The sequence below is a fragment of the Microbacterium sp. CFBP9034 genome (assembly GCF_034045255.1).
Lineage (GTDB): Bacteria > Actinomycetota > Actinomycetes > Actinomycetales > Microbacteriaceae > Microbacterium.
Genome location: NZ_JAXCWC010000002.1, coordinates 57,672 through 114,109, shown reverse-complemented (window position 1 = coordinate 114,109; position 56,438 = coordinate 57,672). Strand labels below are relative to the sequence as shown.

General features: G+C 68.1%; 54 protein-coding genes (1 of these 54 only partly in view). 26 read left to right on the top strand and 28 right to left on the bottom strand.

Going from position 1 to position 56,438, the window contains the following annotated elements:
• Positions 1 to 186, top strand: partial view of a TetR/AcrR family transcriptional regulator gene (locus SOM19_RS11830; protein WP_320486806.1) — the 3' end only. The gene continues 417 nt to the left of window position 1, outside the view; only the last 186 of its 603 coding nucleotides appear in the window; its start codon lies off the left edge, out of view; its stop codon occupies positions 184 to 186.
• 20 nt (positions 187 to 206) lie between these two features.
• Here SOM19_RS11830 and SOM19_RS11825 read toward each other — a convergent pair whose 3' ends face one another.
• On the bottom strand, positions 207 to 2,426 hold the full coding sequence (locus tag SOM19_RS11825) for an amylo-alpha-1,6-glucosidase (RefSeq protein ID WP_320486805.1): 2,220 nt from the start codon (positions 2,424 to 2,426) through the stop codon (positions 207 to 209).
• A gap of 188 nt (positions 2,427 to 2,614) precedes the next feature.
• Here SOM19_RS11825 and SOM19_RS11820 point away from each other — a divergent pair, with 188 nt between their 5' ends.
• Positions 2,615 to 3,733, top strand: coding sequence for a glycosyltransferase family 4 protein (locus SOM19_RS11820; protein ID WP_320486804.1), 1,119 nt, complete (start codon positions 2,615 to 2,617; stop codon positions 3,731 to 3,733).
• A 33-nt stretch (positions 3,734 to 3,766) separates the two neighbouring features.
• On the opposite strand, the gene SOM19_RS11815 is transcribed toward SOM19_RS11820, so the two are convergent.
• The 9 genes from SOM19_RS11815 to SOM19_RS11775 form a co-directional block, all read right to left on the bottom strand.
• On the bottom strand, positions 3,767 to 4,126 hold the full coding sequence (locus SOM19_RS11815; protein ID WP_320486803.1) for a PRC-barrel domain containing protein: 360 nt from the start codon (positions 4,124 to 4,126) through the stop codon (positions 3,767 to 3,769).
• A 142-nt stretch (positions 4,127 to 4,268) separates the two neighbouring features.
• Positions 4,269 to 4,946: a hypothetical protein gene (locus tag SOM19_RS11810; RefSeq protein ID WP_320486802.1), complete on the bottom strand. Its 678-nt coding sequence runs from the start codon at positions 4,944 to 4,946 to the stop codon at positions 4,269 to 4,271.
• 11 nt (positions 4,947 to 4,957) lie between these two features.
• Complete coding sequence (locus tag SOM19_RS11805) at positions 4,958 to 5,587, bottom strand: hypothetical protein (RefSeq protein ID WP_320486801.1); 630 nt, start codon at positions 5,585 to 5,587, stop codon at positions 4,958 to 4,960.
• Positions 5,584 to 6,039: a MarR family winged helix-turn-helix transcriptional regulator gene (locus SOM19_RS11800; protein WP_320486800.1), complete on the bottom strand. Its 456-nt coding sequence runs from the start codon at positions 6,037 to 6,039 to the stop codon at positions 5,584 to 5,586. The genes SOM19_RS11805 and SOM19_RS11800 overlap by 4 nt, the downstream gene beginning before the upstream one ends.
• Positions 6,040 to 6,048: 9 nt before the next feature.
• Positions 6,049 to 7,119, bottom strand: a complete 1,071-nt coding sequence (locus SOM19_RS11795) for an alkene reductase (protein WP_320486799.1) — start codon at positions 7,117 to 7,119, stop codon at positions 6,049 to 6,051.
• Positions 7,116 to 8,051, bottom strand: coding sequence for an NADP-dependent oxidoreductase (locus tag SOM19_RS11790; RefSeq protein WP_320486798.1), 936 nt, complete (start codon positions 8,049 to 8,051; stop codon positions 7,116 to 7,118). The genes SOM19_RS11795 and SOM19_RS11790 overlap by 4 nt, the downstream gene beginning before the upstream one ends.
• A 176-nt stretch (positions 8,052 to 8,227) precedes the next feature.
• Entirely contained in the window at positions 8,228 to 8,899 is a 672-nt protein-coding gene (locus SOM19_RS11785) for a 4a-hydroxytetrahydrobiopterin dehydratase family protein (protein ID WP_320486797.1), read from the bottom strand.
• Positions 8,900 to 8,909: 10 nt separating this feature from the next.
• A complete protein-coding gene (locus SOM19_RS11780; protein ID WP_320486796.1) occupies positions 8,910 to 9,326 on the bottom strand; it encodes a hypothetical protein in 417 nt (138 codons plus the stop codon).
• Positions 9,327 to 9,421: 95 nt separating this feature from the next.
• Positions 9,422 to 9,994, bottom strand: coding sequence for a VanZ family protein (locus SOM19_RS11775; protein ID WP_320486795.1), 573 nt, complete (start codon positions 9,992 to 9,994; stop codon positions 9,422 to 9,424).
• Between the two features lie 131 nt (positions 9,995 to 10,125).
• Between SOM19_RS11775 and SOM19_RS11770 the strand changes: the two genes are divergently transcribed.
• On the top strand, positions 10,126 to 10,677 hold the full coding sequence (locus SOM19_RS11770) for a hypothetical protein (RefSeq protein ID WP_320486794.1): 552 nt from the start codon (positions 10,126 to 10,128) through the stop codon (positions 10,675 to 10,677).
• Positions 10,678 to 10,741: 64 nt separating this feature from the next.
• The gene (locus tag SOM19_RS11765) at positions 10,742 to 11,197 is read left to right on the top strand and encodes a GNAT family N-acetyltransferase (protein WP_320486793.1); all 456 of its coding nucleotides are present in this window, start codon (positions 10,742 to 10,744) and stop codon (positions 11,195 to 11,197) included.
• Here SOM19_RS11765 and SOM19_RS11760 read toward each other — a convergent pair whose 3' ends face one another.
• The gene (locus SOM19_RS11760; protein ID WP_320486792.1) at positions 11,198 to 12,202 is read right to left on the bottom strand and encodes a LacI family DNA-binding transcriptional regulator; all 1,005 of its coding nucleotides are present in this window, start codon (positions 12,200 to 12,202) and stop codon (positions 11,198 to 11,200) included.
• A gap of 198 nt (positions 12,203 to 12,400) precedes the next feature.
• On the opposite strand from SOM19_RS11760, the gene SOM19_RS11755 reads away from it, so the two are divergent.
• Together SOM19_RS11755 and SOM19_RS11750 are read left to right on the top strand one after the other, a co-directional pair.
• Positions 12,401 to 13,336, top strand: a complete 936-nt coding sequence (locus SOM19_RS11755; RefSeq protein WP_320486791.1) for a dihydrodipicolinate synthase family protein — start codon at positions 12,401 to 12,403, stop codon at positions 13,334 to 13,336.
• A gap of 117 nt (positions 13,337 to 13,453) precedes the next feature.
• Entirely contained in the window at positions 13,454 to 14,767 is a 1,314-nt protein-coding gene (locus SOM19_RS11750; protein WP_320486790.1) for an Nramp family divalent metal transporter, read from the top strand.
• A gap of 91 nt (positions 14,768 to 14,858) precedes the next feature.
• Here the strand turns inward: SOM19_RS11750 and SOM19_RS11745 are convergent, their stop codons facing one another.
• Positions 14,859 to 16,982, bottom strand: a complete 2,124-nt coding sequence (locus SOM19_RS11745; protein WP_320486789.1) for a glucose PTS transporter subunit IIA — start codon at positions 16,980 to 16,982, stop codon at positions 14,859 to 14,861.
• 251 nt (positions 16,983 to 17,233) lie between these two features.
• Here SOM19_RS11745 and SOM19_RS11740 point away from each other — a divergent pair, with 251 nt between their 5' ends.
• Positions 17,234 to 17,656 carry a pyridoxamine 5'-phosphate oxidase family protein gene (locus SOM19_RS11740; RefSeq protein ID WP_320486788.1) on the top strand — a complete coding sequence of 141 codons (423 nt, stop codon included), beginning with the start codon at positions 17,234 to 17,236 and terminating at the stop codon, positions 17,654 to 17,656.
• On the opposite strand, the gene SOM19_RS11735 is transcribed toward SOM19_RS11740, so the two are convergent.
• Together SOM19_RS11735 and SOM19_RS11730 are read right to left on the bottom strand one after the other, a co-directional pair.
• Positions 17,646 to 18,173 (bottom strand): DUF1269 domain-containing protein, encoded by a 528-nt coding sequence (locus SOM19_RS11735; protein WP_320486787.1) that lies wholly within the window; start codon positions 18,171 to 18,173, stop codon positions 17,646 to 17,648. The two genes, SOM19_RS11740 and SOM19_RS11735, sit on opposite strands and share 11 nt — an antisense overlap.
• Positions 18,174 to 18,291: 118 nt before the next feature.
• Complete coding sequence (locus SOM19_RS11730) at positions 18,292 to 19,182, bottom strand: helix-turn-helix domain-containing protein (protein WP_320486786.1); 891 nt, start codon at positions 19,180 to 19,182, stop codon at positions 18,292 to 18,294.
• Between the two features lie 144 nt (positions 19,183 to 19,326).
• Between SOM19_RS11730 and SOM19_RS11725 the strand changes: the two genes are divergently transcribed.
• The 5 genes from SOM19_RS11725 (at position 19,327) to SOM19_RS11705 (ending at position 27,844) form a co-directional block, all read left to right on the top strand.
• Positions 19,327 to 20,583, top strand: a complete 1,257-nt coding sequence (locus SOM19_RS11725) for a multidrug effflux MFS transporter (protein ID WP_320486785.1) — start codon at positions 19,327 to 19,329, stop codon at positions 20,581 to 20,583.
• A 30-nt stretch (positions 20,584 to 20,613) separates the two neighbouring features.
• Positions 20,614 to 21,633, top strand: coding sequence for a zinc-dependent alcohol dehydrogenase family protein (locus SOM19_RS11720; RefSeq protein WP_320486784.1), 1,020 nt, complete (start codon positions 20,614 to 20,616; stop codon positions 21,631 to 21,633).
• 136 nt (positions 21,634 to 21,769) lie between these two features.
• Positions 21,770 to 22,900, top strand: coding sequence for a peptidoglycan-binding domain-containing protein (locus tag SOM19_RS11715; protein ID WP_320486783.1), 1,131 nt, complete (start codon positions 21,770 to 21,772; stop codon positions 22,898 to 22,900).
• A 172-nt stretch (positions 22,901 to 23,072) separates the two neighbouring features.
• Complete coding sequence (locus SOM19_RS11710; protein ID WP_341850259.1) at positions 23,073 to 26,363, top strand: nSTAND1 domain-containing NTPase; 3,291 nt, start codon at positions 23,073 to 23,075, stop codon at positions 26,361 to 26,363.
• A 191-nt stretch (positions 26,364 to 26,554) separates the two neighbouring features.
• Positions 26,555 to 27,844, top strand: coding sequence for a vanadium-dependent haloperoxidase (locus SOM19_RS11705; protein ID WP_320486781.1), 1,290 nt, complete (start codon positions 26,555 to 26,557; stop codon positions 27,842 to 27,844).
• A gap of 98 nt (positions 27,845 to 27,942) precedes the next feature.
• Here SOM19_RS11705 and SOM19_RS11700 read toward each other — a convergent pair whose 3' ends face one another.
• A complete protein-coding gene (locus SOM19_RS11700; protein ID WP_320486780.1) occupies positions 27,943 to 30,801 on the bottom strand; it encodes an alpha-amylase family glycosyl hydrolase in 2,859 nt (952 codons plus the stop codon).
• Between the two features lie 69 nt (positions 30,802 to 30,870).
• Between SOM19_RS11700 and SOM19_RS11695 the strand changes: the two genes are divergently transcribed.
• From SOM19_RS11695 to SOM19_RS11660, 8 genes are all read left to right on the top strand, one after another.
• Entirely contained in the window at positions 30,871 to 31,890 is a 1,020-nt protein-coding gene (locus tag SOM19_RS11695) for a LacI family DNA-binding transcriptional regulator (protein WP_320486779.1), read from the top strand.
• Positions 31,891 to 32,044: 154 nt separating this feature from the next.
• Positions 32,045 to 32,995, top strand: a complete 951-nt coding sequence (locus SOM19_RS11690; protein ID WP_320486778.1) for a helix-turn-helix domain-containing protein — start codon at positions 32,045 to 32,047, stop codon at positions 32,993 to 32,995.
• Between the two features lie 268 nt (positions 32,996 to 33,263).
• Positions 33,264 to 34,139 (top strand): helix-turn-helix transcriptional regulator, encoded by an 876-nt coding sequence (locus tag SOM19_RS11685; RefSeq protein WP_320486777.1) that lies wholly within the window; start codon positions 33,264 to 33,266, stop codon positions 34,137 to 34,139.
• 152 nt (positions 34,140 to 34,291) lie between these two features.
• The gene (locus SOM19_RS11680; RefSeq protein ID WP_320486776.1) at positions 34,292 to 35,119 is read left to right on the top strand and encodes an alpha/beta fold hydrolase; all 828 of its coding nucleotides are present in this window, start codon (positions 34,292 to 34,294) and stop codon (positions 35,117 to 35,119) included.
• A 24-nt stretch (positions 35,120 to 35,143) separates the two neighbouring features.
• A complete protein-coding gene (locus tag SOM19_RS11675) occupies positions 35,144 to 35,977 on the top strand; it encodes an alpha/beta hydrolase (protein WP_320486775.1) in 834 nt (277 codons plus the stop codon).
• A 60-nt stretch (positions 35,978 to 36,037) separates the two neighbouring features.
• Complete coding sequence (locus SOM19_RS11670) at positions 36,038 to 36,886, top strand: alpha/beta hydrolase (protein WP_320486774.1); 849 nt, start codon at positions 36,038 to 36,040, stop codon at positions 36,884 to 36,886.
• 68 nt (positions 36,887 to 36,954) lie between these two features.
• The gene (locus SOM19_RS11665; protein WP_320486773.1) at positions 36,955 to 37,545 is read left to right on the top strand and encodes a protoglobin domain-containing protein; all 591 of its coding nucleotides are present in this window, start codon (positions 36,955 to 36,957) and stop codon (positions 37,543 to 37,545) included.
• Between the two features lie 162 nt (positions 37,546 to 37,707).
• Positions 37,708 to 38,931, top strand: coding sequence for an MFS transporter (locus SOM19_RS11660; protein WP_320487728.1), 1,224 nt, complete (start codon positions 37,708 to 37,710; stop codon positions 38,929 to 38,931).
• Between the two features lie 19 nt (positions 38,932 to 38,950).
• Here the strand turns inward: SOM19_RS11660 and SOM19_RS11655 are convergent, their stop codons facing one another.
• From SOM19_RS11655 to SOM19_RS11640, 4 genes are read right to left on the bottom strand one after another with little or no spacing between them, the layout of a single operon-like run.
• Positions 38,951 to 39,865: an ABC transporter substrate-binding protein gene (locus tag SOM19_RS11655; protein ID WP_320486772.1), complete on the bottom strand. Its 915-nt coding sequence runs from the start codon at positions 39,863 to 39,865 to the stop codon at positions 38,951 to 38,953.
• A 24-nt stretch (positions 39,866 to 39,889) separates the two neighbouring features.
• The gene (locus SOM19_RS11650) at positions 39,890 to 40,618 is read right to left on the bottom strand and encodes an ABC transporter permease (protein ID WP_320486771.1); all 729 of its coding nucleotides are present in this window, start codon (positions 40,616 to 40,618) and stop codon (positions 39,890 to 39,892) included.
• Positions 40,615 to 41,289: an ABC transporter permease gene (locus tag SOM19_RS11645; protein ID WP_320486770.1), complete on the bottom strand. Its 675-nt coding sequence runs from the start codon at positions 41,287 to 41,289 to the stop codon at positions 40,615 to 40,617. The genes SOM19_RS11650 and SOM19_RS11645 overlap by 4 nt, the downstream gene beginning before the upstream one ends.
• Positions 41,286 to 42,110, bottom strand: coding sequence for an ABC transporter ATP-binding protein (locus tag SOM19_RS11640; RefSeq protein ID WP_320486769.1), 825 nt, complete (start codon positions 42,108 to 42,110; stop codon positions 41,286 to 41,288). Before SOM19_RS11640 ends, SOM19_RS11645 begins: the two co-directional genes overlap by 4 nt.
• A 161-nt stretch (positions 42,111 to 42,271) precedes the next feature.
• On the opposite strand from SOM19_RS11640, the gene SOM19_RS11635 reads away from it, so the two are divergent.
• Both SOM19_RS11635 and SOM19_RS11630 read left to right on the top strand, forming a co-directional pair.
• On the top strand, positions 42,272 to 43,693 hold the full coding sequence (locus tag SOM19_RS11635; protein WP_320486768.1) for a dihydrolipoyl dehydrogenase family protein: 1,422 nt from the start codon (positions 42,272 to 42,274) through the stop codon (positions 43,691 to 43,693).
• Between the two features lie 60 nt (positions 43,694 to 43,753).
• A complete protein-coding gene (locus SOM19_RS11630) occupies positions 43,754 to 44,251 on the top strand; it encodes a DUF427 domain-containing protein (protein WP_320486767.1) in 498 nt (165 codons plus the stop codon).
• Between the two features lie 7 nt (positions 44,252 to 44,258).
• Here the strand turns inward: SOM19_RS11630 and SOM19_RS11625 are convergent, their stop codons facing one another.
• From SOM19_RS11625 to pcaH, 8 genes are read right to left on the bottom strand one after another with little or no spacing between them, the layout of a single operon-like run.
• Positions 44,259 to 45,428, bottom strand: coding sequence for a thiolase family protein (locus tag SOM19_RS11625; protein WP_320486766.1), 1,170 nt, complete (start codon positions 45,426 to 45,428; stop codon positions 44,259 to 44,261).
• A gap of 1 nt (position 45,429) precedes the next feature.
• A complete protein-coding gene (locus SOM19_RS11620; protein ID WP_320486765.1) occupies positions 45,430 to 46,101 on the bottom strand; it encodes a 3-oxoacid CoA-transferase subunit B in 672 nt (223 codons plus the stop codon).
• Entirely contained in the window at positions 46,098 to 46,856 is a 759-nt protein-coding gene (locus SOM19_RS11615) for a 3-oxoacid CoA-transferase subunit A (protein WP_320486764.1), read from the bottom strand. The genes SOM19_RS11620 and SOM19_RS11615 overlap by 4 nt, the downstream gene beginning before the upstream one ends.
• On the bottom strand, positions 46,853 to 47,257 hold the full coding sequence (gene pcaC / locus SOM19_RS11610) for a 4-carboxymuconolactone decarboxylase (RefSeq protein ID WP_320486763.1): 405 nt from the start codon (positions 47,255 to 47,257) through the stop codon (positions 46,853 to 46,855). Before pcaC ends, SOM19_RS11615 begins: the two co-directional genes overlap by 4 nt.
• Entirely contained in the window at positions 47,254 to 48,030 is a 777-nt protein-coding gene (locus SOM19_RS11605) for an alpha/beta fold hydrolase (protein ID WP_320486762.1), read from the bottom strand. The genes pcaC and SOM19_RS11605 overlap by 4 nt, the downstream gene beginning before the upstream one ends.
• Positions 48,027 to 49,376 (bottom strand): lyase family protein, encoded by a 1,350-nt coding sequence (locus SOM19_RS11600; protein ID WP_320486761.1) that lies wholly within the window; start codon positions 49,374 to 49,376, stop codon positions 48,027 to 48,029. Before SOM19_RS11600 ends, SOM19_RS11605 begins: the two co-directional genes overlap by 4 nt.
• Positions 49,366 to 49,932 (bottom strand): protocatechuate 3,4-dioxygenase subunit alpha, encoded by a 567-nt coding sequence (gene pcaG, locus SOM19_RS11595; RefSeq protein ID WP_320486760.1) that lies wholly within the window; start codon positions 49,930 to 49,932, stop codon positions 49,366 to 49,368. The genes SOM19_RS11600 and pcaG overlap by 11 nt, the downstream gene beginning before the upstream one ends.
• Positions 49,932 to 50,753 (bottom strand): protocatechuate 3,4-dioxygenase subunit beta, encoded by an 822-nt coding sequence (pcaH, locus tag SOM19_RS11590; protein WP_320486759.1) that lies wholly within the window; start codon positions 50,751 to 50,753, stop codon positions 49,932 to 49,934. The genes pcaG and pcaH overlap by 1 nt, the downstream gene beginning before the upstream one ends.
• A gap of 121 nt (positions 50,754 to 50,874) precedes the next feature.
• Here pcaH and SOM19_RS11585 point away from each other — a divergent pair, with 121 nt between their 5' ends.
• The 4 genes from SOM19_RS11585 to SOM19_RS11570 all read left to right on the top strand — a co-directional run bounded on the left by SOM19_RS11585 (position 50,875) and on the right by SOM19_RS11570 (position 54,922).
• Entirely contained in the window at positions 50,875 to 51,627 is a 753-nt protein-coding gene (locus tag SOM19_RS11585) for an IclR family transcriptional regulator (protein ID WP_320486758.1), read from the top strand.
• Between the two features lie 85 nt (positions 51,628 to 51,712).
• Positions 51,713 to 52,894 (top strand): 4-hydroxybenzoate 3-monooxygenase, encoded by a 1,182-nt coding sequence (locus SOM19_RS11580; protein ID WP_320486757.1) that lies wholly within the window; start codon positions 51,713 to 51,715, stop codon positions 52,892 to 52,894.
• Positions 52,895 to 53,852: 958 nt separating this feature from the next.
• Positions 53,853 to 54,389, top strand: coding sequence for a hypothetical protein (locus tag SOM19_RS11575; RefSeq protein WP_320486756.1), 537 nt, complete (start codon positions 53,853 to 53,855; stop codon positions 54,387 to 54,389).
• Complete coding sequence (locus SOM19_RS11570) at positions 54,353 to 54,922, top strand: hypothetical protein (protein ID WP_320486755.1); 570 nt, start codon at positions 54,353 to 54,355, stop codon at positions 54,920 to 54,922. The genes SOM19_RS11575 and SOM19_RS11570 overlap by 37 nt, the downstream gene beginning before the upstream one ends.
• Positions 54,923 to 54,992: 70 nt before the next feature.
• On the opposite strand, the gene SOM19_RS11565 is transcribed toward SOM19_RS11570, so the two are convergent.
• Positions 54,993 to 56,183, bottom strand: a complete 1,191-nt coding sequence (locus SOM19_RS11565) for a DNA cytosine methyltransferase (protein ID WP_320486754.1) — start codon at positions 56,181 to 56,183, stop codon at positions 54,993 to 54,995.
• Positions 56,184 to 56,438: the final 255 nt, after the last annotated feature.

Sequence of the window (56,438 nt, the reverse complement as noted above, 5' to 3'; positions counted from 1 at the left end):
GAAGCAGCCATCGCGGCCGTCCTCGGGCGAGACGGCACGACGGACGCGACCCGGACGGCGACGATCGCACGCATCGTGTCGGCGGTCATGTTCGTGACCATGGCGGCGAGCACGAACATCGGTCTCAGCGTCGACGAGATCGTCGACGACATCCGCACCCAGCTCGACGCCATGCTGCCCGGCTGAATCGCGCCGGACGAGTCACCTCAGCGCTCGTGGGCGGCGGTTCGGTCGCTCGAGACGCCTCGCACTGAGTCGGTGCCGGACGCCTCGTCCCGCGTCTGCTCCACGATCTCGGCATGCGCCGGGTCGGCTACGACATCGAGTCGAGCCCGTCCGGCGGGCAGGCCCTCGATGCGGACGGAGCCGATGATCTCCGGCGTCGGCTCCACCCGCGCGATGCCGCGCGGCACGTCGAGTTCGAGCCCGACGGCGATCCGCAGCATCTCGAACGGGGTCGCCGCCGCCCACGCCTGCGGGGAGCACGAGGCCGGGTAGCTCACCGGTACGGGCTTGTCGTCCCGGCCGAACCCGCAGAACAGCTCCGGAAGCCGCCCGCCGTGGGCTTCGAGTGCGTCGAGCAGTCCGCTGATGACCGTGGCCGCGGCATCCCGTCGCCCGTACGCCGCCATCCCCGCGGCGGCGAGCACCGTGTCGTGGGGCCACACGGACCCGTTGTGGTAGCTCACCGGGTTGTAGGCGCCCGACAGGGAGGAAAGGGTCCGGATGCCGAACCCCGTGAACATGTCCGGCGCGATCAGACGATCGATGACGGCGTCGGCCCGGTGCGGCGGCACGATCCCGCTCCAGAGACAGTGACCGACGTTGGAGGCCACGGAGTCGACCTGCCGCTTGTCGGCATCGAGCGCGAGGGCGTAGGTGTTCTGCGCAGGCATCCAGAACGCCTCGTCGAAGCGGGTCCGCAGCACCTCCGCGCGGTCATCCCACGTGCGCGCGGCCGCCTCGTCCCCCCAGGCCCGCAGGAGATCGGCGCCGGCGCGCATCGCTCCATAGCTGTAGCCCTGCACCTCGGCGAGCGCCATCGGCGGGTGCGCTCTCGCGCCCGTGTGGAAGGTGACGCCGTCGGCGCTGTCCTTCCACCCCTGGTTCAGAAGCCCGCGGTCGCTCGAGCGCAGGTACTCGACGAAGCCGTCGCCGTCGCGGTCGCCGAACTCGATGATCCAGTTCAGCGCCATCTCGACGGCCGGCCGGAACTCGGCGAGGTCCTGGGCGGGGATCCCCCACCGGAGTGCGCGACCCACCAGCATCACGAACAGCGGGGTGGAGTCGATGGACCCGTAGTAGACGCTCGCGCCGCCGAGAACGAGCGACAGGTCCGCTCCGAGGCGCACCTCGTGCAGGATCCGCCCGGGCTGCTCCTCGCTGCGCGCGTTCACCCTCACGCCTTGGAGCCGCGCGAGGGTGCGCAGCGTGCCGAGGGTGAGGCGCGGTGCGAAGGGGAGCATCATCCAGCCGGTGAGCAGGGAGTCACGACCGAAGAGGGCCATGAACCAGGGCGCACCGGCAGCCACGACATCGTCCTCCGGATGCTGCGGGTCCTGGATGCGCAGAGCTCCGAGGTCGCGCTCGCTGGTGCGCAGGGCCTCCGCGAGCACCCGGTTCGAGGTGACCGCCTCCGGTGTCTCGTCCCGCCAATCGCGCATGCGCTGCGCCGGGGCCGTATCGGCGAACGGCCGGTCGACCGGATAGAGCAGTTCGAGGTCGACGCCCTGGGCGCTGGGCACAGCCTCGACGGTGGTGCTCCACTCGCCACGGGCGGGAACCACAACCCGGAAAGTGAGGGTGTGCGGGCTGGAGACGGCTCCCGGAGCCGAGATGCGGATGCCGCGCTGCGCACCGGGCTTGTCCAGCCAGTACACGAGATCGCCGCCGACGTGGCGGTGACCGACGGGCGGCACGTGCGCGAGCCTGTGCTCCTTGACCAGGAACAGATCCGCGAAGTCGGCATCCGCGGTCAGCGTCAGATCGACGCCGGCCGGCTCGACGCCGTAGTTGCGAAGGCGGATGTCCTCCCGCATCCCCTGGCCGGCCATGCGGTGCCGCTCCACGATGACGGTCCCCTCGGGGTGACCCGCGCGCGGCGCCGAGCGGCCCACGAACACCGACTCATACGGCTCGGCGGCCACGACGCCGAGGGGCTCGATCGGCATGCCGTCGAGCCGCAGCTGCCAGCGCGAGATGACGCGCGTGTCCTGCACGAACAGGCCATCCGGCCGCAGTGGATCGATGTCGCCGTCGTGGCCCGACACGCAGAATGTCGATCCTTCTACGAGGGTGACGGTGGACTGGACGAGGAGGACGCGATCGACCCCGTCGGTCCGAGGATCCGGCGGCATCGATCCGGCGTCGAAGCGGGCGTCGGGCGCACCGGCCAGGTCGTCATTCCTGGGCACATTCACTGACACGCGGGATCCTCTCGGATTTTGCGAAGCGATAAGTGTACGCGTCGGGGGTGGCTCAGGTAAACCGTCGTCCTCCGGAGGGCGAAGTCGCAGAAGATAGGCCCGCTCTCGTACGACCCCGAGAGTGCGGTCACGGAACCCGTCGGGACCGCCCGGTCACCTCGCCGACCTCGAACCTCAAGGAGGCGCCCGTGTCCACCGTCCCCATCTCTCCCGCGGACCGGCCCTCGCGCCGCCAGGAGTCCCCGCTCCGGATCGGCATGATCGCACCGCCGTGGTTCGCCATTCCGCCCGAAGGATACGGCGGCACCGAAGCGGTCGTCGCAAGCCTGGTCGACCAGCTCGTGGACCGTGGGCACGAGGTGACCCTCGTCGCCGCCGGTGCGCCCGGCACCCGTGCGACCCGTCACATCACGACCTATCCCGACCCCCCGTCCGAGCTCCTGGGCGCGTCGCCGATGCCCGAGGTCATCCACGCGGCCCAGGCCGCGCAGGCGATCGACGACCTCGACCTCGACCTGGTGCACGACCACTCCCTCGCCGGGCCGCTCCTCGCGCGCGGCCGCGACATCCCGACTCTCGCGACGATGCACGGCCCGGCGGCCGGCGACAACGGCGACTACTTCGCTCGCCTGGAACGGACCGTGGATCTCGTATCGATCTCCCACGCCCAGCGGACCGACGCGCCCCAGCTGAACTGGGTGGGCACGGTCCACAACGCGGTGGACCTGGACAGCTTCCCGTTCCAGGCGGACAAGGAGCGGCACGTCTTGTGGATGGGCCGGTTCTGCGCCGATAAAGGGGCGCACATCGCGATCGAGGCGGCTCGTCGCGCCGGTCGACGCATCATCCTCGCGGGCAAGCTGAACGAGCAGGCGGAGCGCGACTACTTCGACGACGCGGTGCGGCCGCTCCTGGGTCCCGACGCGGAGTACGTGGGAGAAGCGGATGCCGCGCTCAAGCGCGAGCTCTATGCGGCGGCCTCGTGCCTCGTGTTTCCGATCTCGTGGGACGAGCCCTTCGGCATGGTCATGGTCGAGGCGATGGCGTGCGGCACCCCGGTCGTGGCGACCCGGCGCGGGTCGGTGCCGGAGGTGATCGAGCACGGCCGCACCGGGATCATCGTCGACGCGTTCGAGGACCTGCCCGCCGCGATCGCCGGTGCCGACGAGCTGGATCCGCACGCGTGCCGGGAGCGGGTCGCACAGCACTTCGATCTGCCCGTGATGGGCGCAGGCTACGAGCGCGTCTACCGCCAGGTGCTGGAGCGCCGCCGTCGGCGGCCGGATGCGGAGCAGGCCGTGGCGTAGGTGGTGCCCGGCCGAAGCCGGGCACCCTCGCAATCAGATGTAGAAGTCCCCGTAGTAGTTGCCGAGCCGCTCGCGATAGCCGGCGTCGTCGTAGGTGGTGGACTCATCCCACTCCGGAGAGTCCTTGATCTGCTCCTTCGTCAGGTCGACGTAGACCGTCCGGTCCGCGTCATCGACGCGGTCGATGGTGCCTGCCGGAAGAACCACCTTCCGACCGAAGATCCACGGGCCGGTGTCGACGACGATCCGGCTGGTGCCGACCTCGTCGCTCGCCTCGTCGACCTTGCCGATGTCACCGTCGGTGGCATGCACGTGGTACCCGACCATGCTGCCGGACCCCGCGCTGCGAGTGGCAGATTGACGGTAGTTCCAGGCGTCCCATGAAGTGGACATCTCTCCTCCTTTTCCTCATCGTGTGAGGGGTTTCGAGGCACGACCGTGGCGGCCGCGCCACCGTGCACGGTAAGCACCGCGCGCAAAATCGGGCGAGCACCTGGCGAAACAGGGCGAAGAGGGGTAAAAGCGCGCCGAGTGCTCAGGCGGCGTCCGCGGTCCTCCGGCGGTAGTTCTGGATCAGGATCAGCATGCTCACGGCGAAGACCCATGCCGGGAAGATCATCGTCACCCACAGGCTGAGGGTCGTGACGAACAGGAGCACGATCGCCACCCCGTACGTGACGAACGACAGCCATCGGGGCATGACGCCGGTGCGGAGCCACATCGTGGCGAGCGATATCAGCAGAACTCCCGCCATCCGCAGGGCGTAGATGTTGCTGACCTGCAGCATCACCGCGCGCCCGAAGGTCGCGACCTCCCTGCGGCTCGCCTCGTCCGTGACGAACGGCACGCTCGCCACGATGCCCCCGGCGATCGCCGCGGAGACGAACACCATGGCGAGGAAGAGAAGCCCGCTGCCGATGAACACGGAGGAGAACAGCTGGTCCTCCGCCTCTTTGAAGCGGTCCCGCACGACACCCATGAACCACAGGAAGGCGATCCCCGCGAAGGGAACCAGCGACAGCCCGATCGTGAGCCGGGTCGCGGCAGCGTCATCGGGCCAATCCGCAGGGATGGACGCCTCGTCGGGGAGTGAGGTACGCAGGAGCGCCAGTGCGATGGTGAAGAGCACCGCGAACAGGACTCCCGCGAGCGCGGCTGCCCGCGGAGAGTTCATCGGTCGACGCGTGGCTGCCGCGTTCGTGGGTTCGGGCATCCGGTCTCCGTTCAGAGTCTGATGGGGAAGGTGAGGAGCAGGACCATCCCGCCGGCGGCGAGGACGCCCGCGAGGCCCAGCACGATCCGGGAAGCGAGCACCGCGATCCCTCGCTGCGCGATCGCCGACAGGAAGAGCACGAGCGCGAACAGCACGGTGATCAGCGAGTAGTTGTCGCCCTTCTCATTGAAGTCGAGGGCCTGCTGGAAGGCGGCGTCGGAGACCGCGAGCGCGGCAGCCGTCTCCTCCGTGCCGGGAGGAACGTACTCCTCCCGGACGAACGGGCCGTTCTCCACCCGGCCATCCGCCTCCCAGGCCGAGAAGGCTGCGGCGAACTCCGGCGAGAACCGCGCCTCGATGTAGTCCGCCAGCTCCTCATCGCCGTGGGCTTCGGCCACGACCCATTGCGCGTACACCGCGAGGTCGAGGCCGCGCGCGTCGCGGGCCTGGCTCTCGAAGCCGGCGGCGTCGATGCGCGCAGCGGATGCCTCGCTGAATGCGACGGAAGAGTCACCGCCCCACTTCGACGCCTGGAAGCCGCACCACGCCGTGAGCACGGCGACGAGCGACAGCAGGATGACCGCGACGAGCTCGTGCGCCTGACTCGTGCGCGGGTGATGCGTCGAATCCGGATCGGTCATGGCCGACGAACCATCGAGGACGCGATAGCGGCGACCCGCTCCGCATCGGCGGCATCCAGCCCGGCCCACCGTGCTTCGAGGTCGCTCCAGATCTCGCGCACCGGCTGCTCGAGCGCCCGCCCGGCGTCGGTCAGGCTCACGAGGGTGACCCGGCCGTCGGTCGCAGAGCGCTCCCTCCGTACGAGACCGGCCTTCTCGAGGCGCTGCACCGACTTGGCGATCGTGGAGTGGTCGAGGCCGAGAACCGCGGACAGCTCCTTCTGCGAGCTGCCGTCGGCGCCCCACAGCTGGGCGAGCACGATCTCCTGACCGGGGAACAGCCCGAGCGGAGCGAGACGCTGCGCCGCGATCGCGCGCTGCGCGTGCGCGAGCTGCATGACGGCCCAGCTCACCGGCGCGAACTCGCCCAGCGCAGGGGCCGAGGGTTCGGGCGTGGTGGGTTGGGCCGCCATGGTTCCTCGTCAGTTCGAGATGCTCGCGAGCGCCGGATAGTCGATGTACCCGGCTGCCCCTCCACCGTAGAACGTCGCGGGGTCGGCGTCGTTGAGCGGCGCACCGTGGCGGATGCGCGCGACCACGTCGGGGTTCGCCAGCGCCCACCGGGCGATCGGCACGACGTCGGCGATGCCCGCCGCCACGTCGTCGCCCAGCGCGTCGAGCGAGCGGCCGGCACGCAGCACGAGGAGAGCCCCGGGCCACAGTGCACGCAGGTCCCGCAGCAGTTTCTCGTCCGAGAGCTGCACGACGTGCAGATACGCGAGGTTCAGCCCTGCGAGCTCGCCGACGAAGTGCCGGTACTGGGTCGCCGCATCCGGGCCCTCGTCGATTCCGCCGATGACCAGACCGGGCGAGATCCGGATGCCGACCCGGTCTGCGCCGATCTCATCGGCGACCGCGGCCGCCACCTCGAGACCGAAGCGCGACCGTGCTGCCACGGAGCCGCCGTAGCCGTCGGTGCGGACGTTGGCGTTCGGCGAGAGGAACTGGTGCACGAGGTAGCCGTTGGCGGCATGGATCTCGACACCGTCGGCGCCCGCTTCGATGGCGGATGCCGCGGCCCGCCGGAACTCGCCGACGGCACGGGTGATGTCGGCATCCGACATCTCCCGCGGCCGCGGGGGCAGCTGGCGGCCGGTCGGCGTGAACATCTCGACACCCGGCGCAATGGGCGACGGCGCCACCGGCTGGCGGTGGTGCGGGGTGTTGTCGGGATGCGACATCCGCCCCACGTGCATGAGCTGCAGCACGAGATGCCCGCCTTCGGCGTGGACCCGGTCCGCGACCTCGCGCCACCCGGCGACATGCTCCGGACGGTAGATGCCGGGCGTGTTCAGGTAGCCCTGGCCGTCGTCCGAGGGCTGCACGCCCTCGCTGATCAGGAGCCCAAGGGAGGCACGCTGCCCGTAGTACTCGGCGGTCAGCGGTCCCGGTGTCCCTTCGTGGAGGGCCCGGCTTCGCGTCATCGGCGCGAGAGCGAGCCGGTGCGGCAGGCTCATCCGGCCCACGGTCGTGGGCTCCCACAACGCGGTCATGCGTTCGCTCCCGGGATGTCGGCGACGCGCACGAGCAGCTTGCCGCGCAGGTGTCCGCGCTCACTGAGCCGGTGCGCCTCGGCGATGTCGGCCAGCGGCACCACGCCGGCGATCTCGGTGGCGAAGTCGCCCGCCGCAGCGAGGTCGAGCACCGGTGCGATGGTGTGCGCATCGATGGCGAACGGGTTGCCGGCCGCCACGTTGACGCCCTTCGCCCCCGCGGCGAAATCGACGATCGTCACGATGCGCCCCGGCTCGACGAGCCCCAGGATCTGGTCGACGAAGCCGCGTCCGCCGGCGTCGAGCGCGGCGTGCACGCCGTGCGGGGCGACGCTCGCGAGATCATCCAGAAGGTGGTCGCCGTAGCGCACCGGTGTGGCGCCCAGCGCACGCACATAGTCGTGGTTGTCCGCCGAGGCCGTGCCGATCACCCGCGCGCCCGCGGAGACCAGCAGCTGTACGGCGGCGCTGCCCACCGAGCCGGCCGCCGCGTTGACGACGACCGTCTCGCCGGGCTGGACGCCGATGAGTGCGAGCGCGCGCTGGGCGGTCTCGGCCGCGGTCGGGATCGTGGCGGCCCGGGTGAGCGACAGGTCGCTCGGGACCACCGCGAGGCGATCCGGTGTCGTGACGACGAGTTCCGCGTACCCTCCGGATGCGGCGAACCCGACGACCCTCTCTCCCACGGCCGGCTCGGTCACGTCTGCGCCGGTCGCCTCGACGACGCCGGCGATCTCGCTGCCGAGGATCGCCGGAGTCGGAGTCGGGAATACGGACGACATGGCGCCGCTGCGGATCTTGGCGTCGAGCGGGTTGACCGCAGCGACCGCGACGCGCACGAGCACCTCCCCCGGTCCCGCGGCGGGGGAATCGACATCGGTGAGCTCGAAGACGTCCGGGTCTCCGAAACGGTTGAGGACTTGTGCTTTCATCGCCTGCTCCTTCATTCATGTGGTCGGCAACATGAATCTACAGGCGAATAGGTGGTCGGCAACCGATGTTCGATGTGGGCGAACAGACGAGGCAGGCTAGGGCTCCCGCATCCCGGCCCTGAGCACGTCAGATTCACACTCGTCAGGCCTGACGAGTGAGCACCTGGCGCGCGCGTTCAGTCGTAGGTGTCGGTCCAGGAGGCGATGTCCACGCCGTGGTTGTCCGGAGAAGCGAGCGACCACCAGGCGGGGGCGTGCGACTCGTCGACGAGCCTTCCTCCTGCGGCGAGCGCCGCATCCACCCGCGCCCGCGCCTGGTCGGCCGGCACGAAGACGTCGAAGTGCGTCCGGCCCCGCGCCGGCGAGTCGCCGGTGATCGGGTTGAACGCGAGCTGCGGCCCGCAGCGCAGCGGGTCGACGGCATCCGTGTCGCCGAACTCCTCATAGCCCAGCGCGGCCGTGAAGAACGGTCGCACGTCGGCCGCGGAGTGCTGCGCAACATAGATCCCGATCGACTGCGCGAGCGAAGGATCGGGCGTCAGCAGCAGCTCGGCGGCCGCGCGCGACACCGCGGCGGCGAACTCTCCGCCGGCGGCGGGGATGCCCTCCGGGCCGCGGTACGGGACGCGCACGACAATCGCCTCGGGGCGCACGTCGACGTCGGGATGCACGTCGAACCGCTCGGCGGCGGCGACGACGGGCGCCACCAGGCTCGCCGCGTGGGCGAGGGATGTGGCGGTGAAGACGGCCTGCGGTCCGGTCGCCGTCACACGCCACTCCGAGACGCCCGCCGAGCGATGGAACTCAGCCGCCGAGATCCACTCCGGTCCGCTCGTCGGCTCCCCCATCACAGCAGAGTCAGAACTCGACGCCGCAGGCTGCGTAGCTGCCGAAGATCTGCTCCCCGTAGGCGGCGAACGCGTGATCGATGCCCTTGCCGTCGGTGGCGTGCGCGAGGTTCGGGTTGTGCGCCGCGATGACACCGTCCTGGCCCACGGCACCCTTCACCATCAGCGTGAACGACGCGGGCGCACCGGTCGCGACGTACGCCGCCTTGATGCAGTCGGCCTCCGCCTGGGTGATGAAGCCGGAGGCGGCGTCGCCCTGGATCGCGTCGGCGACCACGAGGGTGAACCATGCCTGCGAGTGGGAACCCGCTTTGGCGTCACCCTGGTCCGAGCGGCTCGGGTTGTAGCACTCGTGTGCATACGCGGCGGCCCCGGACCCCAATGCCAGGGCAGCCGCCAGCGCCACACCGGCAGCGGCATTCGTCATTACTCTCGAGAACATCATCGTCCCTCCCAGTCCGATTTTGCGTGCATCATACTGCTGCTGCTGCGCGAGCGCGAGAGGTCGTGACGCCGCGCTGATCAGTGGCGCTGCACGACGACGTCGCGCTGCGGCCCGTAGTGCAGCGGTGACGCGACGAACGCGACGACCGCCACGAGCGCGAGCGCAGTGATGGTCAGGCAGGCTCGCGCCGCGACGACCGGCGTGCGAGGACCGAACCGGCGGCGCAGCGCGGCGAAGACGCCGTACCCGATGAGTCCGCCCGAAGTGTTGACGATGAGGTCGGTGGTGTCGAAGCTGCCCGTCGATATCAGGTGCTGCGCGAGCTCGAGGGCGAGGCTCGTGCCGAGCAGGACTCCGGCGGCCTTCCACCAGGTCCACGTCGGGGCCAGCGCCCCGAGGAAGAGGCCGAACGGCACGAAGAGCACGAGGTTGATGAGGACCTCGGTGGGCGCGCTCGCTCCGGCGTCGCCGCTCGCGACGAACGGCACCAGCTTGAAAGGCCGGGCCAGTCCGGCGGCCGCACCGACCCAGGGGACCTCGAGCTTCCACAGCACGACCCACGCGAGGAGCACCAGATAGACCAGGAAAGCCAGAATCAGGATGCCGCGGCGAGGGGTGCGAACGCTCGCGTGGTTGGTCGAAGTCGTCACACCGTATCCTCTCGCGCGAACACTGTGGAACTGCCAGGAGGCGGCACTCGCGTGCCAGCAACGCGCAATCGGCAGAGGACGTGGGAGGTGCGGGATAGGCTCCCTCTGCCGGCGAGGACAGGGAGCAATCGATGAGTGCGCGAGCGCGTCTGGGCCTGGGTGTGGGCATCCTCGCTGCCACCCTTTCGATGGCAGGGTGCGCGACCGTGCCCGATCCGCCCGACGCGGTCGGGGACGACTACCCGGGCACCTGCATGCCGGCCGAGTTCTCGTGGCCCACCGACTTCCTGGAGTCGCTGCCGGGCGAGTCGTCCGCCGTCGGTGGGAGCATCGTGGGGCTGCGACTCGAGTACGTCGACTCCCAGTGGGTGTGGCGACTTCGGAGCCGCGACACCCAGCGAGACACGTTCGGCGAGCCTGTGGACAACCCGAGCTTCGGCAGAGAGTCGATCGTCGACGTCCGGACGCTGGAGACTCTCGCCACCCGAGAGGCGGAGCTCACCGCCGCGGAGCAGCAGACGGACGGGTCCGGCGTCTACGGCGCCGCGCAGCTCTCCGGCGAGCAGTGGCCGAGCCCGCTCATCATCGAGATGGCCCGCGTCACGGAGGACGGAACTTCGGTGTGGCAGATCACGACGTGCGACACCGAGACCAACGAGCACTCCGTGATGACCCTGGACTGACGAGACGTCCTCGGGTCGCTGGTTCGCGACCTTCCGCCGAGACGACGGGGTAGGGTTTCGCCTCGTGCACGAGTCACCTATCGCCGTCGAGATTCTCCGACACCTGACCAAGGAGGACTCCGCGGCCCTCGAGCGCCTTCTCGCCCAGCTCTCGACCACCGCCACGTACGACGAGGCGCGGATCGAGGCTCTGCTCGAGAACGACGCGACGGAACTCCTCGTCGCGCGAGAAGGCCGCAGGATCGTCGGCATGGCCACCCTCGTCGTCATTCCCCTGCCGTCGGGCATCCGCGGGCACGTCGAGGACGTGGTGGTCGACGAGTCGATGCGCGGGCGCGGTATCGCGCGGGATCTCCTGGAGCGGATGACGAGCTTGGCGTCCGAGCGAGGGCTGCGAACGCTCGATCTCACCTCCCGACCGACGCGGGAGTCCGCCCTTCGCCTGTACGAGGCGGTCGGCTTCGAACGGAGAGACACCGCCGTGCTCCGATTCGAGCCGCAGCGCCCGTCACTCGGGTAGTCAGCGCAGGCGCGTGGTCGAGGCGCGGGGAACCAGGCTCGGGAACGCCAGCCGCACAGCCGCATTCGCGTTCGTCGGGTCGTGGAGCAGGTCGAAGGCCGTCGCGGCGATCTGGTCGAACGGGACCCGGACCGACGTCAGCGGGACGGAGAGCCGACTGGCGAGAGGGATGTCGTTGTACCCGACGATGGAGACGTCCGCGCCGATCGTCAGGCCCGCGTTGCCGGCCGCGCTGACCACCCCCAGCGCGATGTTGTCGTTCGCGGCGAAGATCGCGGTCGGTGGGCTGGCCTCGCGGAAGAGGACCTCACCGGCGACCACGCCGTCGTCGACTCCGTAGCCGCCGGAGACGATCCGCCGCGGGTCGAGCTGGAGCCCTGCTTCGTCCGCGGCACGACGGGCGCCTGCGAGGCGCGACCGCGCGCTGGACGTGAAGTCGGGCCCGGTGACGACCGCGATCTCGCGGTGACCGAGATCGACGAGATGCCGCACGGCGAGATACCCGCCCATCTCGTCGTCACCGAGAGATGAGGGGCTCACGCCGTCCGTGCGGAGGACCAGGACGTGAGGGATGCCCCGTTCCCGCAGCGACGCGGGGAGCGTGTCATCCAGGCGAGCGGTGGCCAGCATGACGGCATCGACTCCGCGGTCGAGCAGGGTCTCGGTCGCGCGGCGCTCGTCGTCCGGTTCATCGCCGGCGGTGGCGACGACGGCGAAGTACCCGCGTGAACGGGCGACGCGTTCGATCGCCTCGAACATCAGCGCCATCACCGTGTCGGTCAGTCGCGGCACGAGAACGCCGATCGTGCCCGTCGCACCGCGGCGAAGGCCGGAGGCGGCAGCGTTGCGGCGGTATCCCAGCGAGTCGGCGGTCTGCCTCACGCGATCAGCTGTGGCCGAGCGGGAGTTCGGTACGCGGTCGTCGAGGATCCGGCTGACGGTCGAGATGCTCACTCCGGCGGCTTCCGCAACGTCGCGAAGAGTTACCGAGCGCCTCTCCGTCACTGCAACCTCCGATCGACGCTGAGCCGAGTCTATTGCGCCGTCCCGCCGCGGATCGCGGAAGCCGGCGCGAGCGATTTCCGCGGAAGGAGTTGACATGACACGCATCCTACTCGCATACTTGCAATCGTTCCTGCAAACGTTCCCGATAACGTTCCCATGGCATCGGGCCTCGATGAAGAGAAACCAGAAAGGCAGATCATGACCCTCGACATCCGCGGACTGAACCCCGCTCCGGTCACCCCGTTCACCGAAGACGGCGACGTCGACTACGCAGCCATCGAGCGCCTCGGCTCCTGGCTCGGCTCGATCGACGGCGTGAAGAGCCTCGTCGTCCTCGGCCACGCCGGTGAGGGCACCTTCCTCACCGATGAAGAGCAGCTCGATGTCATCCGTGCGTTCGTCGCGTCGACCGACGGCCGCGTGCCAGTCATCGCCGGAATCACCAAGGAGGGGAACAAGACCGCCGCGCTCGAGGCCAAGGCCGCCGTCGACGCCGGTGCCGCCGCCGGTCTCGTCTACCCTTCACACGGCTGGCTTCGCTTCGGCTACCAGAAGGGCGCGCCCCAGACCCGTTACCAGGAGATCTACGACGAGTCCGGGCTCCCGCTCATCCTGTTCCAGTACCCCGACAACACCAAGGCCACCTACGACCTCGACACGCAGCTCGAGATCGCCGGGCAGGAGGGCGTGTTCGCCACGAAGAACGGCGTCCGCAACATGCGCCGCTGGTACACCGAGATCCCCGCACTTCGTGCGGCGTACCCCGACCTGCAGATCCTTTCGTGCCACGACGAGTACCTGCTCCCGACGATGTTCGACGTCGATGGACTGCTCGTCGGCTACGGCAACATCGCGCCCGAGCCGCTCATCGAGCTCATCGCCGCCGGCAAGGCGAAGGACTACGAAGCGGCTCACGCGATCCACGAGCGCCTGCTGCCCGTGACCAAGACCGTCTACCACCGCGGGTCGCACATGGAGGGCACCGTCGCGCTCAAGTGGGGCCTGGTCAACCGCGGCATCCTGGACCACGCCACGGTGCGCACCCCGCTGCTGCCGCTGCCCGACGGCGCACCCGCCGAGATCGCGGCGGCGTTCGCGTCCGCCGGCCTCGGCTCGGTCACCGTCCCCGCCTGACCGGCAATGGGGCGGCGACCCGCCGGTCGCCGCCCCACCCTGAACGATCCGCCACGTGATGGCGACCAGTCAACGACGACTCGCGGCCCCGCCGCCCTCCAATGAAGGAGACCCACCATGAGCGAGCGCACCACCACCCGTCATACGTCCACCACCCCCGGCACTGGCTACGGCCGCGTCTCGACTGAGACGATGAAGAGCATCGTCGACACACGAAGGACCCGCCGGAACTTCTGGCAGCAGCTGGCCCTCATCGGGCCCGCCTTCGTCGCGGGCGCCTGGCAGTTCGGTCCCGGCAATCTGACCACCGCCGTCCAGGCGGGAAGCGGGTACCAGTACGCCCTGATCTGGGTGATCGTCGTCTCGACGATCCTCATGATCTTCCTCACCGACATGAGCGTCAGGCTCGGCATCAAGTCCCCCGTCTCCCTCATCGCCTCGATCAAGGACCACCTGGGGAAATGGGTCGGCGTCCTCGCCGGCATCGGCATCTTCCTCATCACCCTGTGCTTCTCCGTCGGCAACGCCGTGGGCTCGGGCCTCGGCCTGTCGATGCTGTTCGGCGGGAACCCCGTCATGTGGACGATCGTCTGCACGGTCGCCGTGGCGGCGCTGCTCCTCCTGCGCAACGTCTACCGGGTCGTCGAGAAGGTGCTCGTCGCGATCGTGGGGCTGATGGCGATCGCCTTCATCGTGTCGGCATTCCTCGCCAACCCGTCATGGGCGGCCGCGGCATCCGGCCTCGTCCCGACCGTTCCCGACGGCTCCTGGCTGCTGATCGTGGCGCTGGTGGGAACCAACTTCTCCATCAACGCAGCGTTCTACACGTCGTACGGGACCAAGGAGCGCGGCCGCACCGAAGCCGACTACCGCGACGTCACGATCGTCGACACCATCCCCGGCATCGTCGCCCCCGGCATCATGACCGCACTCGTGATCGTGGTCGCCGCGGCGGTCCTCGGCAAGACCGGCGAAGCCGCACCCACCATCGTGGCACTGGCGGGAATCTTCGAGCCCCTCGCCGGACCCATCGGATCCACCGTCTTCGCCCTCGGATTCTTCGGTGCCGCCTTCTCTTCGATGATCGCCAACGCGACCGCCGGAGGCACCATGCTCTCGGACGGACTCGGCCGCGGCGCCTCATCCAGCTCGCTCACCGCCAAGATCGTCAGCGCGACCATCCTCGCCTTCGGCATCGTGATCACGCTGATCTTCCAGGCGTCACCGATCGAGCTGATCGTCGTCGCTCAGGCGCTGACCATCTTCATCGCCCCGGTGCTCGCGGCGCTCATCATCATCATGGCCAACCGGTCCTCGCTGATGGGCGACATGAAGAACCGCTGGTGGCAGAACCTGCTGGGGATCGTGGGCCTCGCCGCCGTCCTCGCTCTCTCGATCCGCCTGTTCGCGACGCTGTTCCTCGCCGGCTGAGCGTCCCGGCGGCCGATCGCAGCGGCGGGTCGAGCGTTCTGCCCTTTCCTCACCCGGTGGCGATGTGCCACCGGGTGAGGAGCGAGCGTTCTCAGGGAGTCGTGTCCGTCGTCAGCTTCTTGGGCGCCACCGTGATCACGGGTGTTCCGGCGGTCACTTCCCCCTCGAGGACGGGGATGATCTGGCCCAGGTCGTCGGCGTTGAGCACGACGACGGGAGTGATCAGCGGGTATCCGGCATCCTCGATCACCTTTCGATCGAAGGTGACCAGCGGTGTCCCGAGTTCGACCCGATCACCGGCCTTGACCTTCACATCGAAGCCTTCGCCGTTGAGGTTCACGGTGTCGATGCCGATGTGGATGAGCAGCTCGACGCCGCCGTCCAGCACCAGTCCGAACGCATGGCCGGTGGGCTGGGCGGCGGCCACGGTGCCGGCGCCGGGGGCGTACACGGTGTCGCCGGTCGGAATGATCGCCACGCCCTGACCCATGACGCCACCTCCGAACACCGGGTCCGGGACCTCGGACAGGGGGACGACCGTGCCGGCGAGCGGTGACGCGATCTCGATCGTGACACGCTCCCGCAGTGCGGTCGCCGCCGCAACCGCCGCCGCAGCGGGATTGGGCTCCGAGGCGTCGATCGCGCGCGGCTCGGCGGCCTCGACGGCGGCGGGCGAGAGGTGTTCGGCGGCCGCAGCCGCCTCGGCGGCATCGCGTACCGCCTCGAACTCTGCCTGCTGCTCGGGGGTGCGGAAGTTCGCGCCGAGCACGAGGAACATCGAGGTGAAGAACGCGGCGGCGATCGCGATCGCGTACAGGCCCATCGGCTCGAATGCCGGGATCGTCAGCAGCGACGTGAAGACGAACGCCTGGGTCGTGATGCCGTCTGGCAGGCCCAGCACGAGACTGCCGGTGCCGATGATCAGCCCACCCACGAAGCATCCGACGAGCATGCGCGGGTAGATCCGCTTGAACCGCAGATGGATTCCGTACAGCGATGGTTCGGAGATCCCGCCCAGTAGGCCGGCTGCAAGAGCGCCCGTGGCGGTCTGTCGCATCTGGTTGTCGCGGTGGCGAAGAGAGAGGACCAGCACCCCGGCGGTCGCGCCGAAGCAGGCGAAGTTCCACGCCCCCATCGGGCCCTGGATGTAGTCGTAGCCCAGGGTCTGGATGTTCAGCAGCATCACGGCATTGATGGGCCAGTGCAGCCCCAGCGGCACCATGAACGGATAGGCGAGCGGGATGACGATCGCGAAGATGAACGGCGACCAGCTGTTGATCGCGGCGAGGACGTTGGCGAGCGCGGCCCCGGCGTAGACGCCGATGGGTCCGATGAGGAACGCCGTCAGCGGGATCATCACGAGCATCGCGAGGAACGGCACGAAGATGAGCTGCAGGTTCGGCGTGATGATCTTCCGGAGGAGTTTGTAGAGCGGGCCGAGGACGGCCGCCATGAGCAGCGGCGGGAAGACCTGCGAGCTGTAGTCGAAGATGGTGAGCGGCACTCCGAAGATCGGCACGATCGTGACATCCACGCCGAAGATCTCGGTGGGCTCGACCCCGTCGCCGAGTGCCAGGAAGCCGGGAAGCATCAGCACGGCCATGATCCCGAAGCCCACCCACGGGTCGGCGCCGATCTTCTTCGACGCGTTGTACGCGACCATGAGGGGCAGGAAGACGAAGATGCACTGCCACATCAGGTTCACGAACGCCCAGGACGGATCCAGCGTGACGCCGGGTGCATTCCAGTCGGGGATCACATTCAGCGTCGCCATGAGGGCCATGAACGTGATGAAGAAGGATGCCCCGAGCAGAGCCCCGAGGACCGGCCGGAACGAGTCCGACAAGAACTCGAAGAACGAGTCGACCCACGCCACCTTGCCGCGAACGCCCTTCTCACGTTCCCGGGCTTTGATCGAGTCGATGTCCTCGTCGCCTCCGCCCGCCGCACCGCCGGCCCCCGCGCCGGCCATCTCGGGCAGCGCCATGATGTCGTTGTAGGCGGTCTGCACGGCACCCCCCATGACGACCTGGTACCGATTGCCCGCCTGCGGTACCGCCCCCATGACCCCGGGGATGGCCTCGACGACGTGCTGGTCGACACCGGACGAGTCCACGAGCTGGAACCTCAACCGCGTCGCGCAATGCGTGAGGCTTTCGATGTTGGAGGCGCCGCCGACACTCTTGACGATGTCGGCTGCAGTATCGGTTGCCATCAGATCGTCTCCCTTGAAGATCTCTCCGAGGCCGTCGACTCCCGGTGGATCGCGGGGGAATGACCGCCGTGTGAGCGTGATGCTATACCCGTGCCAGTCACGTGTCTCCCATGTCGGGCACCCAGGCCGCTCCACCGCTGGCGGATCTGCCGCATCCGCGATTGACTGACCTCAGCAGAGGCTGGCCGGCGTCTGCGCAGGACGGAAAGCAGGTCCTCATGGAATCGGATCGGGACTCAGCCATCTCTGCGATGAGCGTCGATGAATGCTGGAATCTGCTCGCCCGGTGCGAACTCGGCCGCCTCGCCACCAGCGTGGAGGGCGAGCCGGACATCTTTCCCGTCAACTACGTCGTCGACGGCCCCTCCGTGCTCTTCCGCACGGCTCCGGGGTCGAAGCTCACGGAGCTCTCCGCCAATCCTCGCGTCGCGTTCGAGGTGGACCAGTACGACGACACCGACGCCGCAAGTGTGGTGCTCAAGGGAACGGCGAAGCTTCTCCAGGTGCAGGAGGAGATCGATGCCGCGGACGCCCTCGGACTCGCCCCCTGGACCCCGACCTTGAAGTACCGATGGGTCCGCATCGCGGCACACACCATCAGCGGTCGGCGCTTCGAGCGCGGACCCGAACCGGATCGCTACCGAGCCGGCGGTGAGGACAGAGCTACGAGTTGATCTGCGCGACGATGTCGTCGTCCGACTCCTCGATGGCCTTGCGCAGCTTCTCGTAGTTCTCCGAGTCGATGGCCTTGGTGAGGCGCTTCTCGGATCGCGCCAGCGCCTTCTCGACGTTGTCGGCCCACCGATCGTCCACCACGGCGACAACCGCCGACGTCCCGGGCGCGAGGTACTCGTCGATGTCGTCGCCGAGCTTCTTCTCCTCGCGGCCCTTCTTGATCGCCCCGAGGATCGCGCCGATACCGGCGCCGACCGCAGTGGCCGCGAGCAGTGGCGGCGCGAACAGTCCGACGACGACGCCCGCGCCGGCGCCCCAGGCCGCCCCGTGACCGACCGACTTGTCTCCGTGCTCCTTGACCTGGACCTTTCCGTCCTTGTCCCGCACGAGCACCACGGCGCCGACGATCTCGTAGCCGCCGGCATCCTGACCGCTTCGGAGAGTCTGGTAGTCGCTGGAGGCTGCGGCGGCGTCGTCATACGAGCCGACCACCAGCACGAGGTTCTGCGTGCCCATCGAAAATCTCCTTCGATTCACGTCCGAAGCCACCGACCGGTCGCTGCGGACTCTGATTCCTCACGGTGCTGTGATCCTATGACGCCGCCCCCGCGGCCAGCCAGACCCCGACGTACGATCAGGGAGCCGCGCTGGACGCCGAATCCGCGCGGTTCGTGGGGTTCGCCGCCCATGAGGCCAGCAGCCGCAGGCGCTCGGCCGACGGCGAGCCGGGCTCGGCCGTGTAGACGAGCAGCACCTGGCCGGGCTCTGCGGTGATCGCCAGCTCCTCATAGACGAGCGTGAGGTCGCCGACGACCGGGTGGTGGAATCGCTTCGTGCCGGTGCCGTGGGTGCGAACGTTGTGCGCAGCCCACAGCGTGCGGAAGAGGTCGCTGCGGGTGGACAGTTCACCGACGAGGTCCTGGATGCCCTTGTCGTGCGGGTCGCGTCCGGCTTCGGCACGGATCACCGCGACGCACATCTCGGCGAACAGCTCCCAGTCCGGGTAGAAGTCGTGGGCGGCGGGATCGAGGAACTGGAACCGGGCGAAGTTCGGGGTCCGACCCCCGTCGCCGATCAGCGGAGAGTAGAACGCCCGGCCGAGGTCGTTGGCGGCGACGATGTTCTGTCGCTGATCCCGGACGACGGCCACGGCATCCGTCATCGCCGACAGGGCCCACAAGAGGCTCGGACGAGGCGCTTCGGGCTTGACAGCGCGGCGGCGGGCTCGACCCGATGACGGCACGCCGTCGGCGGCGCGGGCGAGGTCGAGCAGGTGGGCGTGTTCCGCGTCGTTCAGCTGGAGCGCCCGCGAGACGGAGTCGAGCACGGATGCCGACGCTCCGGCGATCGCGCCGCGCTCGAGCTTGGCGTAGTACTCCACGCTCACCCCGGCGAGCGTGGCGACTTCGCTGCGGCGGAGGCCGGCGACACGTCGGTTGGGTCCGGCCGTGATGCCTGCGGCATCCGGTGTGAGCCTCGCGCGGCGGGTCATCAGGAACTCGCGCACCTCTGCCCTGTTGTCCATGCCCTCAGGCTAAGCCGACCCGGGAACACGAGGGAGTCCCTCTCAGTGCACCCATGCGCCGGCGATCGCCGGCGAAGGGTGCCATGCCAGTACGCCCCTCGTCAGTGACTCCCCCGCCGCCGGATGATCGCAAAAGCTGGAGTCATGCCTGAGACAACACCGCCGCTCGGAAGCCGCGCCCGCCCGCTGCTCCCGGCGCTGCTTCTGCTGCTGACGGTGTTCGGTCCGATCTCGATGGACCTGTACCTGCCTGCCCTGCCGGCACTTGCCGTCGAATTGGGTGCGGCCACTTCGGTCGCGCAGCTGACGGTCACCGCGTGCCTCATCGGGCTCGCGGGCGGGCAGCTGATCGCCGGCCCCGCGTCCGACAGGTGGGGGCGGCGAGGCATCCTGCTCGTCGGCATCGCCGCCTACATCATCACCTCCGCACTGTGCGCCCTCAGTCCTTCCGTCGAGCTGCTGATCCTGGCCCGGCTCGTGCAGGGGCTCGCCGGGGGCGTCGGCATCGTCATCGCGACTGCGGCAGGACGCGATGTCTTCTCAGGCAAGACGCTCATCCGCTTCTACGGGCGCCTGACCGTCGTCGGAGGATTCGCCGCGATCGTCGGTCCGCTCCTGGGCGGGCTGCTCAACACCTTCACCGACTGGCGCGGGCTGTTCGTGTTCCTCGCCGTCATCGGCATCGCGATCCTCGTCGTCACGCTCCTCGTGTTCGACGAGACACTCCCCGCCGACCGGCGTACCCGAGGGGGACTCGCGCAGACCTTGCGTGACTATCGCACGCTTCTCGCTGATCGGACCTTCGTCGGCACGGTGCTCAACCAGGGGTTCCTCTACGCGGCTCTCTTCGCGTATCTCGCCGGGTCCACGTTCGTGCTGCAGGACATCTACGGCCTATCGCCGCAGTGGTATGCCGCCGCATTCGGGCTGAACTCGGCCGGCCACATGGTCTTCGGCTACCTCGCCGGTCGCAGCGCCGAGCGGTGGAGCATCACAGGCACGCTCGCTGCCGGAGTCGCCGTCACCGGCCTGGGCGCGGTCGGCCTCCTCATCGCAGGCGTCACCCCCATGCCGCTGTGGGTCGCCGTCGTCTCGCTCTTCGCGCTGTCCAGCGGCGTGGCGGTGTCCGCGCCTCCAGCGACCACTCTCGCGATGAGCGACTACCCGCAGATGGCGGGGACCGCGTCCTCTCTCCTGGGGATGGTGAGGTTCGGCTTCGGCGGGATCGCCGCGCCGTTCGTCGGCGTCGCCGGTGCGCTCAGCATCCTCCCCCTCGGCGTGACCACCACCGTCGCCGTGGTCTTGGCAGCGGCGAGCTGCCTGCTGCTCATCCCTCATCGCGATCGGACGGATGCCTCGACCGCCGAGGCTGCAACCGCCGTCCGGACCCTCACCCCCTAACCCGAAACCCGTCAAAGGAAGGACACCACTATGCGTGGAGTCATCATGTACGCCCCCGGCGACGTCCGCGTCGAAGACCGGGACAACCCCACGATCATCGAACCCACGGACGCGATCATCAAGCTCTCGGCCTCCTGCATCTGCGGCTCCGACTTGTGGCCGTACCGGGGCGCCGAGCCAGTGGACCACACTCCGATGGGACACGAGTACGTCGGCGTGGTCACCGAGATCGGCGCAGACGTCGAGACCATCACGGTGGGCGATTTCGTCGTCGGATCCTTCTTCGCCTCGGACAACACCTGCGAGATCTGCCAGGCGGGCTACCAGACGCACTGCGTGCACCGGCAGCCCGGAGCACCCGGCGGCGCGCAGAGTGAGTACGCCCGAATCCCCCTCGCGGACGGCACGCTCGTCGCGACCCCGGGACAGCCCGACCAGGACCTGATCCCGTCGCTGCTCGCCGCCTCCGACGTGCTCGGGACCGGCTGGTTCGCCGCTGTCGCCGCCGAAGCGGGTCCCGGCAAGACCGTCGCGGTGGTGGGCGACGGCGCCGTCGGCCTGCTCGGAATCCTCGCGGCGAAGCAGCTGGGCGCCGATCGCATCATCGCCATGTCCCGCCACGCCGACCGGCAGGCTCTGGCGCGCGGATTCGGCGCCACGGACATCGTGGAAGAGCGCGGCGACGAGGGCGTGGCGAGGATCAAGGAGCTGACCGGCGGTCTCGGAGCGCACAGCACCATCGAGGCCGTCGGCACGCAGGAGTCGATGATGCAGGCGATCCGCGCCACCCGCGCCGGTGGGCACGTCGGCTACGTCGGCGTCTCCCACGACGTCTCGCTGGACGGCTTCGAGCTCTTCTTCTCCGGCGTGCACCTCCACGGTGGACCTGCGCCGGTCCGCCGGTTCCTCCCCGAACTGATCCAGCTGATCTGGGACCGCAAGATCGACCCGGGCGTGGTGTTCGACCTCACGCTCCCCCTCGAGGATGCCGCGGAGGGCTACCGGGCCATGGACGAGCGACGCGCCACCAAGGTGCTGCTCACCGTCTGATCGTCGGGTCGACGCGGGACTCCCGTCCCACCCACCCTCCGCTGCGGGATCACTCCACCGGGGTGACGGCGATGCGGACGCCTGTGGATAGCGTGATCGCGTCGGCGCATGGCCGGACCGTGATAGGAGGCCACCGGTGAGAAGCAGGCACGCAAGGAAAGTCGCGGTTCGCGTCGCTGCCGCGCTGTGGGTCGGCCTGGCTGTGGTCGTGCTGGCGAGCTGCTCCGGCGAGGTCACCGATGTGGACAGAGCGAAGGCACGCGTGTCGGCCGAAGAGAAGAATGTCGCTCAAGCCGAGGCAGATCTCGCGTCGGCGGTGGAGAGCTTCTGCGGGACGAGCAGGACCTACATCACCGCGCTCGATCGGTACGGCGACATCCTCACAGACACGGCCCCGACGGTCGGGGACGTTCGAGACGCCGGCAGCGACCTGACGGACCTGCGCGATGACGCCTTCGACGGCGCGGAGGCCGCCGCGGCCGCGCAGCAGTCGCTCGTATCTGCTGAGCAGGAGCTGGCCACGGCGACCGCAGCCCTGGCGCTCGCCGAGGCGGGCACCCCTGCTCCTTCCGATGGAACCGGCTCGGAGCAGCCGCAGCCGACTCCTCTCGCACCCACAGCCTCTGTCGAACGGGTCAAACAAGCCGACGAGGAATTTTCTGCGGCACAGGACGCCACGACGGATGAGACGACACTGGCCGATGCGTCCGAGCAGTTCAACAGCGCAGCGGTCGCACTCGAGATGGCTTGGCTCCGGTTGTTCGCCGATGCCGGATGCATCCCTGACGAGCAGCAGCAGGCAGCGCTGGCGGCGGTGAGCGGGTACACGGCTTCGCTGCAGCAGAGCCTCGCCGATGCCGGACACTATGCCGGATCGGTGGACGGCATCTACGGCCCGGAAACCGTCTCGGCGGTCGAGGACCTGCAGAAGGCGAACGGCTTGCCGGTCACCGGCACGGTGGACAAGGCGACCGCCGAGGCGCTGAACTCCGAGCTGCTCGCGCTGGGTGGGGCCGCTGCGCAGGAAGCCGTCGCCTCGACAGCTGCTGTCCAGCAGACGCTCAAGCTCGCCGGATTCTGGGACGGGCCCGTCGACGGCACATGGACCCCGGCGCTGACCGAAGCGGTGAAGGCCTTCCAGACAGCTCTCGGCGTCGAACCGACCGGAAGCATCGACGCCAGCACGATTGCAGCCTTCAACGAGGCCATCGCCGAGCTCGCCGCCCCGGAACCGACACCGTCCGCGGAGCCGTCAGAGACTCCATAGCGGCCGGACCGCCTTCCTCCTCACGCCGGATGTTCGCGATGTCGCAGGTGGGAGCAGCTGTCTTGACGGATGTCGGCCCCGGGCGCACAGTGGCCCCATGGAGGTTCGCGTTCTTGGAGCGCTGACGCTCGAAGACGGCCGGATTGCGCTGACCCCGCGCGATCGTGCGGTGATGACTGCGCTCACGGTTCGTGTGGGTGCGCCGTTGTCGGCAGCTTCCCTCGCCGCCGCGCTCTGGGGCGAGGACCCGCCACCGTCGTGGTCCCACGTCGTTCCGGGGTGCATCATGCGGTTGCGCCGGCTCATCGCACCGGCCCGGATCGAAACCACCACGGACGGGTACCGTCTGCTCCCGGAGCATGTCGAGGTCGACGCGGAGCGCTTCGAGCGACTCATCGAGCGGGGTACGCAGCAGCTGGAGCTGGGTGAGCCCGAACGTGCCGCGCACTCGCTTGCCGAGGCGCTCGCGCTGTGGCGGGGCGAGCCCTTCGTCGAGCTCCCCGACTGGGAACCGGCTCGGATTGCGGCGGGTCGACTGGAGGAGATGCTCCTCGGCGTGGAAGAGCTGATTCTGGATGCGCGGCTTCAGGCGGGTGCGGTTCAGGAGGTCGCCGCATCGGCGCGCGCCCGCGTCGCGGAGGCGCCACTGCGCGAGCGGCGCTGGGTCGTGCTGAGCGTCGCCCAGTACCGCCAGGGCCGGCAAGCGGATGCGCTCGCCACGGTTCGCAGCGCACGGGGGCTGCTCGCCGCCGAGCTCGGACTTGATCCGTGCGTCGAGCTCGCTGAGCTGGAGCAGGCGATCCTGCGGCAGGATCCGTCGCTCCTGTGCGACCGGGTGTTCCGGGCCGCGAGCCCGGAGTGCCCGTATTTCGGTCTGCCTCCCGCGGGCATCGGGGACGCCGAGCGGTATTTCGGTCGCGAGCAGGAGCTTTCCGGAGCTGTTCGGGCGCTCGAAGAGCACGGGGTCCTTCTCGTCGCGGGGTCATCGGGCGTCGGCAAGTCCTCGTTCGTCCGGGCCGGGATCGGCGCACAGTTCAGCGCGCGCGGCAGGACGGTCGCGATCGTGACGCCCGGCGAGCATCCGATCGATTCCCTTCACGAGGTGGATGTCCCGCCTGGGGAGTCGCTGCTCATCGTCGATCAATGCGAGCAGGCGTTCGGCGCGGATGACCCCGCCGAGATCCGGGAGTTCTTCGACGCCCTGGCTCGAATGGTCTTCCGCGGAATGCTCGTCGTCGCGATCCGCGCCGACCGCCTCGGAGACCTGGCTGATCACGCGGGGTTCGCCGAGATCATCCAGTCGCACATGCTCATGCTCACCGCTCTGGGCACCGACGGACTCCGAGCGATGATCGAGAGGCCCGCAGAGCAGTCGGGGCTGATTCTCGAGCCGGGCCTGGTCGAGATACTCCTCCGCGACGCCGATGGAAGAACCCTTCCACTGCTCTCTCACGCCCTGCGTCAGGTGTGGTCTCGCCGGGAGGGTCGCGTTCTGACAGTCGACGGGTATCGGGCGTCCGGTGAGATCGACGGTGCGGTCGCGAAGACCGCGGAAGAGGTCTTCATGACGCTGACGGCGGAGGGCGCGCGGATGCTGCGTGACATCCTTCTGCGTCTCGTCGAGGCATCCGCGGACGGCGCGGTCATCTCTCGCCGCGTCGAACGCACGCGGATCGCGATCGACGATGCTCATGCGAAGATCGTCGATCGACTGGTCGACGCCCGCCTGCTCACGGCCGATGAGGAGTCCGTGCAGTTGTCGCACGAGGCGCTCGCACGGGAGTGGCCTCGGTTGGAGGAGTGGCTCGCCGACGATGTCGAGGGCCAGCGGATCATGCGACACCTCGGCTCCGCCTCCGCCGCCTGGGATGCAATGGAACGACCGGACAGTGAGCTCTACCGAGGAGGCCGACTCACAGCGGCTCAACAGTGGCGGGAAGCCGTCTGCCCCGCGCTCACAGGGGTCGAGCGGGAGTTCCTCGACGCCTCCGCAGCGAATGAGACCGCGGGACTGGCCGCCGCGCAGAACCAACTTCGCAAGGAACGCCGCATGGTGCGGCGACTGTCGTGGGCCTCGGCCGCCGCAGCCGGTCTCGCCATCGTGGCTGTCACGGCCGGCATCCTCGCGGGGCTCCAGGCGAATCTCGCCGCGACGGCGGCCGAGGCCCGGCGCGTCGCCGCACGCGCGCTCGACGAGCCGCACTTCGACCGAGCGCTTCTGCTCGCCGTCGAGGCCACCCGGCTCTGGGACAGTTCCGAGACACGCCTCAACCTCGTACGCGTCATCTCACGCGAACCCCGCGTGACGAGCATCCTCCACATACCGGACGAGGGGGTGGCCGCCTTGAGCATGTCGCTCGCCGAGGACGGCACCCGAGCATCGGTGATCGACAGCGAGCAGGGCGTCCGCCTCTTCGACCTCGACGCTCGCACGCAGCTCGGCGAATACTCGCCGTCCGGGCAGAGGGTGATGGCCTCGGCGATCGATCCCGCCACTGGGGCGGTCGGGTTCAGCGAGACATCCGACCCGTGCATCGAGGCCCCCTGCGATGTCGGGCGCTCGGGAACGCTCGATCTCGCCGCCGCGCACCGATCGGAAGTGAGGCCCTATGAGGGGCTGGATCAGTTGGCCGAAGATGTCGAGTACTCCGTCGACGGATCCCTGTTCGCCGCGCTTGCGCCCACACCGCCGGGTGGCGTCTCCCTCTGGTGGGGCGCCGTGGGGAACCTCAGGGGGCCGATCCTCCTGGATCTGGACGTGATCTTCCCCGACCCCTCGTCCGGCCAGGTCTTCCATTTCTGTGCCGTGAAGTTCTCTCCGGACGGCTCGCGGATGTATGTCAGCGGATCCAGGACGACCATCGTCCTCGAGACGGCGACGGGCGAGGAGCTCGATCGGATCGCCGGCAACGGGATCCTCGCGATCAGTCCGGATGGCCGCCGTATCGCCGTGCGAGACGGTGCACGCGCGGTTCGGATCGTCGACCCCTCGGGCGCCGCCGCACCCGTCACCGTCTCGTTGACGACATTTCCGTGGGCGGCCGACTTCGACCCCCGCCGCCCTCAACTCGCCATCGCAGGTGCAGGGGTCGTGGTGGCCAGCACCCTGACCGGCGAGGTCACCGAGACACTCGTGGGTCATGACGGGTGGATCACCGCGGCCGAGTTTCGACCGACGGGCGAGTTGGTCACGGCCGGAATCGACGGCGCGATCATCACCTGGAATCTCGGGGACTGGTCGGCCGACCTTCCCAGCCGTCTCGTCCTAGGGCACCAAGAGTGGCTGGAGCCCAATGAGCGCACCGTCATGGTCAAGGAGTTCGACGGGAGTTGGCAGCATGTCGTCGCCGAGCCGGCGGTCTGGCAGGAACGCGCGTGCCAGGTCGCGGGGCGGGCACTGACCCGGGACGAGTGGGAGGAGCTGCTCGGGGCGCGGCCCTACGCCCCGGCATGCCGCGAATGACTCCGCCGTCGGCTGCCGCCGATACAGGACTGATACACGGTCTCGGTTTAGTTGTTCGCGCACGCAACACCTACGAACCGAAGAGTCATCTGACGAGTCGCGAGCACAACTGTTCAGCTGCGGTCGCGTGGGACATGAGAGAAGGACGCATCATGCGACGAGGAGTACACAAGCGGACACGCGGCATAGCCGTGCTCGCTGCTCTCATCGCGCTGGTAGGAACAGCGCTCGGAGCCGCGCCCGCAGCAGCGCAACCGGAGCAATCCGATGCGGTGCGAGTCTGGAATCTCCATGCTTCGGACGCGCTGATAAATGCGCCTACCGCGGGCACTCCCGGCGCCGGTCAAGCGCCACCGGTTTCGCAGTTGCACCTCGCGATGGTGCAGGGTGCCGTCTACGACGCGGTCAACGCGATCGTCGGCGGATACCAGCCCTACCTGCCTGACCTTCCATCGGCGTCGCCGTCGGCTTCGCAGGAGGCCGCCGTCGCCACCGCCGCGCACCACGTGCTGGTCGGCTTGGGAATCGCACCCGTGCCGCCGCTGCCGCAGGGGGTCCGAGACCGGCTTGATGCCCTGTATGCCGCCTCGCTTGCAGCCATCCCCGACGGCGATGCCAAAACCGAGGGCATCGCGGCGGGGGCCGCCGCCGCAGCGGCCATGCTGGAAGCGCGGATGAATGACGGCCGTTTCGAGCCGCCGTTGACATGGCAGGTCGGCGCGGACCCCGGCGAGTGGCGTCCCACACTCCCGTTGTTCGCCAACGCCCTCGCATGGGTAGGCACGGTCGAACCGTTCACGCTCGAGAGCACATCGCAGTTCCGGACGAAAGGGCCGAATGCGCTCACCAGCGGCGCCTATGCGAAGGAGTACAACGAGGTCAAGGAAGTCGGGGCATTCGACGCTGCCCGCACTCCCGCGCAGACCGCTGAGGCCCTGTTCTACACGGTGCACCCGCCCGAATTGTTCAACCGCACGTTCCGGGTGATCTCCGAAGCTCAAGGACTCACGCTCGCCGAGGAGGCCCGCCTCTTCGCGACGTTGAACCTGACCACGGCTGACAGTGTCATCAACTGCTTCGATGACAAGGCGTTCTGGAACTTCTGGCGTCCCATCACCGCCATCCAGGAGGGCGACGATGACGGGAACCACAAGACCGTCGGCGATCCCGATTGGAGGCCGCTCGTCGACAATCCGCCGTACTCGGATCACCCGTCGGGATACAACTGCGTCTCGGCCGCTTACATGTACGCCGCCAAGGCCTTCTTCGGCACGAACAAGATGGACTTCAGCGTCGTGAAGACTGCTGCCGTGCCGGATGTGAAGCGCGACTACACGCGCTTCACGGGCGTGATCGACGACACCATCGACGCGCGTGTGATGCAGGGTCTCCACTTCCGGGAGGCCGAGGTCCAGGGTGCAAGGATCGGCAAGAACGTTGCCCGCTGGGTGGATGCGCACTTCTTCCAGCCAGTGAAGTGACATGCCCGCCCGCTGAGGCTTCGGCCCACACCGGGCGATGAAGTGGGGGCCGGCCCTTGCGGACCGACCCCCACTGCACAGTGTTCAGTTCGTGCGGATCACTTCGCGACCAACTCGAAGTTCAGCGTCGTGACGTTGCCCGCCACATCGATGACCTTCAGTTCGTTGCTTCCCAGCTGGCCGCCGAACTTGCCGACTCCGAGGTTGTTGACCACCACGGTCGTCCGGTCTGCCACGTCCTCCTCGATCCCATTCAGCACGAACCGATCGACCTTGCCGGCGTCGTACAGCTTGAAGAAGACCTTGCTGTACACCCCGTCCGAGCCCTTCGATGACGGCATCACGGTGATGGTGGGTGGGCTGACCAGGACTGAGCCGAATACGGCGGGCACAGTGATCGTGAGCTGACCGTCGTCAGCGGCCACGATCTCGCCCGTCAATGCATCGCTCATGACGATGTGCTCGTATCCGGCCGGGAGTGCAACGGTGACGTCTCGAGCAGCGCCGCTGTTGTTGAAGGCCGTCACGGCGAGCTCGCCTTCGTGCTCACGTGCAAGCACGATGACGTTGTCATCGGTGTACAGAGGTGCGCTTATCGAGCCGTGACGAAGCACATCGTGATCGTTGCGAAGGGCGATCAGCTCCTTGAAGTCGCCCAACAGCTCCGTATCCGGATTACCGCCCTGGTCGGCCCACGGGTACGTGCGCCGGTTCTGGGGGTCTGCGCCACCCGTCACCCCGACCTCGTCACCGTAGTAGACGCTCGGCGCGCCCGGGAAGGTCATCTGGAACAGGACAGACAGTCGCTGCCGCTGCTTGGCGGTCGCGATCGTCTCGGGAGAACTCGTTGCGCTGGTGTAGCCGAACTCGTGAAGCGCTCGGGTCGCGTCGTGCGTCGACGTGAGGTTCATCAGCGCGTAGAACACCTGGGACGGGTAGGCCTCCCGCATGAGCTCGATGTTCTCGTACACCTGTGCGGCGTTGCCGCCCTTTGCGAAGTTCAGCGCCGTGTCACGGAAGATGTAGTTCATCGTGGTGTCGAACGTGTCGCCCAGGAAGAACTGCGACGAGTCGAACCAGGTTTCCGCAACCGTCAGGGCATCGGGGTCATTCGCCTTGACGTTCGTTCGCCACTCTCGCCAGAACTCAGGACTCACCCACGGAGCCACATCCATACGCCAGCCGGATGAACCGCGGTTCAGCCAGGTGTCGGTGACCGAGTCTTCGTTTCGGAATGCGAAGTCCTTCCAGTCGTCGGACTCGGCAAGATCGGGCATCCCGGACCAGGAGGAGTACGACTGACCCGTGAACTGGTAGAAGCCCGCGTACGGGGATTCCGGGTGCACGCTGCCACCTTCGAAGGCTCCCACGCTGTCGTAGCGACCGAAGCGATCGAAGTAGACGCTGTCGGCACCGCTGTGGTTGAACGAAGCATCGATGATCACTCGGATGCCTCGATCCGCCGCCGCGGCGGTGAGCTGTTCGAACTGCTCGTTGGTGCCGAAGTTGTCGTCGATGCTCAGGTAGTTGCCGGTGTCGTACTTGTGATTGCTTCCGGCTTCGAAGATCGGAGTGGTGTAGATGGTGTTGACTCCGAGGTCTTCGAGGTAGTCGAGCTTCTCGATGACCCCCGCGAGGTCGCCGCCGAAGAAGTCGTTGTTCCAGCGGCTGTCGCCCCCCGTACCGGGCGTGAACGGATTCTCCACCCAGTTGGTGTGCAGTTCGATTGGACCGCCTTCGGTGGTGTCGACTCCGACCGCGGGGTCGTTGGACTTATCGCCGTTGCGGAACCGGTCGGGGAACATGTAATAGATGACCGAGTCCGCTGCCCACTCGGGAACCTCGAAGTCCGCGCTGTACACGGTCTGGCGGTAGCGCTGAATCTTGGCTTCGCTCTTCGGAGCGAACTTGATGGCCCCCACGCCGAACGTGCCCTTTTCGACCGTTTGATAGACGACGTTGTCGTTGTTTCCGTAGACGTACTCGCGACCGTTGATGGTGAGTTCGAAGTAGTACCCGTAGACGTTGATCGCGTCGAAGGTGTGCGTCGCGGTCCAGCGCTCGTGGCCGTCGGCTGCGCTCGTCGCCGACATCGGAATGCGCTCCGTGTCGAGGTACTGGATGTTCTCCTGGTTGGCGACGGATGTGCGGCGCGAGACGACGAGGTTTGCAGCGGTCACACCTGCCAGGGCGTCGAGGCTGTAGGTGACCTCGGTGCCCGGGTTGATCGCACCGTATGGCGCCTTGAACGCCTCATCTCTGGAGTCGAACTTCACACTGAGCGCAACCGGGTCGGTCACCGGTTCGACGACATATGGGTCGATTCGCAACGTCGGGGCTGTGGAGGACTGGGACACGTCGACCGTTGCCAGGTGCGTTCCCGCGAACGCGAAGGTCAGGTTGCCGCCACCGTTGGCCAGCGGCACCGCAACGCCGAGGGCCGGCTGTGCGCCGCCGCTGGGGCGCCCGAAGTTGGTGCCCGCCGTCCAGCCGGCATCGGCGACCTTGAACTGCTGCGAGCCGGTTGCCGTGAAGACGAGCTCGAAACGGTTGCACTCGTAGGTGAACTTGAAATCCGCGCTGGTCCCCCAGCCGTTCATGCCTCCACGAAGGTACAGATCTCTTGTGCCGTAGGGATTCTCGATGCAGTCCGCAGTGTTCGCGGATGCGGGCGGCGTTGCGGTCACGGTGAAGGAACCGACCAGCAGCGTCAGCGCGGCGGCCACCGCGACAAGCGCTCGGGGTCTTACTCGGGGCATCGTTTCTCCTTTGTAGCGATGGCTCAAGGGGCACACCGCCTCAGAGGATCCGGCGCCGCGCCTAGCGGGGGAAAACCCACTGCAAGCGTTTTCATACTGGCGCAGAGATCGCGCATGCGCAATAGTGAACTTGTGCGTGGACACGGGCCCGCCAGGGTCCGGAAGCGCTTGCGAAATGGCCTCCCGAAACTGCGACACGAAGGCGAGTCGGACTGATCCAGTCGCCCTCTCCTGCTGAGGGTGTCGGCACGATGAAAGAAGCATGGATTGGTCGGAATCGAAGAAGTCGCCGCGGACGCTGGGGTGTCCATCTCCACCGTCTCGCGAGCGCTGAACAGAGGCGATCAGGTCGCGAAGTCGACGCGCGAGCGCGTGGAAGAGGCTGCCGAGCGACTCGGCTACGTCCCGTCGGGGGTCGCCTCGAGTCTGGCCTCAGGGCGCATGCGCAACATCGGAGTCCTGATGCCCGAAATGGACCGCTGGTTCAGGTCGTCCGTGCTCGCGGGGATCGCATCGACCCTGGGCAAGCACGGATACGACCTGACCCTCTACACCTTCGCATCGAGCGCCGAGCAACGTCGCGACGTCTTCCACAAGTTTCTCCGCCGCCAGCGCCTCGACGGCGTCATCACGATCTCCATGGACATGTCACCCGACGAAACGCAGGAGCTCTCGCGGTTGAGACTGCCCGCGATCTCAGTCGGCGGTTCCAACTCCCGACGCGCGCCGCTGTCGGTAGACGACGTCTCGCTCGCACGATTGGCAACGGAGCACCTGATCGCACTCAACCACCGCGTCATCGGCCACATCGGGGGACTTGGCGACGCGGGAATCAACTGCGACGTGCCCGGCGATCGACAGCGTGGGTTCTCCCAGGCGATGGAAGCAGCCGGATTGCCGGCCCCCGCGAGCCTTTTCGAGCCGGCCGAGTTCACGATCGAGGCAGGACTGCGGGCCGCCAAGCAGCTGCTGGGCCGACCGGGCCAGCGCCCGACAGCCATCTTCGCGGCATGCGACGAGATCGCGATCGGCGCGATCATCGCCGCCCAGCAGTTGGGGTACCGCATCCCCGAGGACATCTCCGTCATCGGCATCGACGGGCACGAGCTCAGCGAGATCTACGCGCTGACGACCATCGATCAGTTTCCCCGGAGGCAAGGGGAACTGGCAGCGAACCTCATCCTCGAGGACGTGACGGCGTCCGACCGGTCGAGTGCTCGTACCGAAGAAACTGCCTTGCCGTATGAGTTGGCCGTGCGAGGCTCGACGCGGCTGCTCCACGACTAGCCGCGACCTTCCCACACGGTGAGGACATTTGGAATGTCTCTCCAACTTATTCATACGCGTCTGGCAACCGGAGCGATATGTTCTGTCATGGCGAGCGGCGAGCGCACCGGCTGGCGGCAAGAGCCCAGCTGGGTTTCGAGGAGGGCGCGGTGGCGTGACTGTCCTGCTAGACACTTCTCGATTCACCCCGGCCGAGCGCATCGAGCGGGTCTCCATCGCGCTGGAGTCCACAACGGCGCCGTGTCGCGTCAGTTTCACCGACCGGAGCCCCGTCAGCGTCCGGGTGTCCGCCTGGGATTGCGGGTCGGTGTCGTTTTGGCGAAACGAAGCGACGAGCATGCGGATGCGCCGCACCGAAGCGCATGTGCGACAGGACAGCGACGGGCGCGTGGCGATAGCCGTCCAGGAGCGTGGCGGGTCGGCCATCATGTACTCGAACTCGTCCCGCGTGGAGGACAGACACCCCGGTGACCTGATCCTTGCCGACCTCACTCTGCCCTACGAGTACGAACAGTCCACCGGGTCGGTGTTCTGTCTTTCCTTTCCCGGGGAGATGCTCGGACTCCGCGAGTCTGCCTACAGCGCGGCGGCGCATCGCTTGAAAGCCAGCCCGGTCTACGAGTTGATGCGGCGACACCTGCTGGGCATCGCGCGCGACCCGGAGACGCTGACTGCCAGTCATGGTGCTGTCGACCTCGGGCTGGCGAGCGTGAATCTCGCTCGCGCACTGATCGCCACCACGACGGTCGACCGCGGTTCGAAGGCATTCCTCGCGGACATCGCCGCCGCACGGATCACCGATTTCGTGGACCTGCACCTGGGGGACAGCGACCTGGACGCCGCGATGATCGGTCGGGCGCTGCACCTGTCGGAACGCACAATCTACAAGACGTGTGCGGACGCCGGCTTCCGGCTCGAGGACGACATCATCGCGCGCAGGCTGGCCCGTGCGCGTGCAGATCTCGAGTCGGCATCCCTCCGGGGCGAACCGATCGGTGCGATCGCTCATCGCTGGGGATTCAAGGATGCGAGCCACTTCAGCCGTCGATTCAGGGCTCGATACGGTTGCTCACCGCGCGAGTGGAGAGCAACCCACATCGCTTGAGCGGTCACGTCGCGCAGGGAGAGGCCATAACTCGCACGGACGGCACACCGGCTGACGTCCCCGGCTACTAGCGTGTGTCCCGTTCGTGGACCACCCGCGCTCGACCCGGAGGCCGCCATGCCATTCGCCACCATGCGGGCGGGAGGTGACGATGCCGACGTTCGACCTTCGGAGCATTCCCGTCGCGGACCGCAGAAGCTTCATTGACGAGGTTGCCCTGGGGTCGTCCGTCCCTTTTCATGCGGGTGCGCACAACCCTGCCCGACCGATGGAGTTCTCTCACTCCTCGACCTACTTCGGCGACATCGAGGCCGCAAAAACCAAGTTCGGGAACTGGGAGGGCTCGCGCACTGCACGGCAGGCCCGCGATTCCACGGAACCGCGGGTCATCATCTCGGTGACCTCGGGTCTCGACCTTGAACAGGGCGAGTCGCAGGTGCCCCGCGGTCGACTGTCCGTCGTGCCGTATTGGAGCATCGAGCCGTGGCGTGCCGTCGTGAGGGACCAGGCGACGAGCCACCAGGCGCTCACGGTGCCGATCGCCTCCCTCGGCTTGCCGTTCTCGATGATGCGCGGCCTGATGGGGCGCGATATTTCTTCCAGTCCCTTCGGCAAGACGATCACGGCACACGTCAAGGTCCTCAACCATCTCCCCGAGCTGAGCCTCACCCGCTCCGCGGTCCTGGCGCCACCGACGATCGACATCGTTCGACTTGCGTTCGCAGCCGCCGCCGGCGACGAGTTTCTCGGCCGTGAGCCCCTCGCGCGGACCCTGGGGCTCCGGGCGCTCGCGTTTCTCCGCCTGCACGCCGACGATGCGCGATTGACGATGCGCGACGTGGCGGACGGGCTCGGAGTCTCACGCAGAACGCTGTTCCGCGCCTTCGCGGAGTTGGGTGTCTCAGCTCAGGACTGGCTGCGCGAGGAGCGACTTCTCCGCGCTGCCGCGATGCTCCAATCAGGCTTCACTCATCTCGCGGTATCCGCGGTGGCCCGCCAGTGCGGATTCTCCGATCACTCCTCCTTCTCAAGGGCGTTTCGGCACAGGTTCGGGTGCGCTCCTTCGGAGTGGCAGCTGCTGCCACCACTCTCGCGCGCTGAGCTCGAGCGCCGAACAGTCCTCTCGCCGCTCGACACGGTCTAGCGTGGGCGCCTCCGTTCCGACGTGGCACTCCCTGCACAGGAGATCGCACTCTGGGTGAAGGCGCCACCCGCGGTCCGCTCAATAGCGTTTCCCCATCGCGGGCGAGCCATCCTCTGGCTCCGCTGATGCACCGCGGGAGGGAGCGCTCCGAAATGGGTTACATCGCCACGGATGACGGCACGCAGATCTTCTTCAAGGACTGGGGACCAGCAGATGGACCCGTCATCCTGCTCAGCCACGGCTGGCCGCTCAACTCCGACGCGTGGGAAGCCACGGCGCTGCACTTCGCGGCGCAGGGCTTCCGAGCCATCGCTCACGACCGGCGGGGTCACGGCAAGTCGTCGCAGACCTGGAGCGGCAACGAGATGGACACGTACGCCGACGATCTCGCCGCGCTCATCGAACACCTCGATCTGAGCGAAATCGTGCTCGTCGGACACTCCACCGGCGGCGGAGAGATCGCCCACTACGTCGGCCGGCACGGCTCCAGCCGCGTCTCCAAGGTCGTCCTCGTCTCTGCAGTGCCGCCGATGATGGTGAAGACCGATGACAACCCGCACGGTGCGCCGATCGAGACCTTCGACGGGATCCGTGCCGGGGAAGCTGCCAACCGCTCGCAGCTCTACCGCGATCTCGCCGACGGGCCGTTCTTCGGCAACAACCGCACCGGGGAAGTGCCGCAGGGGACGCGCGACGCATTCTGGCTGCAGGGGCTCGCTTCGGGCACCCGCAACGCATACGAGTGCATCGCCGCGTTCTCCGCAACCGACTTCCGGCCTGACCTCGCGAAGATCGACGTTCCCACGCTGATCATCCACGGCGACGACGACCAGATCGTCCCCTTCGACATCAGCGGCCGGTTGTCGGCGGAGCTTGTCCCGAACGCGCAACTGCTCGTCTACGAGGGCGGCGCACATGGTCTTCCGGACACCGAACGACAGCGCCTCCACGCTGACCTGCTCCGCTTCATCCGCTCTTAACCCGAATCTGAAGGCGAGAATCTCATGAACGACAAGCCCCCCATCGTCCTCGTTCATGGACTGTGGATGACCACATCCAGCTGGGACACCTGGGCCGACCGGTATCGCGCCCAAGGCCACGAGGTCATCGTGCCGGGATGGCCGGGGATCGGGGACCGAACCCCGCGGGACGTGCGCCGCAACCCCAAGGCGCTCGAAGGTCGCACGATCACCGAGATCGTCGACTCCTACGACCGCATTGTCCGCGCCCTCCCGGAACCGCCCATCATCATGGGTCACTCCTTCGGCGGCATCTTCATCCAGATGCTCCTGGATCGTGGACTCGGTCTCGCCGGGGTGGGCGTGGAACCCGGGCAGCCCGCCGGCGTACTCGCACTGCCATGGTCGACCCTTCGGACCGGGCTTCCGATTCTGGCCAACCCGTTCCGCATCAACAAGGCGAGCAGGTTCTCCCAGCGGCACTTCCACTACACGTTCGGCAACGACCTCACCCGCCCTGAATCCGACAGGGAGTGGGAAGCGAGCGCGATCAACTCCGTGAACCGGGTGTTCTTCGAGGGAGTGCTGTCCCTGCCCAAAGAGAAGACCGGCATCACCAAGGTCGACTTCCACAAGCCCGGCCGTGCCCCCCTGCTGCTGATCTCCGGCGGAATCGACCACGTCGCCCCGCCGGCGATCCAGAAGGCCACGCTTCGGAAGTACCAGGCCGGTCCGTCGGTGGTCGAACGGATCGAGTTCCCGGGGCGCACGCACCGGATCGTCAGTCAGGACGGCTGGGAGGAAGTCGCCGACTACGCACTGAAGTGGGCGCTCACTCAGTCCGCGGCCACCAAGCCCGACACGGCGACGAACCGTTAGCCCGAGACGCGGCCCCTGGTCTGATCCACCACCGCAAGTCCAACCCCGGAAGGAATCATCATGGTCAAATTCACGCGGAGGGGTCTCACAGCACTCGCCGTCGCGGCTGCATTCTCCCTCGTCGCCCTGGCCGGAGCGACACTGCCCGCAACCGCAGCGACCACCGCAGAAGCGCACGCGGTAAAGCAGGTCGGCGTGGCCACCGCAGCTAAGCCCACCATCGTGCTTGTGCACGGCGCTTTCGCCGACTCCAGCGGTTGGAGCCTTGTCTCGACGGCTCTGCAGGCAAAGGGATACCCGGTCATCGCGTTCTCCAACCCGCTCCGCGGCCCGCTGTCCGACGGCGAGTACCTGCGCCAGTTCCTCAGCACCATCAGCGGACCCCTCGTCCTCGTCGGGCACTCCTACGGCGGCGCGGTGATCACCAACGCGGCCACCGGAAACCCCAACGTCAAGTCGCTCGTCTACATCGCCGCCTACGCACTGGCCGAAGGGGAGTCGGTCCAAGCTGCGAACGCGCTCGGCGGCGGCCACACAGAAGTGACTGACCACCTCATCCTCCGCCCCTTCCCCGGCGCCACCGCAGGGGACGGCGACGCATACATCGACCCGGCCTTCTTCCCGCAGCTGTTCGCACAGGACCTGCCCAAGCTGGTCGCCCAGAACATGGCCGGCTCACAGCGACCCGGGGCTCTCGCATCCCTCGTCACACCGTCCGGACCGGCGGCCTGGGAATCGATCCCGAGCTGGTACATGGTCGCCAGCAACGACCGCATCATCCCACCCGAAGCCGAACGAGCCATGGCCGCACGCGCCAACGCCAAGACGGTCGAAGTGAAGAGCTCACACGTGCCGATGATCAGCCAGCCTCTCAAGGTGATCTCCCTCATCCTCGACGCCTCGAAGTAGCAGGACCGGGTGCTGGTCGCCGCACTCCGCGGCGACCAGCACAGTCACCGCCTACGACAAGGACCGCGATGGTGCGCTCAGACCCTGCCGGCTACACCTACGGCCAGCCCCAAGTACCGGCATCGCCGGTCGCCCTTCACGAGCTCGCCCAGCTCATGGAATCGGTGCAGTGGTCGCCCGCCGATGACCTCGCCCTCCGTCGTGCGGGCGCGATCCTCGCTCCCCGAACCGACGAAATCGTCGATGTCTGGTACCGGTTCATCGAGGACAGCCCACATCTGGTCTCGACCTTCGTCGGGAAAGACGGCACCCCTGACCCCGAGTACATCCGCGCCGTCCGGCGGCGCTTCGCCCGATGGATCGATGACCTCTGCAACCGCCCTTACGACGAGACGTGGCTGGCCTACCAAGAGGAGATCGCCCGCCGCCACCACCTCAGCGGCAAGAACACGACCGACGGCATCGAGTCGATGTCCGGGCACATTCCGCTGCGGCACGTTATCGCCTTGATCACGCCCATCACGCTCACGCTCCGTCCGTTCCTCCAGAGCGGATCGACCGGCGCTGACGACCTCCAGCAGATGCTGGACGCCTGGCTGAAAGCTGTCACACTCACCGTCGCCTTGTGGGCTCGGCCATACAACGAGACCCTCTGGTAGCAGGGCCCACCGAACACCGGGTTCCGGGTGTCGGCTCAGCGCGGTACTGTCGCGATGTCGTCAAACGATCCCGTGGAAAGAGGCGGTACCGCCATCGCCAGCATCAACGCCGCACCGTCGTTGCCGACTCCACGCAGGGTGCAGGGAACGTACTACACCCTCATGCTCGGCAACACGCTTGCCGCGTCGTTCATCTGGGGCATCAACACGCTGTTCCTGCTCGACGCCGGGCTATCGAACTTCGAGGCCTTCTCTGCGAACGCATTCTTCACCGCGGGGATGCTGATATTCGAGATCCCGACAGGAGTCGTCGCCGACACGGTCGGGCGTCGGGCGTCGTACCTGCTGGGCACGGTCACACTCGCGGTGACGACCGTCATGTACTGGCTCCTCTGGGTCTGGCATTCGCCGTTCTGGGCCTGGGCCGTCGTGTCGGTGCTTCTGGGCCTGGGCTTCACCTTCTTCTCCGGCGCGGTGGATGCCTGGCTCGTCGATGCCCTGAAGGCGACGCGCTACGAAGGCAGCCTCGAGACCGTCTTCGGCCGGGCCCAGATCGTCGGCGGCATCGCGATGCTGTCAGGATCAGTGCTCGGCGGCGTGATCGCCCAGGCGACCAACCTCGGTGTGCCGTTCCTGATCCGGGGAGCAATTCTGCTCATGATGTTCGTCGTCGCCGCCCTCCTGATGCGCGACCTCGGCTTCACGCCGGATCGCAGCGAGGGCCCCCTGCGAGCCACGCGCACCGTCTTCCGGGCCTCGGTGCGGTATGGACTCGGTGATCCGCCCGTGCGGTGGCTGATGCTCGCGAGTCCCTTCATCGCAGGCGTCGGCATCTACGTCTTCTATGCCCTGCAGCCCTACCTGCTGGAGTTGTGGGGAGACGAACAGGCGTACACGATCGCCGGACTTGCAGCTGCGCTCATCTCAGGCGCCTCGATCCTCGGAGGTGCGATCGCTCCCTGGGTGAGAAGGCTCTTCCGCCGCCGGACGTCGACACTCCTGCTCTCGGCGATCACGAGCGTCCTCGTCCTGATCGGGCTCGGGCTCGTGCAGAACTTCTGGTTCGCGGTCTTCCTGGTCGCACTCTGGGGCATCGCCTCCGCAATCGATGATCCCGTGCATCGCGCCTACCTCAACGACATGATCCCGTCGAAGCAGCGTGCGACCGTCCTCTCATTCGACTCGTTGATGGGCTCGGCGGGCGGAGTCGTCTTCCAGCCGGTGCTCGGACGAGCTGCGGATGTCGGGGGCTACGGCGCGTCGATGATCTGGAGCGGGGTGATCTCGGCGGCAGCCATTCCCTTCGTGCTGCTCAGCAGGGGCCGGCGCCCCGCGGCCGACACAGCTCGCGAAGTCACCACCCAGGCGGGCGACCAGGACGACTGAGCCGCGGGTCGAGCTCCAATCACCCCAGGCCGTTCTCCGAGAGCCAGGCGGCGGCGATGTCCTGCGGCGACATCTCGTCGGTCGTCGACTGCACATTCAGCGAGACGAGTCCCTCCGGGGTGAGCGCGGCGCTCACGGCGTTGATGACATCCTCGATCTCACCGGCGATGTCGGTGCTGACGACCGGCACGACGTTGGAGGCGAGGAACAGGCCTTCCGGATCGTCGAGCGTCACGAGGTCCTTCGTCTTGATGAGCGGGTCGGCGCTGTACACGTTCGCAACCTGGATGTTGCCGGCGACGAGTTCGTCGACCGTCGTGTCGCCGGTCGCGCTGAAAGCGACATCCACCCCGTACACGCTCTTCAGCCCTGCGGGCCCGTAGGGGCGCTCCTCGAGCTCCGGCGCACCGCCGAGCACCAGGCCGTCGATGCCGGCGAGGTCGCCGATCGTTGTCAGGCTGTTCTCCGCCGCGAAGTCCGCGGTCACGTTGTACGAGTCCTGATCCGTCGCCGTTGACTGGTCGAGCACGGTGAGCCCGTCGGGGAGTGCGTCCTGAAGCGCGGCGTAGACGTCGTCGGGGGTGGTCGCCGTGGTCTCGGGCTCGAAGAACTGCAGAAGGTTGCCGGTGTACTCCGGGAACAGGTCGATCGACCCGTCTTCGAGCGACGGGATGTACGCGTCGCGCTGGCCGATGTTGAAGTTTCGCTCGACCTCGAAGTCGGCAGCCTCGAGCGCCTGCGCATAGATCTCGGCGATGATCTCGTTCGAGTAGTACGCCTGCGAGCCGATGACGATCGCCGAGGACTCGCTCGGCTGATCGCCGGCTCCGCCGTCGCCGGAAAGCGGGTCGCTCGAGGCGCAGCCTGCCAAGGCGAGTGCGGTGATCGCGGTCGCGCTGAGGGCGAGCGCGACTCGGGTGCGTGCTGTGGACATGGTCAACCTCCGTGGTGGTGAGAGTCAGGCGGCATTCGCGACAGTGGGCGAAGTGGCCGCGGCGGTGCGGTGGGTGGTGCGCGTCCTCGCGGTGACTCCGCGAGGGACGACGAGGCGCTGCAGCAGGGCGAAGACAGCGTCCAGCACGAGCGCGAGAGCGATGACGACGATCGATGCGCCGAGGATCTCGGGGAAGTCGCGGAGCGCGATTCCCTGGATGATGTAGTAGCCGAGACCGCCGAGTCCCACGTAGGCGGCTATCGTCACTGTGGCCACGACTTGCAGTGTGGCCGTGCGCAGGCCGCCGATGAGCAGGGGCAGCCCGAGGGGTACCTCGATCTTCCACAGGACCTGCGACGGCGTCATGCCCATCGCCACTCCCGCGCGTACGACCGTCCGGTCGATGGCCTCGAACCCGGCGTAGGCGCCGGCGAGGATCGACGGGATCGCGAGCAGGACGAACGCCACGACAGCGGCCTCGGTCTTGAGGTTCACGCCCAGGAGCAGGACCAGCAGCACGATGAGTCCGAGCGAAGGCAATGCGCGTGCTGCTCCGGCAAGGAAGACGGCGAACTCGCGACCGCGACCGGTGTGGCCTATGGTCCAGCCGATCGGGATGGCGATGAGGGCCGCGATCAGCACGGAGCCGAAGGTGAACGCAAGATGCTGGGCGATCGCCGTCGGCAGCGGCAGCGATCCGGTGAGCTGCTCGGGGGAGAAGATCCAGGCCAACGCCTCGAGGAAGTAGTTCACACGCTCACCGCCCGGAGGGCGCGCTCGGCGCGTGTCGGTCGTCGCCGATTCCACGGCATCAGCGCTCGGCCTACGACGACGAGCACCAGATCGATGATCACGGCGATGAGGACGACCGCCACCACCCCCGCGAGCACCTCCGCGATGATGCGCCGCTGCGAACCGTTGGTGAAGAGGTAGCCGAGGTTCTCTACGCCGATGAGGATGCCGACGGTCGCAAGGGCGATCGTCGAGGACGCCGTGACCCGGAGGCCGGCGAGCAGCACGGGACCGGCGAGCGGGAAGTCCACGGTCCAGAACCGCCGCCACGGTCCGAACCCGACCGCGACGGCCGCCGCGCGTGTGACGGGGTCGACGGAAACGAGCGCGTCCGTGACCGATCTCGTCATGATGGCGACCGCGTAGATGGTCAGCGCGACGATGAGATTCGTCTCCGACAGGAACGGGATGCCGAACGCTGCGGCGAGGACGGCGAAGAGGCCGAGTGACGGGATGGTGTAGAGCAGTCCCACGGTCGCCAGCGTCGGACCGCGCAGCCTCGTGTAGCGGAACGCCGCCCAGCCGATGGGCAGGGCGACCACGAACCCCAGCACGATCGCGACAAGGCTCTGCCTGAGGTGATCGAGGCTGAGCGCCCAGATCAGGTCGAGGTTGTCGAGCACCCAGCTCATGTGCCGTCCTCCACGAGCACCCCCTGCGTGCGGCCGGCGAAGTCGACCACGACCGCGCCGTGCGGAGTCTCTTTGCGACGTAGGGCCCGCGTGCCTTTGTCGGCCCCGATGAAGCTGGCCACGAAGTCGTTCGCCGGGTTCTCGGTGATCTCGTCCGGCGTGCCCTGCTGGGCGATCTTCGCCCCCTTCTGCAGGATCACGACCTGATCGCCCAGCAGGAAGGCCTCGTCGATGTCGTGCGTGACGAAGACGATGGTCTTGTCGAGTTCGCGCTGCAGGCGCAGAGTCTCGGTCTGCAGCTCTTTGCGCACGATCGGGTCGACGGCCCCGAACGGTTCGTCCATCAGCAGGATGTTCGGGTCGACGGCGAGGCCGCGCGCGACGCCCACCCGCTGCTGCTGCCCACCGGACAGCTGACTCGGATAACGTTCGGCGAGCGACCGGTCGAGGCCTACGACATCCATCAGCTCGAAGGCGCGCTCGCGAGCGGTCTTGCGCGCGACGCCGGTGAGCACCGGCACGGTCGCGATGTTGTCGAGGGCCGTGAAGTGCGGCAGCAGGCCGGCGTTCTGCAGCACGTACCCGATCCCGCGCCGCAGCTTGACCGGATCACTGCCGGCGATCGACTCTCCATCGATGGTGATCTCACCGCCCGTCGGCTCGACCAGACGGTTGATCATCTGCAGCAGCGTCGTCTTGCCGCACCCCGACGAGCCCACCAGGACGGTGGTCTTGTGAGCAGGGATGACGAGGCTGAAGTCGTCGACCGCAACGGTGCCATCGGCGAAACGCTTCGTGACTGATCGGAACTCGATCGCCATGATGTCCTTTCGGCGGTTTTCCAGCCTTCCACAGGTCTCGGACACCGGGGCGGAATCGTCGCAGGGTTGCACTTTCGTGGTCCGTGCTCTATTCGGAGCCCTGCCGCGAACGGATTGTCAATCCCGCTCGGAGCTCGACAAGCGGCGATACCGTGGAACGCATGGCCACTCGCGAGTACGACCTCATCGTCATCGGCGCCGGCCCCGTCGGCCAGAACATCGCCGATCGGGCGAAGCAGGGCGGCGTGTCGGTCGTCGTCGTCGAGAGCGAACTCGTCGGCGGTGAGTGCTCGTACTGGGCCTGCATCCCGTCGAAGACGCTGCTGCGCAGCGGTGCCGCTCTCCGCGCCGCCCGCGATGTCGAGGGCGCCCGGCAGGCGGTGACCGGCCCTGTCGATGTCGCGGCCGCCCTGAAGCGCCGCGACGGGATGGTCCGCGAGTGGAATGACACGCCGGAGGCCGAGTGGCTGCGCAAGGCGGAGATCGACCTCGTGCGCGGTCACGCCCGGCTCGCGGGCGAGCGACAGGTGATCGTCGACAGCGCTGACGGCGGTGAGCCGGTCACCCTTGTGGCACGGCACGCGGTGGCGTTGTCGACGGGATCAGCGCCGCTGCTTCCCGACATCCCCGGGCTGAAGGATGTCGCCCCCTGGACGAGTCGCGACGCCACCGGTGTGCGGAAAGTACCGGCATCTCTCGCGATCATGGGCGGCGGTGTCGTCGGCTGCGAGATGGCGACGCTCTACACGTCGTTCGGATGCGAGGTCACGCTCATCGCCCGCTCGGGCCTGCTCGGCTCGATGGAGCCGTTCGCGGGCGAGGCGGTCGCTGAGGCGCTGCGCCAGGCGGGAGCCGAGGTTCGCACCGGCGTCGAGGTCGAGGGCATGTCGCGCGAGGACCGCGGCGACGTGGTGCTCGCGTTGTCCGATGGGTCGCAGGTCCGCGCCGCCGAGGTGCTGGTGGCGACCGGACGCGTGCCGCGGACAGGTGACCTGGGACTCGAGAGCATCGGGCTGGAGCCCGGAACCTGGCTCGACGTGGACGACACCCTCCGCGTGCGCGGCATCGACTGGCTGTACGCGGTCGGGGACGTCAACCACCGGGCCCTTCTCACCCATCAGGGAAAGTACCAGGCGCGGGCGGCGGGCGACGTGATCGCGGCCCGAGCGCTCGGCCACGACGTGGACGACGCACCATGGGGCACACACGTCGCCACGGCCGATCATTCCGCCGTCCCCCAGGTGACCTTCACCGACCCCGAGATCGCGTCCGTGGGCCACACGGAATCATCGGCGCGGGCGTCGGGCATCGACATCCGGGTCGTCGACTACGACCTGTCATGGGTCTCGGGCGCAAGCATCTACGCCGACCACTACCGCGGTCAGGCGCGGGCGATCATCGACGAGGAGCGCCGAGTGCTCGTCGGGGCCACCTTCGTCGGGCCCGACACCGCGGAGCTGCTGCACGCCGCGACCATCGCGGTGGTCGGCGAGGTGCCGATCGAGCGCCTCTGGCACGCTGTACCCGCGTTTCCGACGGTCAGTGAGGTGTGGCTGCGCTGGCTCGAGGAGATCGGCCGCTAGGGCGGCACGACGCCATCTCGCAGCGGCCCGCACCGTCCGTGGGGCGCTTACGCTCATACGATGGCCCATCCCGTCCCCGATCCGATCGCTCCTGGCCAGGAGTCGGTGTGGGACTATCCACGACCACCGCGCATCGAGCGGGTCACGAATCGGGTGGTGATCCGCCTCGGAGGCGAGGTCATCGTGGACACCGATGACGTCGTGCGTGTGCTCGAGACGAGCCATCCGCCCGTCTACTACCTGCCGATCGCTTCGTTCGCAGACGGTGCGCTCAGCGACGCGGAGGGCAGCTCCTACTGCGAGTTCAAGGGCTCGGCCCGCTACCTCGACATTCGGGGAGGCGGGGCGACCGCTTCGAGGGCCGCCTGGAACTACCCGCGCCCGTCGGACGGGTACGAGGCCCTCGCCGGACGCGTGGCGGTGTACGCGCGGCAGATGGACTCCTGCGAGGTGGACGGCGAACTGGTCACGCCGCAGCCCGGGCGGTTCTACGGAGGCTGGATCACTTCGTGGGTCGTGGGTCCGTTCAAGGGCGACACGGGGTCCATCGGCTGGTAGGACTCCACTAGCGCTCGATCACGACCGCGAGCCCTTGCCCCACCCCGATGCACAGCGCCGCGACGGCGACGCCGCCTCCGCGCCTGCGCAGCTCGTGAGCGGCGTGGCCGATGATCCGCCCGCCCGAGGCGCCGAGCGGATGGCCGATCGCGATCGCGCCGCCGTGGATGTTCACGCGCTCCGGGTCGAGGTCGGGCCATCCGGACAGGCACGCGAGCGACTGCGACGCGAAGGCCTCGTTGAGCTCGACCACGTCGACGTCTGTCCACGTCCGCCCGGCGCGGGCGAGGGCGCGGTTCGCCGCCTCCACGGGTGCGACCCCGAACACGTCCGGATCGTTGCCGAACACGCCGCGGCCGGTGATGCGGGCGAGGGGCTCCGCGTCGAGCGCGCCCTCGACGCCGAGCAGGACGGCGGAGGCTCCGTCGTTGATCGGCGACGAGTTGCCGGCGGTGACCGTCCCGTCGGCGGCGAACAGGGCCTTGAGCCCGCCGAGCTTCTCGAGTGTCGTGTCGTCGCGAATGCCCTCGTCCCGCGTCAGGGGGGCGCCCGGCACCTGCACGACCTCATCGTCGTAGGCGCCGTCGGCCCACGCGGCGGCGGCCAATCGATGGCTCCGCAGCGCGAACGCGTCCTGCGCCTCGCGCGAGATGCCGTAGAGGCCCGCGAGCTTCTCGGCGGACTCGCCGTTGGAGATCGTCCACGGCGCCGGCAGCGCCGGGTTCGTCATCCGCCACCCGATCGCGGTGTTCCACAGCGTCTGGTTGCCCACTGCCGGCCAGGGCCTCGGCGACTTCTCGACCACGTAGGGAGCGCGGCTCATCGACTCGACGCCGCCCGTCAGCACGACCTCGGCGTCGCCCGCCTCGATCGCGCGCGACCCCTGAATGACCGCTTCCACCGACGAGCCGCAGAGGCGGTTCACGGTCGCTCCGGGCACCGTGGTCGGAAACCCTGCGAGCAGCGCGCCGAAGCGGGCGACGTTGCGGTTGTCCTCGCCGGCCTGGTTGGCGTCGCCGAAGAGGACGTCGTCGATGCGGGCGGGGTCGAGGCCGGAGCGCTCGACGGCCGCTCTCATGACGAGGGCGGCGAGGTCGTCCGGCCGGGTGCCGGCGAGGGCTCCTCCCGCCCGTCCGAAGGGCGTGCGGACGGCGTCGTAGATGTAAGCGGCAGGCATGTCAGTCTCCGGAGACGGATGCCGCGGCATCCGTCCTGTCGATGAGGTCGAGGACCGTCAGCTCGGCGAGCGAGGAGACGGTGTTGTCGCCGAACGTCTCGCGCACCGCGAACCGCCCGCCGTGGACGTCGAAGACGGCACGGTCGGTGTACACGCGGGTGACGCAGCCGACTCCGGTGAGCGGGTACGTGCAGGCGTCGACGAGCTTGGACTCGCCGGTCTTGGTGAGCAGGTCCGTCATGACGAAGACCTGCTTGGCGCCGATTGCGAGGTCCATCGCGCCGCCGACTGCGGGGATCGCACCGGGCGCGCCCGTCGACCAGTTCGCGAGGTCCCCGGTCTGCGACACCTGGAAGGCTCCGAGGACGCAGACGTCGAGGTGCCCGCCGCGCATCATCGCGAACGAGTCGGCGTGGTGGAAGAACGCGGCGCCCGGGAGGGCGGTCACCGGCTGCTTGCCGGCGTTGATGAGGTCGGGATCGATGCGGCCGGGGTCGGGGGCACCGCCCATGCCCAGCAGTCCGTTCTCGGTGTGGAGGATGATCTCGAGGTCATCGGGCAGGAAGTTGGCGACGAGCGTGGGCGCGCCGATCCCGAGGTTGACGTATGCGCCCTCGGGGATGTCGGCGGCGATGCGGCGGGCGAGGTCGTCGCGGCTGATGCGAGTGCTCATTGGTCCTCCCCCGCGGGGGCAGCCGGGGTCGCGGCGGGGCGTCCCTCGATGTCGACTCCGCCGGCGAACTCGCCGTCGCTGAGCCAGGCGCGCGGGCCGACCGCGACGACGCGATCGACGAAGATGCCGGGAGTGACGACGCCCTCGGGGTCGAGCGACCCGAGCGGCACGACCTCGTCGACCTGCACCACGGTGGTCGTCGCGGCGGTCGCCATGATCGGGCCGAAGTTGCGCGCGGTCTCGCGGTAAACGAGGTTGCCCCAGCGGTCCGCACGCAGGGCCGAGATGAGGGCGAAGTCGGCGCGGATCGGGTACTCGAGGACGTAGCCACGGCCGTCGATCGTGCGCTCCTCCTTGCCGTCGGCGAGCTCGGTTCCCACGCCGGTCGGCGAGAAGAAGGCCCCGATCCCGGCGCCCGCCGCACGGATGCGCTCCGCGAGGTTTCCCTGCGGCACGAGCTCGAGCTCGATCTCGCCGGCCCGGTAGAGACCGTCGAAGACCCACGAATCGTGCTGCCGCGGGAACGAGCAGACGATTCGGCGCACCCGCTTCTTCGCGAGCAGCGCGGCCAGGCCGGTGTCGCCGTTGCCCGCGTTGTTGTTGACGATCGTCAGGTCGGTCGCGCCGCTGTCGATGAGCGCGTCGATCAGCTCCACCGGCTGCCCCGCGCGGCCGAATCCGCCGATCATGACCGTTGCGCCGTCGGGGATGCCCGCGACGGCGGCAGCGGCATCCGTCACCGTCTTGTCGATCATGAGGTCTCCTCGCCGAACACGGCGGCGGCGATGCGGAACGCGCTGTTCGCCGCAGGAACCCCGCAGTAGATCGCGGACTGCAGGATGACCTCGCGGATCTCGTCGACGGTGAGCCCGTTGCGCACCGCAGCGCGCAGATGCATCTCGAGCTCCTCATGGTGACCGTGCGCGATGAGCGCGGTGATCACCGCCACCGAGCGGGTCCGGCGGTCGAGGCCCGGCCGGGACCAGATGTCTCCCCACGCGACGCGGGTGATGAAGTCCTGCCAGTCCGCGGTGAGCTCTGTCGTCGCGGCGTCGGCGCGGTCCACGTGGGCGTCGGACAGCACCGCGCGACGCACCGCCATCCCCTGGTCGTAGCGCTGCTCATCGGTGAGGCCCTCACCATCGGGTCGAGTCATTTCGTTCGTCCCTCCTCACTCGCGAAGAACCGCAGCAGGGCGTCGGCGACGGCCTCGGGCTGCTCGGCCGGCGGCAGGTGCCCGGCATCGGCCACCATCGCAACCTCTCCCCGCTGCACGCCGTCCGCGATCTCGACGGCCTTGGCCTCGGGCGCCACGGCGTCGTGCTGGCCCCAGAGCGCGAACGTGGGCGTCGCGATGTCACGCAGCCTCCCCCGGATGTCGTACGCGGCGAGCGCCTCGCAGCATCGGGCATAGTTCTCGTCGTCGGCGCGCTGCAGGGCGTGCAGGAGCCGACCGGTCAGTTCCGGATGCCGCGCCACCGATCCCTCGGCGAACCAGCGCTGCGCCGACGCGATGATCAGGCTCGAGGTGCTCTCGGCCCGCACCCGGGCGGCCCGCTCGTGCCACGCCGCGGGGTCGCCGAGCTGCGCACCCGAGGCGACGATCACGGCCGCCTCGACGCGATGCGGATGCCGGAGCATGAGCTCCAGTCCGGCGGCCCCGCCGAGCGAGACACCGGCGTAGCGGAAGGTCGGCTCGTCGACGGCGGCGGCGACCGCGTCGGCGAGGTCGGCGACGCTGAAGCCGCCGTCGGCCGGCGGAGAGTCGCCGTGGCCGGGCAGATCCCACGCCCTCACGCGGTATCGGGGGGAGAGGACGGGCGTCGCCGTCTCCCACAGGATGGTCGACGTGCCCAGCGACGGCCCGAGCACGAGCAGCGGCGCTCCGTCGGGACCGACGGGGTCGGTCAGGGTGAGCCCGAGGGTCATGCGGACCCGCCGTCGGGGGCGATGGCGTCGTCGACGAAGCGCTCGGCGAGCCCGGTGTAGCCGGCGGGGTCGAGCAGCGCGTCGACGTCGAGGTCGGCGGCTTCGGGCAGCGCGCGCAGGGCGTCGGCCAGCGAGCCGGGCGAGGCTTCGCCGATCAGCGCGGCGAAGCGGTCCTTCCCGATACGGGGAACGAGCACCCGGGCAAGCCGCTCGCTTACGATCCGCCCGTCCGACAGGGCGAGGTTGCGCGCGACCGCCGCGCGATCTACCACCAGGCCCTCCGCGAGAGCAGCGGCGTGAGCCGAAGATCCGAGCGCCAGCCGGAGCAGCTCGCGCAGCGTCGGCCACTCGGCATGCCATGCCCCGTCCGGCCTCTCTTCGACGGCGAACGCGGATGCGAGGTGCAGCGTCGCCGCGAGCTGCGGAGCGCGCAGGGCCGCGGAGCGGATCAGCACCGACGCGACGGGGTTCTGCTTCTGCGGCATGGCGCTCGAGCCGCCGCCCCGCCCTTCCGCCAGCTCGCCGATCTCGGGGCGCGTGAGGACGGCGACGTCGGCCGCGATCTTGCCCACGGCGTCGACCGCCTGCACCAGGGCGTCGCCGAGCTCGGTCACCGGCGAGCGCTCGGTGTGCCAGGGGGCGTCCGGCGTCGCCAGCCCCAGCTCGGCCGAGAAGGCCGCGGGAAGGGCGGCTGCGGCATCCGTCCCCCATTCGTCGGCCGTCGCAGCGAGCGTTCCCCCAGCGCCGCCGAGCTGAGCGGGCAGGCCGTCGCGCACCTCGCGCAGCCGACGGAGCGCCCTCCGGATGCCGCGTACCCAGCCGGCCGCCCGGGCGCCCACCGTCGTCGGCACGGCGTGCTGCGTGAGGGTGCGGGCCGCCGCGACAACGGCGGCGTGCTCTGCGGCGAACACCGACAGCGCGCGGTCGGACCGCTCGAGGTCTGCGATGACTCGACCCAGTGCGTCGCGCGCGACGAGCATGAGCGCCGTGTCGAGGATGTCCTGACTCGTCGCCCCGCGATGGATCGCCTCGGGCTCGACACCACGGCCGCGCAGAGCGGCGACGAGCGGGATCACGGGGTTGCCGCCTTCGGCCGCCGCGAGGGCCAGGTCGGTCGCGGCGACGCCATGGCCGCGGCATCCGCCCGGCGTCCACCCGAACTCGGCCGAGAGGCGCTCGGCCGCGTCCGGGTCGAGAGCACCGACGCGGGCCAGCGCGCGCGCGAGCGCGACCTCCGCCGTGACGAGCGCGTCGACGATCGCGGCGTCGCTGACGCAGGCGTCGTGGCCGGCCGAGACCGGCGAGAGCAGCCCGACGTCGACGGAAGGTTCGCGGTCAGAAGACAAGGAACACGGTCTCCTTCTCGCCCTGCAGCCGGATGTCGTGGCGGAGTCCACCATCGGGAAGGCGCGTCGCGACGAGGGTAGCGCGGTCGTCCTCGTCCAGCGAGGAGAGCAGTCGATCCGCGGCGAGCGCTTCTGCGTCGTCGGGGAGGTAGATGCGGGTGTGGAGCTTGTCGGGCAGACCTCGCGCGTAGACGATCGCGGCGAAGAAGGGGGCGGCGCCGCCCGTCGAGCCGGGGTTGCGGGTCCAGAACTCGTAATGACCCTCGTCGTCCGTGAAGGCGCGCCCGAAGCCGGTGAAGGTGTGGTCATCGCGGCGGAACGACCCTCGGGCGCGGGGAACGGACCCGTCCTCATCGGCCGCGAAGATCTCGATGAAGGCGTCAGGGATCGGGTTGCCTGCGCCGTCGCGCACGACACCGTCGAGCAGGATCGCGCCGGGCGAGTGCGGATGAGCGACCTCGTGCATCTTGGGGTACTCCACGCCGTACGCGAAGAAGGGGCCGACCGTCTGGCCGGGAGTCGGATGGTGCGCCTTGGGCGTCCGGTTCGCGGGCATCAGTGCTCTTCCTCCGGCTCGAACCACGTCGCGTCCGGGCCATCGACCACGATGTCGAAGCGGTATCCCGTCGACCATTCCGGCGAGGTGAGGTCGTGGTCGTAGACACCGACGAGGCTGTCGCGGTCGCGCTGGCGCCAGATGGTGTTGTAGATCGGGTCGAGCGGAAACAGCGGGTCGCCGGGGAAGTACATCTGGGTGACGAGGCGCTGGGTGAAGCCGTTGCCGAAGACCGAGAAGTGGATGTGGGCGGGCCGCCAGGCGTTCACGTGGTTCTTCCACGGGTAGGGCCCGGGCTTGATCGTCGTGAAGAGGTACTCGCCGTGATCGTTCGTGATCGCGCGCCCGGCTCCGGTGAAGTTCGGATCGAGGGGCGCGGGGTGCTGGTCGCGCTGGTGGATGTACCGGCCGGCGGAGTTCGCCTGCCACAGCTCGATGAGCTGGTTCTGAATCGGGCGACCCCACGAGTCCAGGAGGCGTCCCCGCAGCGTCATCCGCTCCCCCAGCGGCTCGCCGGCGTGCTGGATGGTGAGGTCCGACTCGATCGCGGCGACATCGCGCTGCCCGAAGGCGGGCGACCACAGTTCGATCGTCTCGGGGTCGACGAGCTTCGGGTTCTTCGTGGGGTGCCGCAGCACGCTCGAGCGGTACGGCGGGAAGTCGTGCATGGTCGCGGGAAGCGCCTCGCCGGCGCGCTCACGTTCTGCATAGCCCGCGTGCAGATCCTCGATCTCGCGGGTGATCGTGTGCTGGTCCACCTGATCCGGCGACGCGAGCATGGACTCCGGCGCCTCGGCGGTCGGCGCGAGAGGGTCGGTCATGGGTGTCTCCTTCGACACAGGAGGGCGGTGCGTGTCACAGCATCGTGCGCTCCGGCCGGCCGCTCGTGGTGGGGATTCCCATCCAATGGGAATCAGATTCCCGCTGTGCCACCATGAAGCCATGGCGAACTCCACGTCGGGCGACTCGGTCACCGACCGTCTCGTGCGCGTGCTCGACACGTTCACGCCGACGCGCACCGTGCAGACCGCGGCCGAGATCGGACGACGTGCGGGACTGCCCCCGTCCACGGCCCATCGCATCGTGGGCGAACTGGTGGACGCGGGGCTGCTCGAGCGCGACGAGGAGCGCCGCATCCGGGTAGGTATGCGGCTGTGGGAGCTCGCGACGCGATCATCCCAGGCACTCCGGCTGCGACAGGTGGCTCTGCCCTATATGGAGCAGGTGCAGGCGCGGGTGCGCGAGCACACCCAGCTCGCGATCCTCGAGCAGGACGAAGCTCTCTTTCTCGAGCGCCTGAGCGGTCCGCGCTCCGGGTCGAACGTCACCCGCGTCGCCGGCAGGCTGCCGCTGCACGCCTCGTCATCGGGACTCGTGCTGCTCGCCTATGGCGACCGCGACCTGCAGGAGCGCATTCTCCATGGCCCTCTCGTCGCGCTCACCGAGGAAACGATCACGGATGCCGCAGGACTGCGCCGCAAGCTCGCCGAGGTGCGATCACTCGGGCACGCGATCGCTCCCGGCTATATCGAGGCGGTGTCCACCGGCGTGGCCGTGCCGGTCAGAGATGAGACCGGCGCCGTGATCGCCGCGCTGTCGAGCGTGCTGCGGCGCGATGACCCGGTGCCTCCGGCTCTCGCCGAGCTTCACGCGGCCGCGCGAGGCATCGAGGGGGCCCTGGGCTTCCGACGCTGACGTGGAATCCCGTTGAATGAGAAGTGGGCGCCGACGGCGCGAACCCCGACAGGACAATGGTCCCCGCCCCGTCGAAGGAGACGCCATGACCACCATCGTCCGCACCCGGGTCGCGATCGTGGGCGCCGGTCCCGCGGGTCTGCTGCTCTCGCACCTCCTGGCCGACGCCGGGATCGACTCGGTGGTGATCGACCAGCGGGGCCGCGCCGAGATCGAGAGCACGATCCGCGCCGGCATCCTGGAGCAGGGAACCGTCGATGTGCTCTCCGGCAGCGGCGCCTCGACGCGCGTGCTCACCGACGGCAGTCGCCACGACGGCATCGAGCTCCGGTTCGACGGTCATGGTCACCGGATCGACTTCCCCGGTCTCGTCGGCCGGAGCGTGTGGCTGTACCCGCAGCACGAAGCGCTCAAGGACCTCATCGCGGTCCGGGCGGCCGCAGGGCAGGACCTCCGTTTCGGAACGACGGCGGTCGGGGTCGAAGGGGTCGACGGCGACCGCCCAACTGTGTTCGCGACCACCGCGGAAGGAGAGGACCTCCGCATCGAGGCCGAGTTCGTGGTCGGCGCGGACGGGTCCCGCAGCGTGGTGAGGAGTGCCGTGAGCGGCGCCTCGGCCGACGGCTATTTCCGCGAGTACCCGTTCGCCTGGTTCGGCATCCTGTGCGAGGCGCCGCCCAGCGCGCATGAGCTCATCTACAGCAATGCGCCCGACGGGTTCGCCCTGATCAGTCAGCGCAGCGCGACGGTGCAGCGCATGTACTTCCAGTGCGAGCCCGACGCCGACCCGACCGCGCTCTCGGAGGCTCAGATCTGGGACACTCTCCAGGCTCGAGTGCCGGGCACGACCCTCACCGAAGGACCCATCTTCCAGCGCGATGTGCTGCGCTTCCGCAGCTTCGTCGCCCGCGAGCTGCGGCGCGGACGCGCGGTGCTCGTCGGCGACGCCGCGCACACCGTGCCTCCCACAGGTGCCAAGGGCATGAACCTCGCCGTCGCCGACGTGGTGCTGCTCGACCGCGCCCTGCGCGCCCTGCTGCTCGACGGCGACGAGCGCCTCATCGACGGCTTCGCCGAGACCGCCTCGCACCGCATCTGGAAGGCCCAGCACTTCTCGTGGTGGATGACGAGCATGCTCCACGTCGCCCCCGTGGCCAGCGATTTCGACCGGCGCCGCCAGCTGGGCGAGCTGCGCTCGGTGGTCGAGTCCGACGCCGGGCGCACCTTCCTTGCCGAGGCGTACACGGGCTGGCCACTCGCGGACTGACGATGGGACAGTTACCCACCGTAGGTAGCTCTGCAGCCGCGGAATCACGCGGCTGCAGACGGTGATTCGACGCGACGAGGGCCGCCGTGGGTAAGCAATGGGTAAAACGCGGGCATCAGTTCTGCCCGTTTTCCCTGCGCAAAACGCAGATCAGCGCCACAAAATGTGACGCTGATCTGGGATAAAAGTGGCGGTGACGGTGGGATTTGAACCCATGTCCCGGACGTCCGTAAATGGAGGCTCAGGTGATTTCAGCTCGGTTTGTCGCGGTTCGCGCAGATCCCGGGAATAGCTCACGGCAGGTGGATGTCACTGGGATCTTCTCAAATTCCCCTCACGGCGAAGACGTCCGATCGTGTCCGCGGTGATGGTCCAGACGCGGTGGTCCTTGTCCAACCGGGCCGGGGTACTCGACATAGCGACTCGGGTGACGGCAACTTCGCGAGCGACCCACCCGGTCACGCGTTGGGGGAAGCGGAGAAACGTGGTCGGGACCGGTGACCACTCACTATGCAGTGAATATCGTCGTGCGGCACCACTGCGCGCATGAGCGCCGGCGAAGACGGTGCGCGACCCCTGTCCCGCGCGCCGACGGGTTCGCGGACCGAGTGCCCGATGGGTCGGAGCGGAAGGCGACCCGAATGCGGCATGAAGTGCGAGAACTCTCCTTACTAATTCAGGGCCAGCCTTGGGCCAGCACGGCTGGGCCGTCCGCCGCACCGCGGTGCGTCCGGTCCTCGCTTTACTGCGGTCCGCGCTCCTCGGCGGTGGCCAGCTCGCTTCCTCTGCGTGACTCACCGTCGATCAACTGCCAACGCGGCGCGTTGGCCGGCGCTACCATTCCAGGGTCGCTAACGATTTCATGGTTCTCTCGATGCGATCCAGTCACCCGTCTCACCTGAAGGCCCCAACCGCCGCTACAGGGAGCTACGGCAATCAATCAACACGTCGAAACAAGATGACCGCATCCGAAGAAGCAGGCTTCTTCTCCCCGACAGTTCACATCGCCGACCGGGGCGTAGATGTAGGGAAGCCGAATGCCGGCGTCCTTGCATATTTCGACAGTTGGGTATGGGTCGCGCTAACACGTGCTCGAAAGGCCGAGTCAGACCCTCTCGCAGAGTGCTGGCGAGACCTGGCTGGCGCCAGAGAATCGGGCATCCTGCAGGTGTTTCTCACGTCTGGCAACTATCTCGAGTTGTGGAACCGAAGGAGCACGAAGTCCCGTCGCGAAGTCGCACTGACGATGGCCGAACTCACTGGGTACACGACGATCCGCGCGATCCACGAGGTGCTGGACGCGGAGATGAGTCGGGCAATCGACACGTGGCGAGCCGAAGGTACACGCTCGTCGCCGCCGCGGCTGACCCGTGAATGGCTGATAGGCACCGGTGCGCGCCACGCGTTCGGCGCTCCGTCGGGCCGCTTCCGATTTGTCAGCGAGTTCACGAACTCGAAATGCCTCGCGAGTGGAGCGACGCATTCGACCGTCTGACTCCCTCTGAGTTCGAGTGGGCGAATCTTGCAGGGCTCGACACCGACTACGGCGTCGCCGGCATCGACTACCGGCCGAGCCATCGCCTCGGAGACGAATGGGTGCTGGAACAAGAGGCGAACCGCGAGCGAGTTGCCGCGTCGCAAGCTAGAAGCCCGAATGGTGACCCTTCGACGTTATTTCGGCTCATTATCGCGCGTCAGCTGCAACTCGCCACCGGCGAAGCCCCTTCAGCTCTCTTCGAGCCTCACGAAGTTCAACACTGGTTTCAAGGACCCGTTGACGGAGTCAGCCTTATTGCTGCTCTTCCTACACAGGAGGTCATGTCTCACCTGCTCTACGACGTGCACCGAGACCCGAAGTACCGCTTTCGGCAGCAAGACCGCGTGGACATTCTCGAACTCGCGCTCACGATGCCGTACTGCGATGTCGTGATTCCCGACAAGCACTGGGCTAGTCATGTGAGAGGCATGAAGCTGGATGTGGAGTATGACACGACAGTTCTGAGTGGTGAAAGCCAGCTGAAGAAGTAGGTCAGCGTGCTCGCCAGAAATTCGAATTGGTGCGCCACGAGGCGGTCGAGTTATCCCCTCGGCCGTACGACTAGTCGACTAGTGCTGCGCGAGGAGAGGGACCATGGCCGGCGCCCGCATGGGGCTCCTTGGAGCCAACCAGCGCGTGAAACTCCGGGGGTATCGGCTGTACTCGACCGGAAGAGGGTCGCATGGCAGCTCGATCCAAGAGCAACGAAGGCGACCGTGGTCGGACGCGTCCTTCGGACACGTGGGCGGCAAGAGCCAGCCCCACGACCTCGGCGAGCAACGGGGGCGTCGCGTTTCCGGCCTGAAGGGTCTGCTCGCGGTAATCGCCTGACAGCTCCCAACCATCCGGGAAAGACTGAATCCGGAGCTGCTCCTCTACAGAGAGCGGGCGGTTGTCCCAATGGAAGGGTCCCGTCGACGGACCCGGAGAGGCCGACAGCGTCCACGAAGGAAGATCCTTCGACAACTTGAGCAGGAAGTTCCAGTACTTCGTGCGATAACCGAACAGCTCTGGCCCGCCACCCCTTTTAGTCAACCACTGATAGTTGGAACCTTCGGGAATAGACGGGAGAAGTGCAGTCCACTTGCCTTTGCTTCGAGGATGCGACACTGAGTGGACATTGTGGAGTGCGTCCCAGGCAGTGATCGGTGCCGACTCATGAGTCGGCTCGGGCCACACGAAGTCATCACCGTCGCGCAGCGCGACGACGATGGCGCGCCGCCGATTCTGCGGCACGCCGTAATCAGCCGCATTCAGGACTCTCACGCTGAGGTTGTAGTTGACTCCGCGCCTTGCAGAGATGCGACTCAGCTCCTCGCGGAGGAACGGCAGCGCGGAGCGTTGACCCTGCACGAAGCCCATCACGTTCTCCATGAGGATCGCTCTTGGCAAGAACTCTTCGACAAGGGCCAAAGTGCTGACCACGGTCTTCGCTCGACCGTCAAGCATTCCTCGGCGACCAGATGCCGCCCACTGAGCCGCCATCGAAAACGGTTGGCACGGCGGCCCGCCAGCGATGAGCGAGAGATCCCCCCGCTGGATCCCAAGGTCGCTCGGGCGAAGCGACGCTGCAAGTTCGTTCACATCCCCCGAGCCGAGCAGTGGCCATTCGGGTCGCCGTGCAAGCGTCTCACGCTGCCTTTGACCAAACTCCACGAGCCCCAGGTGATGGAAGCCAGCTCGCTGAAGCCCGACGTCCATGCCACCGGCGCCCGAGAACAGCGACAGCACGGTAAGCGACACCTGCGACACCTTTCAAGTCTGACTATCGAACTCAACAGCTCGCGCGGCCCTTGTCAACCTCACACCACAACAACGCTCGGCGCGCAACGTCACACCGCACGCGAGTTCCTCATGAGCTCAACAGATGAACGACGTGTTGTCAAACTCAGGCTGGGAGCGTTCGGAGCTACCGCTAGCCTGACAGAGGACGAGCTTGTAGCTCGCGCACGCAGCGCCAGCCGTGGACAGGCGCAACGGCCCTACATTCTTTTGGGATTGAACGCC

Bases quoted from the DNA above. Each gene is read 5' to 3' on its own strand.
- SOM19_RS11815 (WP_320486803.1), bottom strand. From the start codon at position 4,126: ATGTCCACTTCATGGGACGCCTGGAACTACCGTCAATCTGCCACTCGC.
- SOM19_RS11810 (WP_320486802.1), bottom strand. From the start codon at position 4,946: ATGCCCGAACCCACGAACGCGGCAGCCACGCGTCGACCGATGAACTCT.
- SOM19_RS11805 (WP_320486801.1), bottom strand. From the start codon at position 5,587: ATGACCGATCCGGATTCGACGCATCACCCGCGCACGAGTCAGGCGCAC.
- SOM19_RS11800 (WP_320486800.1), bottom strand. From the start codon at position 6,039: ATGGCGGCCCAACCCACCACGCCCGAACCCTCGGCCCCTGCGCTGGGC.
- SOM19_RS11795 (WP_320486799.1), bottom strand. From the start codon at position 7,119: ATGACCGCGTTGTGGGAGCCCACGACCGTGGGCCGGATGAGCCTGCCG.
- SOM19_RS11790 (WP_320486798.1), bottom strand. From the start codon at position 8,051: ATGAAAGCACAAGTCCTCAACCGTTTCGGAGACCCGGACGTCTTCGAG.
- SOM19_RS11785 (WP_320486797.1), bottom strand. From the start codon at position 8,899: ATGGGGGAGCCGACGAGCGGACCGGAGTGGATCTCGGCGGCTGAGTTC.
- SOM19_RS11780 (WP_320486796.1), bottom strand. From the start codon at position 9,326: ATGACGAATGCCGCTGCCGGTGTGGCGCTGGCGGCTGCCCTGGCATTG.
- SOM19_RS11770 (WP_320486794.1), top strand. From the start codon at position 10,126: ATGAGTGCGCGAGCGCGTCTGGGCCTGGGTGTGGGCATCCTCGCTGCC.
- SOM19_RS11755 (WP_320486791.1), top strand. From the start codon at position 12,401: ATGACCCTCGACATCCGCGGACTGAACCCCGCTCCGGTCACCCCGTTC.
- SOM19_RS11750 (WP_320486790.1), top strand. From the start codon at position 13,454: ATGAGCGAGCGCACCACCACCCGTCATACGTCCACCACCCCCGGCACT.
- SOM19_RS11745 (WP_320486789.1), bottom strand. From the start codon at position 16,982: ATGGCAACCGATACTGCAGCCGACATCGTCAAGAGTGTCGGCGGCGCC.
- SOM19_RS11740 (WP_320486788.1), top strand. From the start codon at position 17,234: ATGAGCGTCGATGAATGCTGGAATCTGCTCGCCCGGTGCGAACTCGGC.
- SOM19_RS11735 (WP_320486787.1), bottom strand. From the start codon at position 18,173: ATGGGCACGCAGAACCTCGTGCTGGTGGTCGGCTCGTATGACGACGCC.
- SOM19_RS11730 (WP_320486786.1), bottom strand. From the start codon at position 19,182: ATGGACAACAGGGCAGAGGTGCGCGAGTTCCTGATGACCCGCCGCGCG.
- SOM19_RS11725 (WP_320486785.1), top strand. From the start codon at position 19,327: ATGCCTGAGACAACACCGCCGCTCGGAAGCCGCGCCCGCCCGCTGCTC.
- SOM19_RS11720 (WP_320486784.1), top strand. From the start codon at position 20,614: ATGCGTGGAGTCATCATGTACGCCCCCGGCGACGTCCGCGTCGAAGAC.
- SOM19_RS11710 (WP_341850259.1), top strand. From the start codon at position 23,073: ATGACTGCGCTCACGGTTCGTGTGGGTGCGCCGTTGTCGGCAGCTTCC.
- SOM19_RS11685 (WP_320486777.1), top strand. From the start codon at position 33,264: ATGGAGTTCTCTCACTCCTCGACCTACTTCGGCGACATCGAGGCCGCA.
- SOM19_RS11680 (WP_320486776.1), top strand. From the start codon at position 34,292: ATGGGTTACATCGCCACGGATGACGGCACGCAGATCTTCTTCAAGGAC.
- SOM19_RS11675 (WP_320486775.1), top strand. From the start codon at position 35,144: ATGAACGACAAGCCCCCCATCGTCCTCGTTCATGGACTGTGGATGACC.
- SOM19_RS11670 (WP_320486774.1), top strand. From the start codon at position 36,038: ATGGTCAAATTCACGCGGAGGGGTCTCACAGCACTCGCCGTCGCGGCT.
- SOM19_RS11665 (WP_320486773.1), top strand. From the start codon at position 36,955: ATGGTGCGCTCAGACCCTGCCGGCTACACCTACGGCCAGCCCCAAGTA.
- SOM19_RS11660 (WP_320487728.1), top strand. From the start codon at position 37,708: ATGCTCGGCAACACGCTTGCCGCGTCGTTCATCTGGGGCATCAACACG.
- SOM19_RS11655 (WP_320486772.1), bottom strand. From the start codon at position 39,865: ATGTCCACAGCACGCACCCGAGTCGCGCTCGCCCTCAGCGCGACCGCG.
- SOM19_RS11645 (WP_320486770.1), bottom strand. From the start codon at position 41,289: ATGAGCTGGGTGCTCGACAACCTCGACCTGATCTGGGCGCTCAGCCTC.
- SOM19_RS11640 (WP_320486769.1), bottom strand. From the start codon at position 42,110: ATGGCGATCGAGTTCCGATCAGTCACGAAGCGTTTCGCCGATGGCACC.
- SOM19_RS11635 (WP_320486768.1), top strand. From the start codon at position 42,272: ATGGCCACTCGCGAGTACGACCTCATCGTCATCGGCGCCGGCCCCGTC.
- SOM19_RS11630 (WP_320486767.1), top strand. From the start codon at position 43,754: ATGGCCCATCCCGTCCCCGATCCGATCGCTCCTGGCCAGGAGTCGGTG.
- SOM19_RS11625 (WP_320486766.1), bottom strand. From the start codon at position 45,428: ATGCCTGCCGCTTACATCTACGACGCCGTCCGCACGCCCTTCGGACGG.
- SOM19_RS11620 (WP_320486765.1), bottom strand. From the start codon at position 46,101: ATGAGCACTCGCATCAGCCGCGACGACCTCGCCCGCCGCATCGCCGCC.
- SOM19_RS11615 (WP_320486764.1), bottom strand. From the start codon at position 46,856: ATGATCGACAAGACGGTGACGGATGCCGCTGCCGCCGTCGCGGGCATC.
- pcaC (WP_320486763.1), bottom strand. From the start codon at position 47,257: ATGACTCGACCCGATGGTGAGGGCCTCACCGATGAGCAGCGCTACGAC.
- SOM19_RS11605 (WP_320486762.1), bottom strand. From the start codon at position 48,030: ATGACCCTCGGGCTCACCCTGACCGACCCCGTCGGTCCCGACGGAGCG.
- pcaG (WP_320486760.1), bottom strand. From the start codon at position 49,932: ATGCCCGCGAACCGGACGCCCAAGGCGCACCATCCGACTCCCGGCCAG.
- pcaH (WP_320486759.1), bottom strand. From the start codon at position 50,753: ATGACCGACCCTCTCGCGCCGACCGCCGAGGCGCCGGAGTCCATGCTC.
- SOM19_RS11585 (WP_320486758.1), top strand. From the start codon at position 50,875: ATGGCGAACTCCACGTCGGGCGACTCGGTCACCGACCGTCTCGTGCGC.
- SOM19_RS11580 (WP_320486757.1), top strand. From the start codon at position 51,713: ATGACCACCATCGTCCGCACCCGGGTCGCGATCGTGGGCGCCGGTCCC.
- SOM19_RS11575 (WP_320486756.1), top strand. From the start codon at position 53,853: ATGACCGCATCCGAAGAAGCAGGCTTCTTCTCCCCGACAGTTCACATC.
- SOM19_RS11570 (WP_320486755.1), top strand. From the start codon at position 54,353: ATGCCTCGCGAGTGGAGCGACGCATTCGACCGTCTGACTCCCTCTGAG.